General features: G+C 72.1%; 57 protein-coding genes (2 of these 57 running past the window's edge). 48 read left to right on the forward strand and 9 right to left on the reverse strand.

What is annotated here, in order from left to right; genetic code table 11:
* From proC to AB3M81_RS01605, 8 genes are all read left to right on the forward strand, one after another.
* Positions 1-124 carry the end of a pyrroline-5-carboxylate reductase gene (proC, locus tag AB3M81_RS01570; protein WP_412902155.1) on the forward strand. The gene continues 659 nt to the left of window position 1, outside the view, so 124 of the gene's 783 nt are visible here — the last part of the coding sequence; its start codon lies beyond the left edge, outside the window; it ends in the stop codon at positions 122-124.
* Between the two features lie 4 nt (positions 125-128).
* Entirely contained in the window at positions 129-1,304 is a 1,176-nt protein-coding gene (locus tag AB3M81_RS01575; RefSeq protein ID WP_412902156.1) for an acetoin utilization protein AcuC, read from the forward strand.
* A 199-nt stretch (positions 1,305-1,503) separates the two neighbouring features.
* Positions 1,504-1,689, forward strand: coding sequence for a helix-turn-helix domain-containing protein (locus tag AB3M81_RS01580; RefSeq protein WP_412902157.1), 186 nt, complete (start codon positions 1,504-1,506; stop codon positions 1,687-1,689).
* Positions 1,690-1,820: 131 nt separating this feature from the next.
* Entirely contained in the window at positions 1,821-1,922 is a 102-nt protein-coding gene (locus AB3M81_RS01585) for a 30S ribosomal protein bS22 (RefSeq protein ID WP_019143756.1), read from the forward strand.
* A 3-nt stretch (positions 1,923-1,925) separates the two neighbouring features.
* A complete protein-coding gene (locus tag AB3M81_RS01590; protein ID WP_412902158.1) occupies positions 1,926-2,900 on the forward strand; it encodes an NAD-dependent epimerase/dehydratase family protein in 975 nt (324 codons plus the stop codon).
* Positions 2,897-4,105, forward strand: a complete 1,209-nt coding sequence (locus AB3M81_RS01595) for a lysophospholipid acyltransferase family protein (RefSeq protein ID WP_412902159.1) — start codon at positions 2,897-2,899, stop codon at positions 4,103-4,105. The genes AB3M81_RS01590 and AB3M81_RS01595 overlap by 4 nt, the downstream gene beginning before the upstream one ends.
* A gap of 16 nt (positions 4,106-4,121) precedes the next feature.
* A complete protein-coding gene (locus AB3M81_RS01600; RefSeq protein ID WP_412902160.1) occupies positions 4,122-4,781 on the forward strand; it encodes a hypothetical protein in 660 nt (219 codons plus the stop codon).
* Positions 4,774-5,343, forward strand: coding sequence for an RNA polymerase sigma factor (locus AB3M81_RS01605; protein WP_412902161.1), 570 nt, complete (start codon positions 4,774-4,776; stop codon positions 5,341-5,343). The genes AB3M81_RS01600 and AB3M81_RS01605 overlap by 8 nt, the downstream gene beginning before the upstream one ends.
* A gap of 80 nt (positions 5,344-5,423) precedes the next feature.
* Here the strand turns inward: AB3M81_RS01605 and AB3M81_RS01610 are convergent, their stop codons facing one another.
* Entirely contained in the window at positions 5,424-5,801 is a 378-nt protein-coding gene (locus AB3M81_RS01610) for a hypothetical protein (protein ID WP_412902162.1), read from the reverse strand.
* A gap of 153 nt (positions 5,802-5,954) precedes the next feature.
* A complete protein-coding gene (locus AB3M81_RS01615) occupies positions 5,955-8,270 on the reverse strand; it encodes an MMPL family transporter (protein WP_412902163.1) in 2,316 nt (771 codons plus the stop codon).
* Positions 8,271-8,352: 82 nt separating this feature from the next.
* On the opposite strand from AB3M81_RS01615, the gene AB3M81_RS01620 reads away from it, so the two are divergent.
* Complete coding sequence (locus tag AB3M81_RS01620; RefSeq protein WP_412902164.1) at positions 8,353-8,970, forward strand: TetR/AcrR family transcriptional regulator; 618 nt, start codon at positions 8,353-8,355, stop codon at positions 8,968-8,970.
* Here AB3M81_RS01620 and AB3M81_RS01625 read toward each other — a convergent pair.
* A complete protein-coding gene (locus AB3M81_RS01625) occupies positions 8,967-9,848 on the reverse strand; it encodes an HAD family hydrolase (RefSeq protein WP_412902165.1) in 882 nt (293 codons plus the stop codon). The genes AB3M81_RS01620 and AB3M81_RS01625 overlap by 4 nt on opposite strands.
* A 52-nt stretch (positions 9,849-9,900) precedes the next feature.
* Here AB3M81_RS01625 and AB3M81_RS01630 point away from each other — a divergent pair, with 52 nt between their 5' ends.
* The 15 genes from AB3M81_RS01630 (at position 9,901) to AB3M81_RS01700 (ending at position 25,377) form a co-directional block, all read left to right on the forward strand.
* Positions 9,901-11,451 (forward strand): class I adenylate-forming enzyme family protein, encoded by a 1,551-nt coding sequence (locus AB3M81_RS01630; RefSeq protein ID WP_412902166.1) that lies wholly within the window; start codon positions 9,901-9,903, stop codon positions 11,449-11,451.
* Positions 11,448-11,705 carry a glutaredoxin family protein gene (locus AB3M81_RS01635; protein WP_412902167.1) on the forward strand — a complete coding sequence of 86 codons (258 nt, stop codon included), beginning with the start codon at positions 11,448-11,450 and terminating at the stop codon, positions 11,703-11,705. Before AB3M81_RS01630 ends, AB3M81_RS01635 begins: the two co-directional genes overlap by 4 nt.
* Before the next feature lie 90 nt (positions 11,706-11,795).
* Positions 11,796-12,476 carry a redox-sensing transcriptional repressor Rex gene (locus tag AB3M81_RS01640; protein WP_412902168.1) on the forward strand — a complete coding sequence of 227 codons (681 nt, stop codon included), beginning with the start codon at positions 11,796-11,798 and terminating at the stop codon, positions 12,474-12,476.
* Positions 12,477-12,528: 52 nt separating this feature from the next.
* On the forward strand, positions 12,529-13,824 hold the full coding sequence (locus AB3M81_RS01645) for a glutamyl-tRNA reductase (protein ID WP_412902169.1): 1,296 nt from the start codon (positions 12,529-12,531) through the stop codon (positions 13,822-13,824).
* Positions 13,821-14,744: a hydroxymethylbilane synthase gene (gene hemC, locus AB3M81_RS01650; RefSeq protein ID WP_412902170.1), complete on the forward strand. Its 924-nt coding sequence runs from the start codon at positions 13,821-13,823 to the stop codon at positions 14,742-14,744. Before AB3M81_RS01645 ends, hemC begins: the two co-directional genes overlap by 4 nt.
* 65 nt (positions 14,745-14,809) lie before the next feature.
* Positions 14,810-16,417, forward strand: a complete 1,608-nt coding sequence (locus AB3M81_RS01655) for a bifunctional uroporphyrinogen-III C-methyltransferase/uroporphyrinogen-III synthase (protein WP_412902554.1) — start codon at positions 14,810-14,812, stop codon at positions 16,415-16,417.
* A gap of 119 nt (positions 16,418-16,536) precedes the next feature.
* Positions 16,537-17,505: a porphobilinogen synthase gene (gene hemB / locus AB3M81_RS01660; RefSeq protein ID WP_412902171.1), complete on the forward strand. Its 969-nt coding sequence runs from the start codon at positions 16,537-16,539 to the stop codon at positions 17,503-17,505.
* An 86-nt stretch (positions 17,506-17,591) separates the two neighbouring features.
* The gene (hemL, locus tag AB3M81_RS01665; protein WP_412902172.1) at positions 17,592-18,911 is read left to right on the forward strand and encodes a glutamate-1-semialdehyde 2,1-aminomutase; all 1,320 of its coding nucleotides are present in this window, start codon (positions 17,592-17,594) and stop codon (positions 18,909-18,911) included.
* A gap of 17 nt (positions 18,912-18,928) precedes the next feature.
* On the forward strand, positions 18,929-19,579 hold the full coding sequence (locus AB3M81_RS01670) for a histidine phosphatase family protein (protein ID WP_412902173.1): 651 nt from the start codon (positions 18,929-18,931) through the stop codon (positions 19,577-19,579).
* Positions 19,576-20,151 (forward strand): TlpA family protein disulfide reductase, encoded by a 576-nt coding sequence (locus AB3M81_RS01675; RefSeq protein WP_412902174.1) that lies wholly within the window; start codon positions 19,576-19,578, stop codon positions 20,149-20,151. Before AB3M81_RS01670 ends, AB3M81_RS01675 begins: the two co-directional genes overlap by 4 nt.
* Positions 20,148-20,909, forward strand: coding sequence for a cytochrome c biogenesis CcdA family protein (locus AB3M81_RS01680; RefSeq protein ID WP_412902175.1), 762 nt, complete (start codon positions 20,148-20,150; stop codon positions 20,907-20,909). Before AB3M81_RS01675 ends, AB3M81_RS01680 begins: the two co-directional genes overlap by 4 nt.
* Positions 20,906-22,483 (forward strand): cytochrome c biogenesis protein ResB, encoded by a 1,578-nt coding sequence (resB, locus tag AB3M81_RS01685; protein WP_412902176.1) that lies wholly within the window; start codon positions 20,906-20,908, stop codon positions 22,481-22,483. The genes AB3M81_RS01680 and resB overlap by 4 nt, the downstream gene beginning before the upstream one ends.
* Positions 22,480-23,397, forward strand: a complete 918-nt coding sequence (gene ccsB / locus AB3M81_RS01690) for a c-type cytochrome biogenesis protein CcsB (RefSeq protein WP_412902177.1) — start codon at positions 22,480-22,482, stop codon at positions 23,395-23,397. The genes resB and ccsB overlap by 4 nt, the downstream gene beginning before the upstream one ends.
* Positions 23,398-23,419: 22 nt before the next feature.
* Positions 23,420-24,322, forward strand: a complete 903-nt coding sequence (locus AB3M81_RS01695) for an ABC transporter ATP-binding protein (RefSeq protein WP_412902178.1) — start codon at positions 23,420-23,422, stop codon at positions 24,320-24,322.
* A 5-nt stretch (positions 24,323-24,327) separates the two neighbouring features.
* Positions 24,328-25,377 (forward strand): ABC transporter permease, encoded by a 1,050-nt coding sequence (locus AB3M81_RS01700; protein ID WP_412902555.1) that lies wholly within the window; start codon positions 24,328-24,330, stop codon positions 25,375-25,377.
* Between the two features lie 4 nt (positions 25,378-25,381).
* On the opposite strand, the gene AB3M81_RS01705 is transcribed toward AB3M81_RS01700, so the two are convergent.
* Positions 25,382-25,642 (reverse strand): PLD nuclease N-terminal domain-containing protein, encoded by a 261-nt coding sequence (locus tag AB3M81_RS01705; RefSeq protein WP_412902179.1) that lies wholly within the window; start codon positions 25,640-25,642, stop codon positions 25,382-25,384.
* A gap of 96 nt (positions 25,643-25,738) precedes the next feature.
* On the opposite strand from AB3M81_RS01705, the gene AB3M81_RS01710 reads away from it, so the two are divergent.
* Both AB3M81_RS01710 and cds1 read left to right on the forward strand, forming a co-directional pair.
* The gene (locus AB3M81_RS01710; protein WP_412902180.1) at positions 25,739-26,008 is read left to right on the forward strand and encodes a DUF4229 domain-containing protein; all 270 of its coding nucleotides are present in this window, start codon (positions 25,739-25,741) and stop codon (positions 26,006-26,008) included.
* The gene (gene cds1, locus AB3M81_RS01715) at positions 25,989-27,074 is read left to right on the forward strand and encodes an L-cysteine desulfhydrase Cds1 (protein WP_412902181.1); all 1,086 of its coding nucleotides are present in this window, start codon (positions 25,989-25,991) and stop codon (positions 27,072-27,074) included. Before AB3M81_RS01710 ends, cds1 begins: the two co-directional genes overlap by 20 nt.
* Here cds1 and AB3M81_RS01720 read toward each other — a convergent pair.
* Positions 27,058-27,945, reverse strand: a complete 888-nt coding sequence (locus AB3M81_RS01720) for a 1,4-dihydroxy-2-naphthoate polyprenyltransferase (protein WP_412902182.1) — start codon at positions 27,943-27,945, stop codon at positions 27,058-27,060. The two genes, cds1 and AB3M81_RS01720, sit on opposite strands and share 17 nt — an antisense overlap.
* 77 nt (positions 27,946-28,022) lie before the next feature.
* Between AB3M81_RS01720 and AB3M81_RS01725 the strand changes: the two genes are divergently transcribed.
* Positions 28,023-29,018, forward strand: coding sequence for an AMP-binding protein (locus tag AB3M81_RS01725; protein WP_412902183.1), 996 nt, complete (start codon positions 28,023-28,025; stop codon positions 29,016-29,018).
* 198 nt (positions 29,019-29,216) lie between these two features.
* Here the strand turns inward: AB3M81_RS01725 and AB3M81_RS01730 are convergent, their stop codons facing one another.
* A complete protein-coding gene (locus AB3M81_RS01730; protein WP_412902184.1) occupies positions 29,217-29,861 on the reverse strand; it encodes an SDR family oxidoreductase in 645 nt (214 codons plus the stop codon).
* Positions 29,862-29,953: 92 nt separating this feature from the next.
* Between AB3M81_RS01730 and AB3M81_RS01735 the strand changes: the two genes are divergently transcribed.
* From AB3M81_RS01735 to AB3M81_RS01750, 4 genes are read left to right on the forward strand one after another with little or no spacing between them, the layout of a single operon-like run.
* Entirely contained in the window at positions 29,954-30,895 is a 942-nt protein-coding gene (locus AB3M81_RS01735; protein ID WP_412902185.1) for an o-succinylbenzoate synthase, read from the forward strand.
* A gap of 18 nt (positions 30,896-30,913) precedes the next feature.
* Positions 30,914-32,461, forward strand: coding sequence for a 2-succinyl-5-enolpyruvyl-6-hydroxy-3-cyclohexene-1-carboxylic-acid synthase (menD, locus tag AB3M81_RS01740; RefSeq protein WP_412902186.1), 1,548 nt, complete (start codon positions 30,914-30,916; stop codon positions 32,459-32,461).
* A gap of 39 nt (positions 32,462-32,500) precedes the next feature.
* Positions 32,501-34,081: a GMC family oxidoreductase gene (locus AB3M81_RS01745; RefSeq protein ID WP_412902187.1), complete on the forward strand. Its 1,581-nt coding sequence runs from the start codon at positions 32,501-32,503 to the stop codon at positions 34,079-34,081.
* A gap of 2 nt (positions 34,082-34,083) precedes the next feature.
* Entirely contained in the window at positions 34,084-35,610 is a 1,527-nt protein-coding gene (locus tag AB3M81_RS01750) for an aldehyde dehydrogenase family protein (protein WP_412902188.1), read from the forward strand.
* Between the two features lie 53 nt (positions 35,611-35,663).
* On the opposite strand, the gene AB3M81_RS01755 is transcribed toward AB3M81_RS01750, so the two are convergent.
* Positions 35,664-36,878 (reverse strand): hypothetical protein, encoded by a 1,215-nt coding sequence (locus AB3M81_RS01755; protein ID WP_412902189.1) that lies wholly within the window; start codon positions 36,876-36,878, stop codon positions 35,664-35,666.
* Between the two features lie 88 nt (positions 36,879-36,966).
* Between AB3M81_RS01755 and AB3M81_RS01760 the strand changes: the two genes are divergently transcribed.
* On the forward strand, positions 36,967-37,743 hold the full coding sequence (locus AB3M81_RS01760; protein WP_412902190.1) for an SGNH/GDSL hydrolase family protein: 777 nt from the start codon (positions 36,967-36,969) through the stop codon (positions 37,741-37,743).
* Here the strand turns inward: AB3M81_RS01760 and AB3M81_RS01765 are convergent.
* Complete coding sequence (locus AB3M81_RS01765; protein WP_412902191.1) at positions 37,732-38,904, reverse strand: winged helix DNA-binding domain-containing protein; 1,173 nt, start codon at positions 38,902-38,904, stop codon at positions 37,732-37,734. The two genes, AB3M81_RS01760 and AB3M81_RS01765, sit on opposite strands and share 12 nt — an antisense overlap.
* An 85-nt stretch (positions 38,905-38,989) precedes the next feature.
* Between AB3M81_RS01765 and AB3M81_RS01770 the strand changes: the two genes are divergently transcribed.
* Positions 38,990-39,772 (forward strand): HipA family kinase, encoded by a 783-nt coding sequence (locus AB3M81_RS01770; protein ID WP_412902192.1) that lies wholly within the window; start codon positions 38,990-38,992, stop codon positions 39,770-39,772.
* Positions 39,769-40,149, forward strand: a complete 381-nt coding sequence (locus AB3M81_RS01775; protein ID WP_412902193.1) for a DUF3037 domain-containing protein — start codon at positions 39,769-39,771, stop codon at positions 40,147-40,149. The genes AB3M81_RS01770 and AB3M81_RS01775 overlap by 4 nt, the downstream gene beginning before the upstream one ends.
* A 1-nt stretch (position 40,150) precedes the next feature.
* Here the strand turns inward: AB3M81_RS01775 and AB3M81_RS01780 are convergent, their stop codons facing one another.
* Complete coding sequence (locus AB3M81_RS01780) at positions 40,151-41,398, reverse strand: isochorismate synthase (RefSeq protein ID WP_412902194.1); 1,248 nt, start codon at positions 41,396-41,398, stop codon at positions 40,151-40,153.
* Positions 41,399-41,718: 320 nt separating this feature from the next.
* Between AB3M81_RS01780 and AB3M81_RS01785 the strand changes: the two genes are divergently transcribed.
* The 14 genes from AB3M81_RS01785 to AB3M81_RS01850 all read left to right on the forward strand — a co-directional run.
* A complete protein-coding gene (locus tag AB3M81_RS01785; RefSeq protein ID WP_412902195.1) occupies positions 41,719-42,411 on the forward strand; it encodes a demethylmenaquinone methyltransferase in 693 nt (230 codons plus the stop codon).
* Between the two features lie 153 nt (positions 42,412-42,564).
* A complete protein-coding gene (locus tag AB3M81_RS01790) occupies positions 42,565-42,924 on the forward strand; it encodes an NADH-quinone oxidoreductase subunit A (protein WP_412902196.1) in 360 nt (119 codons plus the stop codon).
* Positions 42,924-43,478: a NuoB/complex I 20 kDa subunit family protein gene (locus tag AB3M81_RS01795; RefSeq protein WP_412902197.1), complete on the forward strand. Its 555-nt coding sequence runs from the start codon at positions 42,924-42,926 to the stop codon at positions 43,476-43,478. The genes AB3M81_RS01790 and AB3M81_RS01795 overlap by 1 nt, the downstream gene beginning before the upstream one ends.
* Before the next feature lie 79 nt (positions 43,479-43,557).
* The gene (locus AB3M81_RS01800; RefSeq protein ID WP_412902198.1) at positions 43,558-44,271 is read left to right on the forward strand and encodes an NADH-quinone oxidoreductase subunit C; all 714 of its coding nucleotides are present in this window, start codon (positions 43,558-43,560) and stop codon (positions 44,269-44,271) included.
* Positions 44,271-45,602, forward strand: coding sequence for an NADH-quinone oxidoreductase subunit D (locus AB3M81_RS01805; protein WP_412902199.1), 1,332 nt, complete (start codon positions 44,271-44,273; stop codon positions 45,600-45,602). Before AB3M81_RS01800 ends, AB3M81_RS01805 begins: the two co-directional genes overlap by 1 nt.
* Before the next feature lie 79 nt (positions 45,603-45,681).
* The gene (gene nuoE, locus AB3M81_RS01810; RefSeq protein ID WP_412902200.1) at positions 45,682-46,479 is read left to right on the forward strand and encodes an NADH-quinone oxidoreductase subunit NuoE; all 798 of its coding nucleotides are present in this window, start codon (positions 45,682-45,684) and stop codon (positions 46,477-46,479) included.
* Positions 46,472-47,785 (forward strand): NADH-quinone oxidoreductase subunit NuoF, encoded by a 1,314-nt coding sequence (gene nuoF, locus AB3M81_RS01815; protein WP_412902201.1) that lies wholly within the window; start codon positions 46,472-46,474, stop codon positions 47,783-47,785. The genes nuoE and nuoF overlap by 8 nt, the downstream gene beginning before the upstream one ends.
* Positions 47,782-50,175: an NADH-quinone oxidoreductase subunit G gene (locus AB3M81_RS01820; protein WP_412902202.1), complete on the forward strand. Its 2,394-nt coding sequence runs from the start codon at positions 47,782-47,784 to the stop codon at positions 50,173-50,175. Before nuoF ends, AB3M81_RS01820 begins: the two co-directional genes overlap by 4 nt.
* Positions 50,172-51,431 (forward strand): NADH-quinone oxidoreductase subunit NuoH, encoded by a 1,260-nt coding sequence (gene nuoH, locus AB3M81_RS01825; RefSeq protein WP_412902203.1) that lies wholly within the window; start codon positions 50,172-50,174, stop codon positions 51,429-51,431. Before AB3M81_RS01820 ends, nuoH begins: the two co-directional genes overlap by 4 nt.
* Before the next feature lies 1 nt (position 51,432).
* Positions 51,433-51,984, forward strand: a complete 552-nt coding sequence (gene nuoI / locus AB3M81_RS01830; RefSeq protein WP_412902204.1) for an NADH-quinone oxidoreductase subunit NuoI — start codon at positions 51,433-51,435, stop codon at positions 51,982-51,984.
* 26 nt (positions 51,985-52,010) lie between these two features.
* Positions 52,011-52,796, forward strand: coding sequence for an NADH-quinone oxidoreductase subunit J (locus AB3M81_RS01835; RefSeq protein WP_412902556.1), 786 nt, complete (start codon positions 52,011-52,013; stop codon positions 52,794-52,796).
* Complete coding sequence (gene nuoK, locus AB3M81_RS01840; RefSeq protein ID WP_412902205.1) at positions 52,793-53,086, forward strand: NADH-quinone oxidoreductase subunit NuoK; 294 nt, start codon at positions 52,793-52,795, stop codon at positions 53,084-53,086. Before AB3M81_RS01835 ends, nuoK begins: the two co-directional genes overlap by 4 nt.
* 10 nt (positions 53,087-53,096) lie before the next feature.
* Positions 53,097-54,974, forward strand: coding sequence for an NADH-quinone oxidoreductase subunit L (gene nuoL, locus AB3M81_RS01845; protein ID WP_412902206.1), 1,878 nt, complete (start codon positions 53,097-53,099; stop codon positions 54,972-54,974).
* On the forward strand, positions 54,971-55,988 hold the 5' portion of the coding sequence (locus tag AB3M81_RS01850) for an NADH-quinone oxidoreductase subunit M (protein WP_412902207.1). The gene runs 521 nt beyond the window's last position; 1,018 of the gene's 1,539 nt are visible here — the first part of the coding sequence; it begins with the start codon at positions 54,971-54,973; its stop codon lies off the right edge, out of view. Before nuoL ends, AB3M81_RS01850 begins: the two co-directional genes overlap by 4 nt.

Here is a 55,988-nt window from a genome sequence, read left to right on the forward strand (position 1 = left end):
CCGCGTGACCTCGCCGAACGGCACGACCCACGCGGCCATCACGACCTTCGACGAGCACGGCGTGGGCGACGGCATCCGTGCCGGCGTTCTCGCCGCGATCGCCCGCTCCGCGGAACTAGGCTGACGGCATGGACGATCGCGCGGCGGTGGTGTTCGACGAGCGCCTCACCGACTACGACTTCGGGCCGTCCCACCCGATGGCCCCCGTGCGTGTCAAGCTCACGATGTCGCTGGCGTCGGAGCTGGGCGTCCTCGAGGAGCTCGACGTCGTCGGCGCGACGCCCGCGACCGAGGCGCAGCTGCTGAGCGTCCACACCCCCGACTACGTCGAGCGGGTCGTCAACCTCAGCAAGCACCCCACCCACAGCGACCCCAAGCACGGCCTCGGCACCGAGGACAACCCGGTCTTCGAGGGCATGCACGAGGCGAGCTCCCTCATCGCCGGCGCCAGCGTCGAGGCCGCGCGCCTGGTCTGGACGGGGGAGCGGCGCCGCGCGATCAACGTCAGCGGCGGCCTGCACCACGCGATGCCCGGACGTGCCAGCGGCTTCTGCGTGTACAACGACGTGGCGATGGGCATCCAGTGGCTGCTCGACCACGGCGCGCGCAAGATCGTCTACATCGACGTCGACGCCCATCACGGCGACGGCGTGCAGGCGATCTTCTACCACGACCCGCGGGTGCTGACGATCTCGCTGCACGAGTCGCCGCAGACCCTGTTCCCCGGCACCGGCTACTCCACCGAGGTCGGCGCGGAGGGGGCCGAGGGCTCCGCGGTCAACGTCCCGCTGCCGCCCGGCACGTCGGACGCGGGCTGGCTGCGCGCGTTCCACGCGGTCGTCCCGCCGATCGTGCGCGAGTTCGGACCCGAGATCATCGTCAGCCAGCACGGCTGCGACTCGCACATGGACGACCCGCTGACCAACCTCATGCTCAGCGTCGACGGTCAGCGCGCCTCGTACCTCGCGGTGCGCGACCTCGCCGACGAGATCACGCAGGGCAAGTGGATCGCCACCGGCGGAGGCGGCTACGCGGTGGTCGACGTGGTGCCGCGCGCCTGGGCCCACCTGCTGTCGATCGTCAACGACAACCCCCTGCCGCCCGAGACCGAGACCCCCGAGGCGTGGCGCCACGCGGTCGAGCAGCTGCGCGGCCAGCCGGCCCCGACGCGCATGACGGACGGCCGCCGCGCGGTCTACCGGCGCTGGGAGGACGGCTACGACCCCGCCTCGTGGCTGGATCGGTCCATCCAGGCGACGCGGACCGAGACTTTTCCGCTGAACGGCCTCGATCCCACGTACTGACGGGGAATCCAGCCCGTTTCCCGGTACGCGGGTGGTACACAAGGCCGAGGATCTGTACTGTGATCCGAGGAATAACTTGGAGTTTCAAAATTCCCGTTCACACGGAACTCATCTGCCACTACGCTTTCTTCAAGCACGCGCGCTCACTCTCCGGTGGGGAAGCCGGAGAGCGCGCGTGCCCTGGGAGGATGGTGTGGAGATGTCCGAGGGAACTCGATTCATGACCGTGGCCGAGGTCGCGGACCAGATCCGTGTCTCGAAGATGACGGTGTACCGCCTGGTGCACAGCGGCGAGCTCGAGGCCGTGCGCGTCGGCCGCTCCTTCCGTGTGCCCGAGCACGCGGTGCAGGAGCTGCTCACCAAGTCGTACTACCAGGTGGGCTGACACCCGCGCGGTCCGCGGGGGCGGACCGCGTCGGGTGCCGGCGCCCTTCGGTGTGCCACCGCGTGTGCGCAGGGTGGGTGCGATCGCCTACTGTTGGTCTGTCCTGTGTGAAGTCCAGATCGAGGTGAGTCGTGGGTTCTGTCATCAAGAAGCGCCGTAAGCGGATGTCGAAGAAGAAGCACCGCAAGATGCTCAAGCGCACGCGAGTGCAGCGGCGCCGTCTGGGCAAGTGACGGATGTCCGAGGTCGTCCTGGTCACCGGCGCGGCCACGCCCGGCGTGGCACTGGCCGCGCGGCGCATCGCTGAAGCCGGGGACGTCAGGGTCGTCGCAGTCGACACGACTCTCCCCACGGAAGATCTCGGGCCCGTCAAGTTCGTGCGTGCGGACATCCGCACGCCGGTCATCTCCAAGGTTCTCGCTGTCGAGGACGTCGACACGGTGGTCCACATGGACCTCGCGCCGATGCGCTCTCGCGGGGCCGGCAGCGCGACCAAGGAGATCAACGTCATCGGCACGATGCAGGTGCTGGCCGCGTGCCAGCGCTCCGATCGTGTCAGCCGTGTCGTCGTGGCCAGCAGCGCCGCGGTGTACGGCGCATCGCCCCGCGACCCGGCGGTGTTCACCGAGTCGGCGACCGCGCGTGGCGGTACCAAGACCGGGTTCTCCAAGGACATCGTCGAGGTCGAGGGGTACACGCGCGGCTTCGCCCGCCGTCGCCCCGACGTGTGCGTGACCACCCTGCGCATGGCGCAGTGGCTGTCGCCGCACTTCTCCACCGCCTTGGGCACGTACTTCTCCAATCCGGTGCTGCCCGTCCCCATGGGCTTCGACGCGCGCCTGCAGCTGCTCCACCCGCAGGACGCGCTCGAGGTGATCGCGCGCGCCGCGACGCAGGACCTGCCCGGCACGTTCAACGTCGCCGGCGAGGGCGTCCTCATGCTCAGCCAGGCCGCGCGCATCCTGGGCAAGCCCACCCTGCCGCTCGCGCCGCTGGGCTTCGGCCCGGTCCTGGCCCGGGCCGCGCACTACATGGGCACCGACATCTCGCCGGGCCTGCACCGCCTGCTGACGTACGGCCGCGTGCTCGACACGTCCGCGCTGCGCGAGATCTTCGGGTACGCGCCGCGGCACACGACGCGCGAGACGTTCGAGTGGTACGCCGAGACGCAGCGTCCCGGCCTGTTGCGCGTCCTAGGGGTCACACGATGAAGGACGACCTCAAGGGCATCGGCACGTCCGGTCCCGCCGGTCGTGGCAACCGCTCGACCTCGCCGTCGCGCGCCGCGCGCTCGCTCGCGGGGCCGAACAAGCAGTCCACGGCCAAGCGCAAGGCGGACGCGAAGAAGGCCGCCGTGGAGGCGGAGGAGGCGACGGCTACGCGCACCACGCCGACGCCCCCGGGCGCCAAGGTGGGCGCCGCGCCGCGCGCCGACGAGGCGGCGGGGGAGCGTCCGCGTCACCTGCACGCCGTCCCCGAGGACGAGCAGCCGCCGCCGCAGGAGCCGCCCGAGGAGGCCACGGCCGACATCGATCCCGAGGACGTCGCCACGGCGTTCGCCGAGGGCGCGCGGCGCCTGCTCGGCCACGACTGGCAGGTCAAGGTCGTCGAGATCGTCAGCAGCCTGCGCCGGCGCCTCTCGGGCGACTACGAGGTCGACGAGTTCGGCCTCGACCCCGAGGTGCTCGACCTGCTGTCGCTGCTCGTCGAGCCGCTCGCCGAGAGCTGGTTCCGCCTGCAGGTGCGCGGCATCGAGAACATCCCCGCCGACGGTGGCGCCCTGCTCGTGGCCAACCACTCCGGCACGGTGCCGGTCGACGGCCTGATCACGGGCTACGCCGTGCGCAAGCACGCCGGCCGCGCGATCCGCCCGCTCGGGGCCGACCTGGTGTTCCGGCTGCCCTACGTCGGCCAGATCGCGCGCAAGATGGGCGCCACGCTGGCATGCGCCGAGGACGCCGAGCGGCTGCTGACCTCCGGCGAGCTCGCGGCCGTGTGGCCCGAGGGCTTCAAGGGCGTCGGCAAGCCGTTCAGCGAGCGCTACAAGCTGCAGCGGTTCGGTCGCGGGGGCTTCGTCTCGTCGGCGATGCGCGCCCAGGTGCCGATCATCCCGGTCTCGATCGTGGGTGCCGAGGAGATCTACCCGCTCATCGGCAACATCCCGTCGCTCGCGCGCCTGCTCGGCCTGCCGTACATCCCGATCACGCCGTTCTTCCCACTGTTCGGGCCGCTCGGCCTGATCCCGCTGCCGAGCAAGTGGATCATCGAGTTCGGCGAGCCGATCCGGACCGACGCGTACCCGCCCGAGGCGGCCGACGACCCGATGCTGCTGTTCAACGTGACCGACCAGGTCCGCGAGACGATCCAGCAGACGCTCTACAACCTCCTGGTCGAACGTGGCAATCCCTTCCTCTGACGCCGGTCGCGGTCCCGTGCACGACCTGCGCCTCCAGGTGCCCGTCCTCGAGCCGTCGGACGACCTCGTCCAGCGGCTCGCGTCGGCCGCGCGCGCCAGCCGGCCCACCGCGCCCGCCTCGCGCCTGCGCCAGCGCATCGCGTTCGCCGTCGCGGCGTTCCTGGGGCTGGGTGCCGTGTCCGTGGGCGGGGCGTGGGCCGTGGGTGCGATCGAGGTCCCGGGCCTGCCGGACTCGCCGCTGCGCTCGCCGGTCGTCGAGCCGAGGGAGCCGGTCCCGCCGGGTGGCCTCGAGCCGCAGTCCGGGGCGGGTGGCACCGCGGACGCCGACGATGCGCCCGTGGAGCGGGACGGCGGCTCCGCCGACCCGCAGGGCGTCGCGCCGACCGCCGCGGCGGACGAGGTCCAGCCGCGCGTGCGGCCCACCGCGCCGGGCCGCCCCGACGACCCGGGCGAGCAGGGCCGCGACCGCGCGAAGGAGAAGAAGAAGGGCTCCGGCGCGTCCAAGGAGAAGCCGGGCGACCCCTCGGCGAAGGACGGCGACCGGGGTCGTGACGAGGAACGGCGCACCGGACGTCCCGACGACGCGGGCTCGGGATCGAATCCGGGCCAGGGCGACGAGCGGCGCGGCGAGCGGGGGCGGGCGGCGGACGACGAGTCGGCGGGCGCCGATGAGTGACGACGCGCTGGTGACGCGCGCCAAGGCGGGCGACGCCGAGGCCTGGCGCGAGCTCTACCGCCTCCACGCCGGCCGGCTCGTGGCGTGGCTGCAGATGCGCCCCACGGGCGACACCGTCGCCTCGGCGGAGGACGTGGCGAGCGAGGCGTGGTTCGTGGCGGCGTCGAAGATCGCCGACTTCACGGGGTCCGCCGCGGACTTCGGCGGCTGGCTGTTCGGGATCGCGCGCCGGCTCAGTGCGACCTCGCGGCGGACGGCGCAGCGCCGGAACACGCGGCCCGACGACGTCAGTGACCTGGTGGGCACCGTGCCCGACCACGGCTCCCACGTGGCCCACCAGGACTGGGTGCGCACGATGCTCGCGACGCTCTCGCCTCGCGAGCGGGCGGCCGTCGGGCTCGTCGACGGGCTGGGCATGGATGTCCAGACCGCCGCCGAGGTCCTCGGGGTGACGCCCGTGGCGCTGCGCGTGGCGCGTCACCGCGGTCTGCGGCGACTCTCCCGCGCGTCATCCTCGCCAGCGCCCCTGGGACAGGTGTCGGGACCGGCTCCCGGCGTCTGACGAGGAAGGGCCGGCCCGCCGGGGGGTGGCGGACCGACCCAGTACTCGGTACGGGGAACCGAGTGGTGCGTCGCGTCAGGTCAGCTCTGCTGAGCCTGGTCGGCGAGGCACTTCTCGAGACGCTGCTTGGCCTTGGCCACCCGCTGCAGCTGCGCCTTCTTCGTCTTCTGGACCTCGGCGCGGCGCTGCTTGGCGGCCTTCAGCTGCTTCTTCGCAGCGCGCTTCTCGGCGGCCGTGTCGGCCTGGCGCACCTTCTTGGTCGCCTTCTTGACCTTGGTCTGCTGCTTGGCGAACACGCTGTTCACCTTCGCGAGCTGGGCCTCGGCGCGCTCCACCTGCGCCGTCTGCGTGGCGCAGGGCTCCGTGTTCGGGCGGTCGGCGTGCGCCGGGGCGGCCAGCGGGCCGAGGGCGAGCGCGACGCCGGCGGCGAAGGCGCCGATGCGAGCCTTGTTCGTCATGTGAATCTCCTCGTTCGTGGGCAGTCATGGACTGCTGACACCTCACTCATGTCACAGCAGACCCTCGGCGTTACACGTCCGCCGGACTTTTCTCGGAGCAGACGAGAACGCGGCCCGCTCCACGGGGGAGCGGGCCGCGTCGTCCGGGATGGCTCAGTCCTTCGCCCCGAGGCGCTTGAGCAGCTGGTCGCCCTCGATGTCGAGGTCGGGCAGGAGGCGATCGAGCCACGCCGGCAGGCGCCACGCGCGGTCGCCGAACATCGCCATCAGGGCCGGCACGAGGGTCATGCGGACCAGGAACGCGTCGATCGCGATCGCGATGGCCAGCGCGAACCCGATCTGCTTGATCATCGGGTCGCCGTTGAAGATGAAGCCCGCGAAGACCGCGGTCATGATGACGGCAGCCGCGACGACCACCCGGCTGGAGTGCGTGAAGCCGTCGATCACCGACTCGCGGCCGCTGTGACCGTGCACCCACGACTCGCGCATCGACGACACCAGGAACACCTGGTAGTCCATCGCGAGGCCGTAGGCGATGCCGGTGACCAGGATCGGCAGCAGGGCCATGACCGGGCCGGTGGAGTCCAGGCCGAACAGGCCGTTCAGCCAGCCCCACTGGAACACGGCGGTGGTGGCGCCGAGCGTGGCCAGGATCGTCAGCAGGAAGCCCGCCGTGGCCTTGAGCGGCACGACGATCGAGCGGAACACGACCGTCAGGACGATGAGCGACAGGACCACGACGATGCCCAGGTAGATCGGCATGACGTCGCTCATCTTCTGGGCGATGTCGATGCCCATGGCAGTCTGGCCGGTCACGCCCAGGTCCACCGAGTGCTGCTCGGCGAACTCGTCCGACAGGTCGCGCAGGTCGTGCACGAGCGTCTCGGTGGACGGGTCGGTCGGGCCGTCCTGCGGGATGACCGAGACCAGCACGGTGCGGCCGTCCTCGCTCATGCCCGAGGCCGTCGCGGAGGCGACGTGGTCGACCTCGCCGAGCTGGGCGACGATCGCGCCCGCGGCCCGCTGGTCGACCGGCTGGTCCGAGCTCGAGGACAGCACCACGAGCAGCGGGCCGTTGAGGCCCTCGCCGAAGGCGTTGCTCACGGTCTCGTAGCTCTCGCGCTGGTCCGTGCCGGAGTTGTAGTTCTCGCTGGACGGCAGGCCGAGTCGCATGTCGAGGGCGGGGATCGCCAGGACGAGCGTCGCGACGACCACGACGCCGGCGGCGACGAAGCGGTTCTTGGCCAGGAAGGTGGCCCACGACCGTGCGGTCCGGTGGTCGACGCCACGGGACTCGCGCTCCTGGAACCTGGCGCGGGCCTTGTCCGAGACGATGCGCTCGCCGACGAGGCCGAGCAGCGCGGGCAGCGCCGTGAGGGCCACGGCCACCGCCACGGCGACGGTCGCGGCGGCGATGATCGCCATCGTCGTGAGCAGGCTGATGCCGATGACGGTCAGCGCGGCGAGCGCGATCACGACGGTCGTGCCGGCGAAGAACACGGCGCTGCCGGCGGTGCCCACGGCGCGGCCGGTGGCCTCGTGGGCGCTGAGCCGCTCGCGCATGATGAGGCGGCGCTGGCGGTTGACGATGAACAGCGCGTAGTCGATGCCGACGGCCAGGCCGAGCATGAGGCCCAGCACGACGCTCATGGAGCCGAGGTCGTAGAAGTGGCCCAGTGCGTAGGCGCCACCGACGCCGACACCGACGCCGAGCAGCGCGGTCACGAGCGGCAGGCCGGCGGCGACGACGGAGCCGAGGACGAGGAACAGGACGATCGCGGCGACCACGAGTCCGATGACCTCGCCGGCGCCGGCGACCTCGGGCAGCTCCTGCAGGGACGCACCCGGCAGCACCTCGATGTCGGCGCCCTGCAGCGGCTCCTCCGCCGCATCGAGGACCTCCTCGATCGCGCCCGCGGGCAGGTCGATCGTCTGCTTCGTGAACTGGAACTGCGCCATGGCGACCGAGCCGTCGGGCGAGATCACCACACCGGGGACGAGCTGGCCCTGCACGACGAGCGGGACGGGCTGGTCGAGCTCGCGGCCGGCCCGGACGGCGGCCTTCGCCTGCTCGGCGGCTTTGACCTGCGCCGCGGCCTGCTGCTGCGCGGCGGCCCGGTCCTGCTGGGAGCCGGCGAGCTCGGCGGGGTTGACCACCTCGCGGTCCTCGTAGATCGCCTGCATCGACTGCGCGAGCGGCCCGGCCAGGCGGTCGTCGAAGAACGAGGCGCCCTCGGGGGCGCGGTAGACGATCTGTCCCGCGCCGCCGGCGGCGGCGGGCAGCTCGTCCTCGAGCTGCTCCAGCACGTTCTGCGCCGGGACGCCGTTGATGGTCACCTCACTGCTGAGCTTCGGGGCGTTCGCGACGATCGAGCCGATGATGACGACGAGCAGCACGAGCCACACGCCCAGGAAGCGGAACGGGTGGGCGAAGGCCGACTTGCCCCAGCGGTAGAGAAGAGTGGACACAGGCGTTCCTCACGAAGTGATAGGTGACTCTCACATCGTAGGATGGGCCGTGAAACGAGACCAGACGAGGAGAGGGGGATGTGTGTCACGTCGTCGGGAGTCCCGCGAGAACGCCGAGCGCATCCTCGCCGCGGTGCGCGAGCTCTGGAGCGACCACCCGGCACCCTCCATGGAGGAGATCGCCGCGCGCGCGGGCGTCGGCGTGGCCACGGTCTACCGCCACTTCCCGAACCGGGCGGCGCTCGAGAGCGCGGCGTTCCGGCTGATCTTCGCCGAGGAGCTGCTGCCGCTCGTCGAGCGCGCCCGCGCCGAGGACGCGGAACTGCTCGAGGTCGCGGCCCGCTTCGTCGAGGTCATCAGCCGGTACACGCCCGTGCTCGGCGAGGTCGGCCTCAGCCACGTGACGGACGAGGCGCTCGACGACCTCGCCGAGCCGTTCGTCGAGCTGCTGCGCCGCGGCCAGGAGGACGGCGTCCTGCGCGCCGACCTCGAGCCGGTCGACATCTACTGGCTGCTGCGGACGATCGTGCTGGGACTCAACTCGCCGATCTCGTCGCCGACCGTGCGCCGTCGCTACGTCGCGATGCTGCTGCCGGCGCTGGCGCCCGGCGAGCACGATCCCTTGCCCGCCCTGACGGACGAGGACTACGACCACCTCGGCGTCCTTCCCGAGCGACGGCGCCCGCCCCGGCAGGACTAGCGTCGGCGCCGGAGGCGGTGGCCGAGCCACCACGCGGTGCCCGCCGCGGCGCCGACGGCAGCCGTGCGGGCGCCGGCCCAGGCGACCTTGCGGCCCGTGCGGTAGTCGCGGATCAGCCAGCCGTGGGCCTTCGCGTGCGAGCGCAGGGCGCCATCGGGGTTGATCGCGCACGGATGGCCGACGAGCGACAGCATCGGGATGTCGTTCGAGGAGTCCGAGTAGGCGTGGCAGCGCTCGAGGTCGAGCCCCTCGGACTCCGCGAGGGCCCTCACCGCCAAGGCCTTCGCCTCGCCGTGCAGCATGTCGCCGACGAGGCGACCCGTGTAGACGCCGTCGACGTGCTCGGCCACCGTGCCGAGCGCGCCGGTCAGCCCCAGGCGCCGCGCGATGACCCGCGCGATCTCGACGGGCGCGGCCGTCATGAGCCACACGCGCTGCCCGCGGTCGAGATGCCACTGGGCGATGGCGCGGGTGCCGGGCCAGATCCGTTCGGCCATGTACTCGTCGAAGACCTCCTCGCCGATCTCCTCGAGCTCGCTGACCTCGTGACCGGCGATGAACTGCAGCGCGGCCGCGCGCGCCTGCTCGATGTGGTCGGGGTCCTCGACGCCGACGTACTTGAACCACGCCTGCTGCCAGGCCGCCCGCGCGATGTCGCGCGTGGAGAAGAACTTGCGCCGGTGCAGGCCGCGCGCCAGCAGGAAGATCGACGCGCCCTGCATGATCGTGTTGTCGACGTCGAAGAAGGCCGCCGCCGTCGGGTCCGGTGGCACCGTCAGCGCCTGCTCCACCTCGGCGGCCGCGGCCGCCGCCTGGCCCGCGAGGATCGAGCGCGCCTGGAGGTTGTGCGGCCGGTCGGCGTGCGGATGCGGCGACATGGCCTCACTGTATCGGCGGAACGCGTCCCGGCCGTGTGGTTGACTCGGCCCCATGGCCGTCAACGTCAGTGACGATCTGCGCACGATCGCGCTCCGCGACCCCGAGGGTGTCGCGCTCGTCGAGCCGCGCACCGAACGGCAGGTCACGTGGGCCGAGTTCGACCAGTGGGCGGACCGCGTCGCCCAGACCCTGCTGAGTCGCGGGGTCCTCGCCGGCCAGCGCGTCGCCCTCGTGATGGCGAACGGCATCGACCTGGCCGTCGCCTACTACGGCGTCCTGCGCGGCGGCATGGTGGCCGTGCCCATCAACCCGCGGGCGACCCCGCGCGAGATCTCGCGCATGGTCGAGGCCTGCGGCCCCAAGATCGTCGTCGGCGACGCGCAGTCCATCACGCAGGTCCGCGCCGCCTACACGGGCGAGTCGCTCATCGTGGTGCACCGCGCCGCGCCCGAGGAGGGCGAGCTGCGGTTCGGCGCCCTGCTCGAGCACGCCGTCGAGGGCGCTCCGGTCGCGCCGCGGGACCCCGAGTCGCCGGCCGTGGTCCTGTTCACCTCCGGTGCCACGGGCCTGCCCCGCGGCGTCGTGCTGACGCACCGCGCGCTCATCGCCGACCTCGACCAGCTGCAGCAGGTCGACGCGCCGCCGGTCATCACGCCCGACGACGTCGTGCTGGGCCTGCTGCCGATGTTCCACGTCTACGGGCTCAACTGCGTCCTGTCGCTCTCGGTGCGCGTCGGCGCCACGGTCGTCCTGGTCGAGGAGTTCGACCCGGCGGCCCTGCTGACCGAGATCGCCACGCGCGGCATCACGAACCTGCCCGTCGCGCCGCCGGTCATCGCGGCCTGGGCGGGCCTGGACGGGCTGCGCGAGTCGCTCTCCGGGGTGCGCCTGATCGTGTCGGGCGCCTCGGCCCTGGATCCTGAGCTCGCGCAGCGCTTCCACGAGCGGTCGGGCCGCCCGGTCGAGCAGGGCTACGGCCTGACCGAGACCGCCCCCGTGCTCACCACCACGATCGGCGACGGCCGCGCGCCCGGCGAGCTGCCGCCGCCCGGCTCGGTGGGGCGCCCGCTGCCCGGCGTCGAGATCGAGCTGCGCGACCTGCTCGGCCAGCCGGCCGCGCCCGGCGACCCCGCGCAGATCTGGGTGCGCGGCGCCAACCTGTTCTCGGGCTACTGGCCCGACGGCGCCGACGGCCCCGACGACGAGGGCTGGTGGGCCACCGGCGACATCGGCCTGTGGGACGAGCATGGCAACCTGACCCTCGTCGACCGGCTGCGCGAGACCGTCATCGTCTCGGGCTTCAACGTCTACCCGTCCGAGGTCGAGGAGGCCGTGGCGGACGCGCCCGGCGTCGCCTCGGTCGCGGTGATCGGCGTCCCCGACGACCACACGGGCGAGGCCGTCGTGGCCTTCGTCGTGCCCGAGGACCCCGAGGCGGAGCCGTCCGGCCTCGAGGAGGGCGTGCGCGCCCTCGCCACCGAGCGGCTCGCCCGGTTCAAGGTGCCGTCGCGCATCCTCGTGGTCGCGGCACTGCCGCACTCGCCCACGGGCAAGGTCGCCAAGGGCCGCCTGCGCGCCTTGGCGAAGGCGGAGCTGTCGTGACCGCCCACGCGAACGACGCCCGCGTCGTCGTCTACTCGCGTGACGGCTGTCACCTGTGCGAGGCGGCCGAGCAGCTCGTCGCGCAGGTCGTGGCCGAGACCGGCGACGACTGGGTACGCGTCGACATCGACGCGGAGCCCGAGCTGAAGCAGGCGTTCACGGACCAGGTGCCGGTCACGTTCGTCGACGGCCGCCAGCACGACTTCTGGCGCGTGGACCCCGCCCGGCTGCGCGCGGCGCTCACGCGGGGCTGAGCGCTCGATTTTGTGAACGGGTTCCCAAACTCCTAGACTGGCGGGGCGCCACGGCGAAAAATTCCCGTCATTCCGCGGCGCAGGAGCACCGTGACCATTCTTCGCAACCCGGCTGGGATCCCCGACGCCACCGTGGCTCGGCTCCCGCTCTACCTGCGTGCTCTGGACGAGCTCGCGGAGCAGGGCACCGGGGTCTGCTCGTCGGAGCACCTGGCCGCCGCGGCCGGCGTCAACTCCGCGATCGTCCGCAAGGACCTGTCGCACCTGGGCTCCTACGGCACGCGTGGCGTCGGGTACGACGTGCGCTTCCTCGCGGGGCACATCGCCGCCGTCGTCGGCCAGACGCAGCCGTGGCACGTCGTCATCGTCGGCGCCGGCCACCTGGGCTCCGCGCTGGCCGCGTACCAGGGCTTCGGCGCCCGCGGCGTCACCGTCGCCGCCCTCGTCGACGCCGACCCCGCGCTGATCGGCACCGTCGTCGGCGGCTACGAGGTCCAGTCGATCGACCGCCTCGCCGAGGTCGTCGCCGACGGCCAGGTCTCGCTGGGCATCATCGCCACCCCGCCCGCCGCCGCGCAGAGCGTCGCCGACGCCCTCGTCGCGGCCGGCATCGCCAGCATCCTCAACTTCGCGCCGACCGCGCTCAAGGTCCCCGCCGAGGTCGACCTGCGCCAGGTCGACGTCGCCGCCGAGCTGCAGATCCTCGGCTACCACGCCCACCGGCGCCAGGCCGGCACCACCACCGAGGACGAGGCGGTGGTCGGCTCATGAGCGGTATCACCGCCTGCACCTGCCGCCCTCGTCACAGGACGGAGGTGCTGTCGTGAGCGTTCTCGTCGTCGGGCTGTCCCACAAGTCCGCTCCCGTCGACCTGCTGGAGCAGGTCTCCCTCGACACCGATGCGGCGGTCAAGCTGTCGCACCAGGCCCTCGACGTGGAGGCCATCAGCGAGTCGGCCGTCATCTCGACGTGCAACCGCGTCGAGGTCTACGTCGAGTCCGACCGGTTCCACGGAGCCGTCGAGGACGTCGCCCAGCTGCTGGCCGACCGCTCCGGCGTGCGCCGCGAGGTGCTGCTGCCGCACGTCTACGTGCACTACGACGAGGCCGCCGTCGCCCACCTGTTCCGCGTCGCCGCCGGCCTGGACTCGATGATCCTGGGCGAGAGCCAGATCCTCGGCCAGGTGCGTGACGCGCTGCACCGCGGCCAGGCCGAGTCCACGGTCGGCACGAGCCTCAACGCCCTGTTCCAGCAGGCGCTGCGCATCGGCAAGCGCGGCCACGCCGAGACCGACATCGACCAGCTCGCGCCCTCGATCGTCACCGCCGCCCTCGACGCGGCGGGCGACGTGATCGTCGAGCCCGCGACGCGCTTCCTCGTCGCCGGCGCCGGCACGATGAGCCTGCTCGCAGTCCGCACCCTCATCGAGCGCGGCGTCGACCCGGGCCGCATCTGGGTCGCGAACCGCACGTTCCAGCGCGCGTTCGAGCTGGTCGCCGGGTTCGGCGTCAGCGCCGTGCGCTGGGAGTCGCTCGACGTCGAGCTGGCCGCCGCCGACGTGCTCATCACGTGCACGGGCGCCGCGGGGGTCGTCTTCGACACCGAGCGCGTCGTCCGCGCCACCGCCGACGGCCGGCCGCTGACCGTCATCGACATGGCCCTGCCGCGCGACGTGGCGCACGACGTGCGGAACCTGCCGAACGTCACCGTCGTCGACATCGAGGTGCTCGCGTCCCAGGCGGCCGAGGACTCGGTCGCCGAGGACGTCGAGATGGTCCGCCACATCGTCGAGTCCGAGGTCGGCACGTTCCTGGCCGCGCGGCAGCAGGCCAAGGTCACGCCCACGGTCGTGGCGCTGCGCAGCATGGCCACCGAGGTCGTCAGCGCCGAGACCGCGCGGCTGGAGTCGCGGCTGTCCGGCCTCGACGAGGCCCAGCTCGACGAGGTCCGGCGCGCGCTGCGCCGCGTCGCCGAGAAGCTCATCCACCAGCCGACCGTGCGCGTCAAGGAGCTCATCGAGGGCCCCGAGAACCTCACGTACGCCGACGCGCTGGCCCACCTGTTCCAGCTCGACCCCGCCGCCGTCGCGGCCGTGACCCGCCCCGGAGGTGACGCATGATCCGCATCGGGACCCGCGCGAGCGCGCTGGCCACGACGCAGTCCACGTGGGTCGGCGAGCAGCTGCGCCAGGCGCACGGCATCGACTTCGAGCTCGTCGAGATCAGCACGTACGGCGACCGCTCCGCCGCCCCGCTCGCCCAGATCGGCGGCACGGGCGTGTTCGTCGCGGCCGTCCGTGAGGCGCTGCTCGCGGGCCAGGTGGACATCGCCGTCCACTCGCTCAAGGACCTGCCCACCACCCCGGCCGACGGGCTGAGCCTCGCCGCGGTCCCGCCGCGTGAGGACCCCCGTGACGTGCTCATCGCGCGCGACGGCCTCACGCTCGGCGAGCTGCCGCGCGGCGCCCGCGTCGGCACCGGCAGCCCGCGTCGCGTGAGCCAGCTGAACGCGCTCGGCCTGGGCATCGAGATCGCCGACCTGCGCGGCAACGTCGACACCCGGATCGGCAAGGTCACCGGCGGCGAGCTCGACGCGATCGTGCTCGCGCGCGCCGGCCTGCTGCGCCTGGGCCGTGCCGACGAGGCCTCCGAGGTCCTCGATCCCCTCCAGATGCTTCCCGCTCCCGGCCAGGGAGCCCTCGCCTGCGAGTGCCGCGCCGACGACGACGCGACCGCTCGACTGCTCTCCGTGCTCGACGATCCCGACACCCGGGCCGCCGTCACGGCCGAGCGCACCCTCCTCGCCACCCTCGAGGCCGGGTGCAGCGCGCCCGTCGGAGCCCTCGCCGACGTCGTCTGGGGGGACGACGGAGACGAGCTGTGGCTGCGCGCTGTCGTCGGAGACCCCTCCGGCGCGCCCACCATCAGACGATCCGCCTCCGGAGCACCCGGTGACGCCGCCGCCCTCGGGCGCCGGCTCGCCGAGGAGCTGCTGGCCGACGGCGCCGATCGGATCATGGGATCGGTGACCGCACCGTGACGACCGATTCCCACGAGACCCTGCACCAGATGAAAGCAAGGAAGAGCGTGTCCACCACCTCAGCGATGCCCACCTCCACCACCCCCGTCGGCGCGGCACCGGCCTCGGCTCCCGGCCGGGTCAGCTTCGTCGGCGCCGGCCCCGGCGACGCCAGCCTGCTCACGGTCCGCGCCACCGAGCTGCTCGCGCAGGCCGATGTCGTGATCGTCGAGACGCCCGAGCAGCAGGCCCTCGTCACGAACGGCGCCGAGGTGGTCGACGGCGGCACGAACGCCGCCGGAGAGACCCTCACGCACGCCGCCCGCGGCAAGCTGGTCGTCAAGCACGCCAAGAACGGCGCGCACGTCGTCCGCCTCATGGTCGGCGACCCGTTCACGTACGCCACGGGCCCCGAGGAGGCCATGGCCTGCGCCAAGGCCGGCATCTCGTTCGAGGTCGTCCCCGGCGTCTCGTCGGTCTCGGCCGTCCCGGCCTACGCAGGCGTGCCGCTGACCGACAAGCAGCACCGCGAGTTCAAGGTCGTCAGCGTCGGCGACGCGACGATCGACTGGACCGAGGCCGCCCGTCACGAGACGCTCGTCCTGCTCTCGGCCGTCGCGCGCATCGGCGAGGTCGCCGACGGCCTGGTCGCGGCCGGCCGCTCGCCCGAGACGCCCGTCGCGATGACCCGCCTGGGCACCACCACGCGCCAGGAGACGGTCGTCTCCACGCTCGCGAGCATCGCGGCCGACGCCGCCGCCGCGCAGATGACGCCCCCGGCGATCGTCGTGGTCGGCGAGGTCGTCGAGCAGCGTGACGTCCTGTCGTGGTTCGAGACCAAGCCGCTCTACGGCTGGCGCGTCCTCGTGCCCCGCACGAAGGAGCAGTCCGAGTCGCTCGCGGCGCGCCTGCGCATGTACGGCGCGGTGTCCGAGGAGGTCCCGACCATCTCGGTCGAGCCGCCGCGCAACCCGCAGCAGATGGACAAGGCCGTCCGCGGCCTCGTCGAGGGCCGCTACGAGTGGGTCGCGTTCACCAGCGTCAACGCCGTCAAGGCCGTCCGCGAGAAGTTCGAGGAGTACGGCCTCGACGCGCGCGCCTTCAGCGGCCTCAAGATCGCCGCGGTCGGCGAGAAGACCGCCCAGGCGATCGAGACGTGGGGCATCCGCCCCGACCTGATCCCCTCGGGCGAGCAGTCCGGCGCGGGCCTGGTCGAGGACTGGCCGCCGTACGACGAGCTGCTCGACCCGATCAACCGGGTCTTCCTGCCGCGCGCCGACATCGCGACCGAGACTCTCGCGGCCGGCCTGGTCGAGCTCGGCTGGGAGGTCGACGACGTCACCGCCTACCGCACCGTCCGGGCGGCCCCGCCGCCGGCGCCGACCCGCGAGGCGATCAAGACGGGCAAGTTCGACGCGGTCCTGTTCACCTCGAGCTCGACGGTGCGCAACCTCGTCGGCATCGCAGGCAAGCCGCACGCGACCACCGTCATCGCCTGCATCGGCCCGGCCACGGCCAAGACGGCCGAGGAGCACGGCCTGCGGGTCGACGTCATGGCCGAGAAGCCGTCGGCCGAGGAGCTGGCCGACGCGCTGGCGCGCTTCGGCGAGCAGCGTCGCGCCACGTTCATCGAGGCCGGCGAGCCCGTCCTGCGCCCGTCGCAGAAGAAGCCGTCCTCGCGCCGCAAGGCCTGAGTCCGGTCTGTCGGATTCCCCGGTTAAGTGGGTTCTCTGTCACTGAGCGTGGTTCGCGAACCTCGTGAAGTGACAGTTTCCCCGCTTAACCGGGGAAACTTCGCCCCCAGGAGGCAAGCATGATCGAGCGTCCCCGCCGGCTGCGGTCGTCAGCGGCCATGCGCCGGCTCGTCCGCGAGACCCACCTCGAGCCGTCGCAGCTGGTGCTGCCGATGTTCGTGGCGGAGGGCATCGACGAGCCCAAGCCGATCGCGAGCATGCCCGGCGTCGTCCAGCACACCCGCGAGACCGCCCGGCGCGCGTACGCCGAGGCCGTCGAGCTCGGGCTCGGCGGCGTCATGCTGTTCGGCGTCCCGCAGCACAAGGACGCGACGGGCTCGGGCGCGCTCGACCCCGACGGCATCCTCAACGTCGCGATCCGCGACGCCCGCGCCGAGGTCGGTGACGACCTGCTCGTCATGAGCGACCTGTGCCTGGACGAGTTCACCGACCACGGCCACTGCGGCGTGCTCGACGAGCGCGGCGCGGTCGACAACGACGCGACGCTCGAGATCTACGCGCGGATGGGCGTGGCGCAGGCCGACGCCGGCGCCCACGTCGTCGCGCCCAGCGGCATGATGGACGGCCAGGTCGACGTCATCCGCGAGGCGCTCGACGAGGCGGGTCACGCCGACGTCGTCGTGCTCGCCTACGCTGCGAAGTACGCCTCGGCGTTCTACGGCCCGTTCCGCGAGGCCGTCGACTCGTCGCTGCAGGGCGACCGCCGCACGTACCAGCAGGACCCGGCCAACCGCCGCGAGTCGCTGCGCGAGGTCATGCTCGACGTCGAGCAGGGCGCCGACATCGTCATGGTCAAGCCGGCCATGTCCTACCTCGACGTCATCGCCGACGTGCGCGCCGCCGTCGACCTGCCACTCGCGGCCTACCAGGTCTCGGGCGAGTACGCGATGGTCGAGGCCGCCGCGGCGAACGGCTGGATCGACCGCGACCGCGCGATCGACGAGTCGCTCGTCAGCATCCGGCGCGCCGGTGCCGACATCGTCCTGACCTACTGGGCGGCCGAGGTCGCCCGCCGCCTGACCCGCTGAGTTGCACGTTCCGCCGGCCGGTGACGGCGTGTCACGGGCGGAACGTGAAACTCAGCGGGAGGCGAGCCCACACGAGAGGAGCACGCATGAGCACGAAGGCATCCGAGGAGCTGTTCGCGCGGGCGCAGCAGGTCTCGCCCGGCGGGGTGAACTCGCCCGTGCGCGCGTTCCGCGCCGTCGGCGGGACGCCGCGGTTCATGGCCTCGGGCGAGGGCGCCTGGCTGACCGACGCCGACGGGAACCGCTACGTCGACCTGGTCGGGTCGTGGGGCCCGATGCTGCTGGGCCACGCCCACCCCGAGGTCATCGAGGCCGTCACGGCCGCCGCCGCCCGCGGCACCAGCTTCGGCACGCCCGCCGAGCCCGAGGTGCTGCTGGCCGAGGAGATCGTCGGCCGCGCGCCGGTCGAGCGCGTGCGCATGGTCTCGTCGGGCACCGAGGCCACGATGTCGGCCATCCGCCTGGCCCGCGGCTTCACCGGCCGCGACCGCATCGTGAAGTTCAGCGGCTGCTATCACGGCCACGTCGACGCGCTGCTGGCCGAGGCCGGCTCGGGCGTCGTCACGCTGGGCATCCCGGGCACGCCCGGCGTCCCGGCCCACGTCACGGCCGACACGATCGTGCTGCCGTACAACGACCCGGCCGCCGTGGACGCCGCGTTCGCCGAGTTCGGCGACCAGATCGCATGCGTCATCACCGAGGCGGCAGCCGGCAACATGGGCCTGGTCCCGCCGGCGCCCGGCTTCAACGCGCACCTCGCCCGGACGTGCGCCGAGCACGGCGCCCTCTTCATCACCGACGAGGTCATGACGGGCTTCCGCGCCGCGCGCAGCGGCCACTGGGAGCTCGACGGCCGCGTCGAGGACTGGCGTCCCGACCTCGTGACGTTCGGCAAGGTCATGGGCGGCGGCTTCCCAGCCGCGGCCTTCGGTGGCCGCGCCGACGTGATGGACCTGCTCGCGCCGGTCGGCCCCGTCTACCAGGCGGGCACCCTCTCGGGCAATCCCGTCGCCTCCACCGCCGGCCTGACGACGCTGCGCCTGGCCACGCAGGACGTCTACGACCGCCTCATGGCGACCTCGGTGCAGGTCCAGGACCTGGTGACCGAGGCGCTGACGCACGCCGGCGTCCCGCACGTCCTGCAGTCGGCCGGCACGATGTTCAGCGTCTTCTGGGGCGTCACCGAGCCGGTCACCGACTTCGCCGGCGCGCAGGCCCAGGACACGGCCGCCTACACCGCGTTCTTCCACGCGATGCTCGAGGCGGGCGTCTACCTGCCGCCGAGCGCGTACGAGACGTGGTTCCTGTCGGCGGCGCACGACCCCGACCTCGACTCCGCCCCACTCTCTAGACTGGCCGAGGCCCTGCCCGGCGCGGCCCGGGCGGCTGCGGCAGCGGCCCGCTGAGACACGAAGGAACGCAGATGAGCACCCGCACGATCGTCCACCTGATGCGCCACGGCGAGGTCCACAACCCCACGGGGGTCCTGTACGGACGGCTCGCCGGCTACAACCTGTCGGAGCTGGGCAACGAGATGGCCGCCACGGTCGCCGAGTCGCTCAAGCACCACGACATCACGCACCTCGTGGCGTCGCCGCTCGAGCGCGCGCAGCAGACCGCGAAGCCGCTCTCGGACATCCTGAAGCTGCCGATCCACACCGACGAGCGCGTCATCGAGGCCGGCAACAAGTTCGAGGGCCGCACCGTGGGCGTCCGGCCCAAGGCGTTCCTCAACCCGCGCTTCTGGCCGTGGCTGTGGAATCCGTTCCGCCCCTCGTGGGGTGAGGCGTACGCGCACATCGCCGGCCGCATGCTGCCCGCGATCGACGACGCCCGCGAGGCCGCGCGCGGTCACGAGGCGGTCATCGTCTCGCACCAGCTGCCGGTGTGGATCGCGCGCAAGTCCTACGAGAAGGGGCGCTTCGCGCACGACCCGCGCAACCGCCAGTGCAACCTCGCCAGCCTGACGACGCTGACGTTCGAGGACGACCGCTTCACCGGCCTGGTCTACAGCGAGCCGGCCGGTCACCTGGTGCCGGACGTCCTGCGCGGCAAGTTCGTCGGCGGGGCATGAGGGCGGCCACGGCGGCGCGACTGACGGTCGTCGCGCTGCTGTCACTGCTGCTCTCGGCGTGCGCAGGCGCTGTCGAGGACACCGGCGACGACGGCTTCATCTCGGGCAACGGCGAGATCACGTTCATCGACCCGGGCAAGCGTGATCCCGCGCCCGAGCTGTCCGGCACGGACCTCGACGGCAACGAGATCACCACGAAGGACTTCGCGGGCAAGGTGCTGGTCGTGAATCTGTGGGGCTCGTGGTGCGCGCCGTGCCGCAAGGAGGCGCCCGCCCTGGCGAAGGCCTCGGCGGACCTGGCCGACCAGAACGTGCAGTTCCTGGGCCTGCTGACGAAGGACGACCCCGCCAGCGCCAAGGCGTTCAACGCCAAGTTCGACATCGACTACCCGAGCATCGACGACGCCGCCGGGCGCAACCAGGCCGCGTTCGCGGACTCGCTGCCCTCGATGGCGATCCCCACCACGTGGGTCATCGACGCCAACGGCGATGTCGCCGCGCGCGTCATGGGCGAGCTGACCGAGGCGACCCTGAGCGGCCTCGTGGAGCAGACCAAGAAGAGCACGCGGTGATCGATCGCGGCGTCACCGACTGGTTCCTCGACACGGCGACGTCGGGCAACCTCGTCCTCACGGTGCCCGTCGCGCTGCTCGCCGGCCTCGTCTCCTTCTTCAGCCCCTGTGTCGTGCCGCTGCTGCCGGGCTACCTGTCGTACATGTCGGGCGTCGCGGTGACCGAGCTGCAGACGGCCCGCCGTCGCCGCATCGTGGCCGGCGCGCTGCTGTTCGTGCTGGGCTTCAGCGCCGTCTTCGTGGCCGGGGGAGCGCTGTTCGGCGCGGTCGGCCAGGAGCTGCTGCCGTACCAGCGCGAGATTTCGATCGTCGCGGGCGTCCTGCTGATCGTCATGGGCCTGGCTTTCGTCGGCTGGGTGCCGGTGCTGCAGCGCGACGTCCGCGCCCACGGCGTGCGCAGCGTCGGCCTGCTCGCCTCGCCGCTGCTCGGCGTCGTGTTCGGCGTCGGCTGGACGCCGTGCATCGGCCCCACACTCACCGCCGTCCTGGCGCTCTCGGCCAACGAGGCGACCGCGGGACGTGGCGCGCTGCTGACGCTCGTGTACTGCATCGGGCTCGGCCTGCCGTTCGTCCTGGCCGCCCTGTTCGTGAGCCGCTTCCTGCGCCTGACCGGCTGGGTGCGCCGTCACCAGCGCGCCGTCGCCGCCGTCGGGGGCCTGCTGCTGGCCGCCACGGGCGTCCTCCTCGTCACCGGCTGGTGGCAGGACCTGATCATCTCGTTGCAGCACTGGATCGTCGGATTCGAGGTACCGCTGTGAGCCCCCGCCAGTCCACCGAGCGCGCCTCGGAGCTGAACGCCGTCGAGTTCCTGCGCTGGGCCTGGCGCCAGCTGACGTCGATGCGGACGGCGCTGCTGCTGTTGCTGCTGCTGGCCGTCGCGGCCGTCCCGGGCTCGTTCATCCCGCAGCGCGGCGTCGACGCGACCGCGGTGCAGGCGTACTACCGCGACCACCCGGACCTGGCGCCCGTCATGGAGAAGCTGGGCATGTTCAGCGTCTTCTCGTCAGTGTGGTTCAGTGCGATCTACCTGCTGCTGATGGTCTCGCTGGTGGGCTGCATCCTGCCTCGCACCAAGGTCTACGCGCAGGCGCTGCGGGCCCGGCCCCCGCGGGCGCCGCGCAACTTCTCGCGGCTGCCGGCCTCGGCGCAGTTCGAGACCGACGCCCCGGTCGCGGACGTCATGGCCGCGGGCCGCCGCGCGCTGGGCCGCGCCCGGATCGACGTCGTCGAGGACGGCGACGGCGCCGAGTTGCGGTCCGAGAAGGGCTACCTGCGCGAGCTGGGCAACCTCGTCTTCCACGTGTGCATCGTCATCGCGCTGATCGGCGTGGCCGTCGGAGCGCTGTGGGGCTACCGCGGCAACGTCGTCGTGATCGAGGGCGAGGGGTTCAGCAATACGCTCTCGCAGTACGACGAGTTCTCCTCGGGCTCGCTGTTCGACGCCGAGAGCGACCTGGCGCCGTGGTCGATCCAGCTCGACGACGTGCTGACCCGCTTCTACGTCGAGGGCTCCCAGCGCGGCGCTCCGAAGCTGTTCCGCGCCACCGGCACGTACCGCCAGGCCGGGGCCGACGGCGAGGACGACTTCGAGATCGAGGTCAACCATCCGCTGTCCGTCGGCGGCGAGGACGTGTTCCTCGTCGGCCAGGGCTACGCGCCGGTCATCCGCGTGACGGACGCGTCCGGCGACGTCGTCTTCGACAGCCCCGTGCCGTTCCTGCCGGCCGACTCGACCTACACCTCCACGGGCGTCGTCAAGGTGCCCGACGCCGACGGCGAGCAGTTGGGCTTCCAGGGCTTCTTCCTGCCCACCGCGTTCTCGCAGGACCCCGCCAAGCCGTCGGTCTCGGTGTTCCCGGGCGCGCTCAACCCGCGCATCGGCATGAACCTGTGGACCGGCGACCTCGGCGTCAACGACGGCGTCGCGCAGTCGGTCTACTCGCTCGACACCTCGAAGATGACGCAGGTCAAGGACGGCGACGGCAACTTCCGCGTCGACCTGGGGCCGGGGGAGAAGCAGGCGCTGCCCGGCGGCGGCACGATCGAGTTCGTCGAGCTGCGCCAGTTCGCGCGGTTCCAGATCGGCCACACCCCGGTGGTCTGGCTGCCGCTGCTCGGCGTGGGCATCGGCATCCTCGGCCTGACCCTCTCGCTCATGGTGCGCCCGCGGCGCACCTGGATCCGGGCCCGCCGGGACGGATCGCGTACCGTGGTGGAGGTCGCCGCTCTGGACCGCGTCCCGCGCGACGACCTGCCCGCCGACCTCGACGAGTTCCTCTCGCGGCTCCACGCGGGACTGGATGACAGCACGGAAAGCAGGGAGCGTCCATGAGCACGGACCAGCTGGCGCAGATCTCGAACTATCTCGTCGGTGGCGGCTTCGCGGTGCTGTGCGCCGCGTTCGTCTGCCACGTCGCCGAGCTCGTCACGGCCCGCCGTCAGGCGCCCGTGGAGGTGCCGGCCGGCGCCGTGGCCGTCGCCGAGCCCGCGCAGGACGAGGCGAGCGCGCCCGACCGCCTCGTCGGCGTGGGCGTCTCCCTCACCGCCCTGGGCACGCTGCTGCTGATCGGCGGCTCGGTGACCCGCGGCCTCGCGACCCAGCGCGCCCCGTACGGCAACATGTACGAGTTCGGGGTCACGGGCACCGCGATCGCGCTCACCGTCTACCTCGTGATGGTGTGGCGCTCGCGCATCCAGTGGATGGGCGCGCTCGTGCTCGGCGTGAGCCTGTTCGTGCTGGGCCTGTCGCTGTCGAGCTACACGCCCGCGGGCCCGCTCGTGCCGGCGCTCAACACGTTCTGGAAGTACATCCACGTCACCTCGATCATGGTCGCCGCGGCGATGTTCATGGTCGGCGCCGCCGCGGCCGCGCTGTACCTGGTCAAGGAGCGGGCCGAGCGCAACGGCACCGTCGGCCCCGTGCTCGCGAGATTCCCCGTCGCCGCCCGGATCGACCAGCTGGCCTTCCGCGTCAACGCGGTCGGCTTCCCGCTGTGGACCTTCGGCGCGCTGATCTCCGGCCCGATCTGGGCGCACTACGCGTGGGGCCGCTACTGGGGCTGGGACCCCAAGGAGGTGTGGGCGCTCATCACCTGGGTCGTCTACGCCGGCTACCTGCACGCGCGAGTCACGGCCGGGTGGAAGGGACGCCGCGCCTCGTACCTCGCGCTCGCCGGGTTCGTGACGTTCATCATCAGCTACTACGTCATCAACCTGTTCGTCTCGGGCCAGCACAGCTACGCCTGAGCGCTTCGATAGCGTCGCCCACATGGGTGCACGCATCGAGGTCGCCGGCCTCACGAAGCGCTACGGCGACCTCACCGCCGTCGACGACCTGACCTTCTCCGTCGAGCCGGGCGAGTTCTTCGGCCTGCTCGGCCCCAACGGCGCCGGCAAGACGACGGCCCTCGAGATGATCGAGGGCCTGCGCGAGCCGGACGCCGGGACGGTCTCGATCGACGGTCACGACCCGTGGCGGCGCGACCCCGCGCTGCAGCGGCGCATCGGCGTGCAGCTGCAGTCCTCGGCGTTCTTCGAGCGGCTGACGGCGCGCGAGCAGCTCGTGACGTTCGGCGCGCTGTACGGCGCGCCGGCCGAGCGCGTCGACCGCCTGCTCGCCGAGGTCGGGCTGGAGGACAAGGCGGACTCGCCCGTCGAGAAGCTCTCCGGCGGCCAGGCCCAGCGCCTGTCGATCGCGTGCGCGCTCGTGCACGAGCCCGAGATCGTCTTCCTCGACGAGCCGACCTCCGCGCTCGACCCCCAGGCCCGCCGCAACCTGTGGGACTTCCTGCGCGGGCTCAACGACTCGGGCCGCACCGTCGTGCTCACGACGCACTACATGGAGGAGGCCGAGGCGCTGTGCGACCGGGTCGCGATCATCGACCGCGGCCGGCTGCTCGAGCTGGACTCGCCGGCGGCCTTGGTGCGCGGCCTCGACGCGCCCACCCGGATCACGCTCGCGCCCGGCGCGATCGAGGAGTCGCGCGCCCGTGAGGTCGCCGGGGTCGATGCCGTGACGGTGCATCCCGACCGCCTCGAGCTGTCCACGCGGCGCCCCGCCGAGGTCCTGGCCGAGCTCGCCCGCCTCGACGCGCTCGACGGGCTGAGCGCCTCGGGCGCCACCCTCGAGGACGTCTTCCTGCAGCTGACCGGACGGGAGTACCGCTCGTGACCCCCATGACCTCGCTGTCGCGCGCCATGTTCCTGGGCTTCCTGCGCGACCGCATGACGCTGTTCTGGGCCGTGCTGTTCCCGCTCATGTTCCTCGTGCTGTTCGGCGGCATCCTCACCGACCAGGGCGCCTCGAAGATCGAGGTCGCGCAGGTCGGTGACGTGGCCGTGCTGGACGAGATGCCCGAGCAGCAGCGCGACGCGCTCGAGGAGAGCATCGAGATCGAGAAGGTCACGAACGAGGCCGCGGCCGTGCAGGACGTCCGCGACGGTGACCTGGCGGGCGTCGTGACGCAGGACGGCGACCGGCTCGTCCTGCACTACTCGCAGGCCGACCAGGTCAGCGCCGCGCGACTCACCACGACGTTCCGCGGCATCGTCGACGGCGCGAACCTAGCCGTCACCGGCACCCCGCCGACGTTCGAGCTCGACCCGCGCCAGGTGGAGGACGAGTCGCTCGAGACGATCCAGTACGTCACGCCCGGCCTGCTGGGCTGGGCCATCGCCATGAGCGCCACGTTCGGCGCCGCGGTCAACCTCGTGAACTGGCGCAAGAGCGGCCTGCTGCGGCGGCTGCGCCTCGCGCCCGTCACCACGCCGTCGGTCGTGCTCGCCCGCGTCGGCGTGAGCCTCACGGTCGCGCTGGGACAGACGGCGATCTTCATCGGCCTCGCCGTCGGCGCGTTCGGCCTGCGGCTGACCGGCGCGTGGCCCCTCGCGATCGTGCTCGTGCTCGCCGGGACGCTGTCGTTCCTGTCGATCGGCCTGCTGGCCGGCTCGGTCTGCCGGACCGAGGAGGGCGCGGTCGGGCTGGCGAACTTCATCGTGCTGCCGATGGCGTTCCTGTCGGGCTCGTTCTTCCCGATGGACGGCGCGCCGGGCTGGCTGCAGGCCATCAGCCGCCTGCTCCCGCTGCGTCATCTCAACGACGGGATGATGGACGTGATGGTCCGCGGGCAGGGGATCGAGGCGGTGTGGCAGCCGCTGCTCATCCTGCTGGCGTTCGCCGCGGTGTGCTCGGCGGTCTCGGCGCGGCTGTTCCGCTGGGACGCCTGAGCGCTCAGAGCCCGCGCAGGAAGTCCGGGTCGTCGTCCGGGCCGAGCGGCCGGCGCGGGCCGGGCCGCGGCGAGCCCCCCGCGCGGCCCTTCGCCACGCCGAACACCATCCACAGCAGCGCGCCGGCGTACGGGGCGAGCACGATCAGCACCGCCCAGCCCCACTTCGGCAGGTGCTGGACGCGGTCGCGCGGCGTCGCTCGCAGGTCGAACAGGCAGTAGGTCATCAAGATGATCGCCACCAGAACGAGGAACGCCTTGCCCATGGCCAGAGCGTACCCACCCGTGACCAGCGCCGAAGCGGATCGAGACGGCTCCACCGGCCGCACGGACGGCCAGGGCGGCGAACTAAAATGGCGGCCATGAAGGCCTTCTGGACGTACACGCTCGCTCGACTCGGCGTCTTCGCCGTCACGTGGGCGGTGCTGTTCGGCCTGTCCCGGCTGATCTTCGACCACCCCAGCACCGTGCTCGACGTGTGGGTGCTGCTGCTGGCGCTGATCGTCTCGGGCGCCATCTCGGTGTTCGTCCTGGCCGGGCTGCGCGACCGCGTCGCCGTGCGCCTGCAGGACCGCGCCCGCGCCCTCAACGAGCGGATCGAGGAGTCGCGGCGTGCCGAAGACGTCGATTGACGATCGCGACTGGCTCGCCGAGGCCGTCCGCAAGGTCGAGGCCGACGCGAACCGCAGCGCCGACACCCACCTGCACGCGCTCGAGCTGCCGTTCCCGGGCGTCGACGTCTACCTCAAGGACGAGTCGGTCCACCCGACCGGCAGCCTGAAGCACCGCCTCGCGCGGTCGCTGTTCCTGTACGCGCTGTGCAACGGCTGGATCCACCGCGGGTCCACGATCGTCGAGGCCTCGAGCGGCTCCACCGCCGTCTCCGAGGCGTACTTCGCGCGGCTGCTCGGGCTGCCGTTCGTCGCGGTCATGCCGCGCGGCACGAGCGCCGAGAAGATCGCCCTCATCGAGTGGTACGGCGGCCGCTGCCACTTCGTCGACCACGCGCGCGAGGTGTACGCCGAGGCGCAGCGGCTGGCCGACGAGTGCGACGGCCACTACATGGACCAGTTCACGTACGCCGAGCGGGCCACGGACTGGCGCGGCAACAACAACATCGCCGAGTCGATCTTCGCCCAGCTCGCGGCCGAGCCGCACCCGATCCCGGCGTGGATCGTCGTCAGCGCCGGCACGGGCGGCACGTCGGCCACGATCGGCCGCTTCGTCCGCTACCGCCGCTTCCCGACCCGGGTGCTGGTCGCCGATCCCGAGGGCTCGGCGTTCCTCGACGGCTGGGACCAGGACCGCTCGGACGTCGTCACCGACCACGCGCCGCGCATCGAGGGCATCGGCCGGCCGCGCGTCGAGCCCTCGTTCGTCGGCGGCGTCGTCGACGACATGGTGCGCGTCCCGGACGCTGCGTCGATCGCGGCGATGCGCTGGGTCTCGGACCTCATCGGACGTCCCGTGGGCGGCTCCACCGGCACCAACATGTGGGCCGTGCTCGGCGTGGCGGCGCAGATGGTCGAGCGCGGCGAGACGGGCTCGATCGTGACGCTGCTGTGCGACGGCGGCGACCGCTACGCGCACACGTACTTCGACGACCGGTGGGTCGCCGAGCACGGGCTCGACCCGGCGCCCTACGCCGAGCGGCTCGCCGAGCTCATCCGGACGGGCACGTTCACAGCGTCGCGATGACCAGGCCGGCGGTCAGCCCGAGCGCGTAGAGCAGCTCGGCGATGCCGGTGTCCTTCAGGACGGGGATCAGCGCGGGGCCGGTGCCGCCGCCGCGGACGACCGCGATCGCACGCAGCGCCGGCGGCAGGCCGGCGAGGCCGAGCAGCGCCCACGGCGTCTCGGTGACGCACCACGCGAGCACCAGCACGAACGCGACGACGTTGAGGCCGACGTAGAGCAGCCGCGTGCGGGCGTCGCCCAGGACGACCGCGAGCGTGCGCTTGCCGGTGACGGAGTCGGTGGGGATGTCGCGCAGGTTGTTGGCGACGAGGATCGCGCACGCCAGCGAGCCGATGCCGATCGCGCCGGCGACGCTCACGGCGTTGACCTCGCCGAGCTGCGTGAACGTGGTGCCGGGGACGGCCACGAGCCCGAAGAACACGAAGACGCTGACCTCGCCCAGCGCGCGGTAGCCGTAGGGCCGCGCGCCGCCCGTGTAGCCCCACGCGGCGAGGATCGCGACGGCGCCGACGAGCACGAGCCACCACGACGAGGTCGCCGCCAGCACGAGGCCGAACAGGGCGCCCAGGCCCAGGAACGCGAACGCCGCGGCCTTGACCCGCTGCGGCGCGACGAGGCCCGAGCCGACGAGGCGCAGCGGGCCCACGCGGTCGGCGTCGGTGCCCTTGATGCCGTCGGAGTAGTCGTTGGCGTAGTTGACGCCGACCTGCAGCGCGAGCGAGACCCCCAGTGCCAGCAGGGCCTTCCACCACACGGCGCCGTCGTCGAACGCGGCCGCCCCGGTGCCCACGGCGACGGGGGCGATGGCGGCGGGCAGCGTGCGCAGGCGCGCGCCCTCGATCCACAGGCGCAGGCCGGTCGGGTTGGTCACCCCGCGAGTCTAGGAGCGCCCGCGGGACCCGCCGCGCCCGGTCCGGCCCGCCCGTCGCGGCGGACTACCGTGGACGGGTGACCGCCTCGCTCGCCCCCGTCGCCGGCACCCCGCGCGAGATCCTCGCGCTGCTGAGGCGCTGGGTCGAGGACGGCGGCGACCCGCTCGTCATGCGCACGTCCGGCAGCACGGGCGAGCCGAAGTCGATCCGGCTGTCCCACGCCGCGGTCCTCGCCTCGGCCCACGCCGCGCTGGCGCGCCTCGGCGGGCCGGCCCAGTGGGTCTCCGCGCTCCCGGCCACCGGTGTCGGCGGCCTGCAGGTGCTCGTGCGGTCGATCGTCGCGGGCACCGAGCCGGTGTTCCTCGACGAGCACGGCGACCTCGAGGCGGCGGTCGCCGCGATGACGGGGGAGCGCCGCTACGCCTCGCTCGTGCCGACGCAGCTGTTCCGGCTCGTCGAGGCCGGCCGCGCCGGCGTCCTCGCGCCGCTCGACGCTGTCCTGCTGGGCGGGGCCGCCGCGCCCCGTGCCGTGCTGGAGCGGGCGGCCGAGGCGGGCGTCCGCATCGTGCGGACCTACGGGATGACCGAGACGTGCGGCGGCTGCGTCTACGACGGCGTGCCGCTCGACGGGGTGCGCCTGCGGATCGAGGACGACGGGCGCGTGGCCCTTGCGGGACCGGTGCTGGCCGACGGCATGGGGGAGTGGCTCGTCACGAACGACCTCGGCCGGATCGATGACGGTCGCCTGCGCGTGCTCGGACGGGCGGACCAGGTGGCCGTGAGCGGCGGCGTGAACGTGCCGCTCGCGGCCGTGGAGTCGACGCTGCGCGACGAGCCCGGCGTGCTGGACGTCGTCGTGGTCGCGCAGGAGGACGCCGAGTGGGGGCAGCGCGTCGTCGCGTTCGTCGTGGGCGACCTCGACCGCGACCGGGCCGCGGCGGCGATCGAGGTGGCCGGTCACCCCCGGGCCTGGACCCCGAGGGCCGTGCACGTGCTCGACGCGCTGCCGCTGCTGCCCAACGGCAAGCCCGACCGGCGGGCGCTGGGCCGGGGTGACGGTTTCCCCGGTTAAGTAGGAGAACCCGCACTGAACGAGGTTCGCGAACCACGCTCAGTGACAGGGAACCGCGCGAAGTGGTGTCCGTCAGCGCACGGAGGGACGAGATCGAGCTCTCCGGGGTGGCGGCGCGACTTCGCGAGGTTTCCCGTCACTTCGCGAGGTTCGCGATCCTCGCGAAGTGACAGGAAACCTACTGAACCGGGGAAACCGTCAACCGCGGAGCGCCTCGGCGACAGGAGTGTCGCCGCCGATGACCTCGATCGTCCGCCCGATCGTGGAGTCGTCCGACAGGGCTGCGGCGATCACGGCCGCGACGTCGGCTCGCGGGATCTCGCCGTAGCCGGTGTCCTCGCCGGCCGTGACGCGGCCGGTGCCCTCGTCGTCGGTCAGCCGGCCGGGCCGGATGATCGTCCAGTCCAGCGAGCTGGCGCGCAGCGCCTCGTCGGCCTCGCGCTTGGCCTTCACGTAGGCCACCCAGGACTCGCCCATGTCGGGGTCGGGGTCCTGCTCGACGCCCATGGCCGAGACCTGGACGAAGCGGCGGATGCCCAGCTGCTCCGCCGCCTGGATGGACTTCAGCGAGCCCTCGAGGTCGACGGTCCGCTTGCGCTCGACGTTGCCGTCCGCACCGCCCCCGGCGGCGAACACGACCGCGGCGCAGTCGGTGAACACGGTCGCGAAGTCCTCGACCGAGGCCGACTCGATGTCGAGCGGACGCGTCGCCGCGCCGGGCAGGTCCGCGGCCTGGTCGGGGTCGCGGATGAGCGCGACCGGGACGTCGCCGCGATCGGTGAGGTGCGGGATGAGGAGGCGGGCGACCTGGCCGTGGCCGCCGACGATGGCGATGTCGGACATACCGACCACGGTAGGCGCGATGCCGGGGCCCCGCCTCCCGCCGGAAGGGCCGAACTGGAACTCCAGCGCCCGGGCATGGATACTCTCGTGCCGTGGACTTCCGCACCTACTCGATCCCGATGCGCACCCGGTTCCGGGGACTCGAGAACCGCCAGGGCATGCTCGCGCACGGGCCTGCCGGGTGGGCGGAATTCAGCCCGTTCCCCGAGTACGACCACCTCGCGTCCCTGCCCTGGCTGCAGGCCGCGATGGAGGCGGCGTGCAAGCCGTTCCCCGAGCCCGTCCGCGACCGCGTGCCGATCAACGGCATCGTCCCGGCCGTCGGCGGCGGCGAGAACGCGGCGCGCATCGCGGTCGAGAGCGGCTGCGCCACGATCAAGCTCAAGGTCGCCGAGAAGGGCGAGACGCTCGAGCAGGACATCGAGCGCGTCGCCGCGATCCGCGACGCCCTGCCGCACGCCCTGATCCGCGTCGACGCGAACGGCGCGTGGGGCGTGAAGGACGCGGTCAAGGCCATCAAGAAGCTCGACCAGGTCGCCGGGGGCCTCGAGTACGTCGAGCAGCCGTGCGCCACGGTCGAGGACCTCGCGCACGTCCGCAAGAAGGTCGACGTGCCGATCGCCGCGGACGAGTCGATCCGCCGCGCCGCCGACCCGTTCCGCGTGCGTGACCTCGACGCCGCCGACATCGCGATCCTCAAGGTGCAGCCGCTCGGCGGCGTGCGCGCGTGCCTGCGCATCGCCGAGCAGATCGGCATGCCGGTCACCGTGTCGAGCGCGGTCGAGACGTCGATCGGCCTCGCCGCCAGCGTCGCGCTCGCCGCCGCGCTGCCCGAGCTGAAGTACGCGTGCGGCATCGGCACGGCGCACCTGCTGACGGCCGACGTCGTGGCGGAGTCGCTCAAGCCCGTCGGGGGCTGCCTGCTGGTCACGCGCCCCGACCTCGACGAGGACGCCTACGCGCGCGTCGCGGCCCCGCCGGAGGTCGACGAGCGGTGGCAGGCGCGGCTGAAGCACGTCCAGGAAGTCCTGTGAGCCGGCCCCGGGGGACCCATGAGTGAGCAGCTCCGTGCCGTCGACATCGCGCGGCGGCTCGTCACCGCGCTGCTCGCGCAGGAGGTGACCGACGCGGTCATCTCGCCCGGGTCCCGCTCGGGGCCGCTCGCCCTGGCGCTGCACGCCGCGGACGACCAGGGGCTCATCCGCCTGCACGTGCGCGTCGACGAGCGCGAGGCCGGCTTCCTGGCGCTCGGCCTCGCGAAGGCGTCGGGCCGGCTCACGCCCGTCGTCACCACGTCGGGCACGGCCGTCGCGAACCTGCACCCGGCGCTGCTGGAGGCGCTGCACTCGCGCATCCCCGTGCTGGCGATCACGGCCGACCGCCCCGCGCGGCTGCGCGGCACGGGCGCCAACCAGACCACCACCCAGCCGGGCATGTTCCCCGGCGTCACCCAGACCGACCGCATCACGGGGCTGGCCGGCGCCGTCCGCGAGACGCGCGGGCCGATCCACCTCAACATCGAGCTCGACGAGCCGCTCGTCGAGTCGGTCTCGTGGGACTTCCCGCAGAACTCGTGGTCCATGAGCCGGCCCGAGTCCGGCGTGGTCCACACGATCGACGACGGTCCCCGCACGATCGTGGTGGCCGGCGACGACGCCGACCCGGGCCTGGCGGCCGTCGCGAAGCAGGCGGGCTGGCCGATCATCGCGGAGCCGTCCTCCGGCCTGCGCGGGGCGCCCACCTCGATCGCGTGCGGGCGCGTCGTGCTGGGCAGCCGGATGATCGAGCGGATCGAGCGGATCGTCTCGGCGGGCCACCCGACGCTCTCGCGGCCCGTCACGAACCTGCTGACCCGCACGAACCTGCCGATCGTCCACGTCGGCGACGCCTCGACGTTCCCCGGCGTCGCGGGGGCCAACGTCACGTTCGCCGACCACGTGGCGGTGCGCTCGCCGTCCCCGGACCCCGAGTGGCTGCGCAGCTGGATCCAGGCGGGCGACCGGATCCAGAACGCGCTGCTGGACGCCGAGCAGCTCACCGTCGCGCGCGACGTGTGGGAGGCCGCGGGCCGGGGACTGCTCGTGCTCGGCTCGTCCAACGTGATCCGCGACGTCGACCTCGTCGCTCCCGTCCGGACCCCCGCGCCGCGCGTGCTGGCCAACCGGGGCCTGGCGGGCATCGACGGCACGATCTCGACCGCCGTCGGCGCGGCCTTGGGCCACTACGGCCGCGCGATCGCGCTGATGGGCGACCTGACGTTCCTGCACGGCGCCAACGGCCTGCTCATGGGCCCGATCGAGCCGTGCCCCGACCTGACGATCGTCGTGCTCAACGACGACGGCGGCGGCATCTTCCACACGCTCGAGCAGGGCGCGCCCGAGTACGCGACCGCGTTCGAGCGGGTCTTCGGCACGCCGACCCGCACCGCGATCGACGCGCTGTGCGCCGCGCACGGCGTGCGCCACCGGCTCGTCGAGGTCGACCAGCTCTCGGCGTACCTGTCGCGCGCGCCGGTCGGGCTCGAGGTGCTCGAGGTCCGCGTGCCGCGCGCGGGCCGTCGCGCGCTGCAGTCGGTTGTCTCGGGTCTCGCCGCCGTCTAAGGTGTGGCCAGCGTCACACCGGCGCGGGCGGGAGTGCACATGGCCGACGAGGCGTTCGACCACATCATCATCGGGGCGGGCAGCGCGGGAGGCGTGCTGGCCGCCCGGCTGACCGAGGACCGTGATCGGCGCGTCCTGCTGCTCGAGGCAGGACCCGTCGACGCCGACGACATGATCAAGATCCCGGCCGGCTTCAGCCAGCTGTTCAAGACCCGCTGGGACTGGAACTACGAGACGAGCGCGCAGAAGCACCTCGGCGGGCGCCGGGCCTACTGGCCGCGCGGCAAGACCCTCGGCGGCAGCTCCTCGATCAACGCGATGATCTACATCCGCGGCAACCGTGCCGACTACGACGAGTGGCGCGACGCCTTCGGCGCGACGGGATGGGGCTACGAGGACGTCCTGCCGTACTTCATCAAGTCCGAGGCCAACCGCCGCCTCGCAGGCCCGTACCACGGCACGCAGGGTCCGCTCATCGTCGAGGACCGCCGGTTCACCCACGAGCTGACGTCGGCGTTCGTCGAGTCGGCCGTGGCCGCCGGGCTCAAGCGCAACGACGACTTCAACGGCGCCCAGCAGGAGGGCGCCGGCGTCTACCAGGTGACGCACCGCCGGGGCGAGCGCTGGTCCGTCGCCGACGCGTACATCCGGCCCGCGATGCAGCGGCCGAACCTCACGGTGCGCACCGATGCGCTGGTGACCCGGATCATCGTCGAGAACGGCCGCGCCACGGGTGTCGCCTACCGCCAGTACGGCGAGGAGCACGTGGTGCGTGCCGAGGGCGAGGTGCTGCTCTCCGGCGGCGCCATCAACAGCCCGCAGCTGCTCATGCTCTCGGGCATCGGGCCGGCCGCCCACCTGCGCGAGGTGGGCATCGACGTCGTCGTGGACTCGCCCGGCGTGGGCCAGAACCTGCAGGACCACCCGGTCGCGGGGACGCTCGTCTACACGCGCAACACGACCGACCTCGCCGAAGCCGTCACGATGGGCAACATGCTGCGCTGGCAGGCGACGCGCACGGGCCCGCTCGTGTCGAACATCGGCGAGGGCGGGGCGTTCTACGCCTCGCGTGACGACCTGGACCTGCCCGACATCCAGATCCACGTCGCGCCCAGCGGGTTCTACGACAACGGACTTCACGAGCCCGTGCGCCGCTCGGTCACGGTGGCACCGACGCTCGTCAACGTGCAGAGCCGCGGCCACATCCGGCTCCGCTCGGCCGACCCGACGTGGCACCCCGAGATCGACCCGGCCTACTTCGACGACCCGGCCGACCTCGACGCGATGCTGGGCGGCTACCGCCGCATGCTCGACATGATCTGGCAGGGGCCCATGGCGCGCCTGCTCGACGAGCCGTGGGAGCCGGCCGTCCGCAATCCGACCGACGACCAGATCCTCGACGTCGTCCAGCGTCTCGCGCAGACGCTCTACCACCCGACGTCCACGTGCTCGATGGGTACCGTGGAGGGCAGCGTCGTCGACCCCGAGCTGCGGGTCCACGGCGTCGAGGGCCTGCGGGTCGTCGACGCCTCCGTCATGCCGCGCGTGCCGCGCGGCAACACCAACGCCCCCACCATCATGATCGCCGAGAAGGCCGCCGATCTCATTCGAGGAGCATGACCATGACCGCCACGATCGAACCGGACGTCCAGGCGTCCGAGGCGCCGCAGCCGACCTTCGACTCGCTCAACCCGGCGACGGGCGACGTCGTCGGGACGCACCCCATCGACGACAAGGCGCGCGTCGACGCGGCGGTCGCCGCCGCCCGCGAGGCGTCCGCGTGGTGGCGCGAGCTCGGCTTCGACGGCCGCAAGGAGTACCTGCTGCAGTGGCGCAGCGTGCTGACCCGGCGCCTGCAGCAGCTCGCCGACCTCATGCACCGCGAGGGCGGCAAGCCGCACGGCGACGCGCTGCTCGAGGCGGGCCTGGCGATCGACCACATCGCGTGGGCCGCCAAGCACGCCGGCAAGGTGCTCGGCCGCCACAAGGTGGGTGCGGGCCTGCTGATGTCGAACCAAGCCGCGTACGTCGAGTACCACCCGTTGGGCGTCATCGGCGTCATCGGGCCGTGGAACTACCCGGTCTTCACGCCGGTCGGCTCGATCGCCTACTCGCTCGCGGCGGGCAACGCGGTCGTGTTCAAGCCCAGCGAGTACACGCCGGGCGTCGGCCGCTTCCTCGTCGACACGTTCACCGAGGTGGTCCACGGCCGTCCCGTCCTCAACCTCGTGACGGGCCTGGGCGAGACCGGCAACCACCTGTGCACCGCGGCCGTCGACAAGATCGCGTTCACCGGCTCCTCGGCCACGGGCAAGAAGGTCATGGCGGCCTGCGCCGAGAACCTCACGCCCGTCGTGATCGAGGCCGGCGGCAAGGACTCGCTCATCGTCGACGAGGACGCCGACCTCAAGGACGCGGCCGAGGCGGCCCTGTGGGCGGGCATGTCGAACGCCGGCCAGACGTGCATCGGCACCGAGCGCGTCTACGTGCACGAGCGGGTGTTCCAGCCGTTCATGGAGGAGCTGCTCAAGCAGGCCGAGGGCATCCGTCCCGGCTACGACGACGGCGGCGTCTACGGCCCGTCGACGATGCCGAAGCAGCTGCCGATCATCAAGAGCCACATCGAGGACGCGATCGCGAAGGGCGGCACGCCGGTCCTCGGCGGCCTCGACTCCGTCGGCGACAAGTACGTCCAGCCCACGATCATCACGAACGTCCCCGAGGACTCGCTCGCGGTGACCGAGGAGACGTTCGGGCCGACCCTCGTGGTCAACCCGGTCAAGGACATGGACGAGGCCGTCGAGCTCACGAACGCGACGAAGTACGGGCTCGCCGGCGCCGTGTTCGGCAAGAGGAACGCGATGGACATCGCCAGCCGCGTGCGCTCGGGCATGACCTCGATCAACTCGGTCATCTCGTTCGCGGCGATCCCCGGCCTGCCGTTCGGCGGCGTCGGCGACTCGGGCTTCGGCCGCATCCACGGGCCCGACGGCCTGCGCGAGTTCACGTACCCCAAGGCGATCACGCGCCAGCGCATGAAGGCGCCTCTCATGCTGCAGTCGCTGCGCCGCGACCGCAGGACCGAGGACCGCTTCGCGAAGCTCCTCACGGTCATGCACGGCGGCACCAGCACGCTGCCGAGGAAGTAGGCGCACACGACACGAGCCCGGCGATCGCTCGCCGGGCTCGTGTCGTTCCTGCCTCACTTCCGGACGCGGAAGCTCCTCTTCGCCGCGGGACCGTAGCCCTTGCTGTTCTTCGCCTGGACGAAGACGGTGTTCACGCCCCGGCGCAGGGCCGAGCGCTTCACCATCAGCGAGCGCCGCGTCGGGCCGACGACGCGCTTGACGAGCGTCGCGTTGCCCTTCCTGACGACGATCCGGTAGCCGGTGATCCGCGCGCCGCCGTTGGAGGCGGGGGCCTTCCAGCCGATCTTGCGGACCTTGGCCGCCGGCGTGCCGCCGACCTTGACCGCGCGCGGCTTGCCGGGCGCCCTCACGAACAGGTTCCCGAACACCGAGTACGAGGCGTTGAGGTAGTCCGTGACGGCGAACCGCCCGCCGTCGAGGACCGCGAGGCCGGTCGCCCAGCCCAGGCCCGTCGCGGGACCCCCGACGACCTTCAGCGGGGCGCCGGCGCCGTCCGCGCCGGGTGCGTAGACGCGGATCGTGGCCGGCGAGAGCGAGGTGGCGTACACGCGTCCCGCCGCGTCGGTGTCGATGCCGTTCGTCTCCGTCGCGGGGAAGGCGTTCGCGATCGACTGCAGCGGCGTGGCGCCGCCGTCGGCCGAGCGGGTGTAGGCGCGCAGGGTCGTGCCGCTGGGCACCCACACGCGCGGACCCGAGACGGTGATGGACTGGCCGCTGCCGATGCCGGTCACGGTCCGCTCGGCCGGCGCGGGCGACCCGGTCGCCGACGGCGCGTAGACGAGGTACGAGTTCGCCTTGCGCACGTAGATCTCGCCGCCGGCGACGTCGATGCCGTACGCGGTGCCCGGGCCCGTCCCGAACGTCTTGACCGGGGCGACGTTGCCGTTCGCGCCCGGTGCGAACACGCGCACGGTGCCGGACAGCTCCGAGACGTAGAGGAACCCGTTGCCGTCGAGCGCCACGTCGCGCGGCGAGGCCAGGCCGGTCGCGGCCCCGCTGATCCGGCGTACGGGCGCCGAGGGCCCCGAGGCGTCCTTCGCGTGGACGACGATCGCGTTGTTGTTCTGCGAGGCGACGTAGACGCGGCCCGCAGCGTCGTGGTCGACGCCGATCGGTCCGCTCATCTCGCCCTTGACGGTCCGCGACGGCGCCATGTCGACGTTGTCGGCCTGCGCGGGCGCGGCCGTCGTCGCGATCAGGCCGGCGACGAGCGCGCCGGTCGTCCCGAGGGCGAGCCCCCGGGCTGAGGTCTTCGTGAGGGTGGTCATGTCGGTCTCCAATCTGGCTGGGAGCGTCGCTCCCATGGCCGTGATGAGCCCCCGTCGGACCGCTTGAGACGGCGCGTAACCTCGGATGGTGACTTTCGCGCGATACGTGGCCCTGGGCGACTCGTTCACCGAAGGCGTCGGCGACGCCGACCCGGACCTGCCGAACGGCGTGCGCGGCTGGGCCGACCGCTTCGCCGCCGCGCTCGACCGCGCGCAGGGCGGCGGCCTGTCGTACGCGAACCTCGCGATCCGGGGGCGCAAGCTGCGCCCGATCATCGCCGAGCAGCTCGAGCCGGCCCTGGCGCTGCGGCCCGACCTCGTCACGATCTACGCCGGCGCGAACGACATCATGCGTCCCAAGGTCGACCTCGGCGACCTGCTCGCCGAGTACGACCGCGCCATCGAGCGGCTGACCGCCTCGGGCGCGCGCGTCGTGATGTTCACCCCCGCGGACCCGGGCGGCTCGCGCGTGTACGCGCCGGTGCGCCGTCGCTTCGAGCGGTACCGCGACGCCGTCCGCGCGATCGCGCAGCGCCACGGCGCGACGCTGGTCGACTACTGGAACCTGACCGACTACCGCGACGCGCGGCTGTGGGACACCGACCGGATGCACATGTCGCCGGCGGGCCACCAGCGCATGGCCATCGCGGTGCTCGACGCCCTGGGCGTGCAGCACGACCTCGAGCCGCTCGTGCTGGCCGACCCGGCGCCGATGACGCTCGCCGAGCGCGTGCGCGCGCAGGTCCAGTGGGCCGTGGAGTACCTCGGCCCGTGGATCAAGCGACGCGTGACGGGCCGCTCCAGCGGTGACGGCCTCGACCCGCGGTACCGCGAGCTGACGCCGCTGGGCACGTCAGGCGCGTAGCTCCTTCTCCACCGCCGTCCAGCGCCGCGCGCGCACCTTGACGACGGTGCCGTCGAGCAGCTTCTCGAGCCGCGCCGCGCGCTCGGCGATCGCGTCGGTCGCCTCGCGCCCGACGTCGGTGAACAGCCGCGTGGCGACGGTGCCGTCGTCGCGGATCGCCCAGCCGCCGACGATGCGGCCGTCGTGCCAGATCGTGGGGCCCGCGTTGCCGACGTCGTCGAAGACCCGCTCGGCGTGCGGGCCGAGGTACCAGCCGCGGTGCCGCCAGCCCATCGTCGTGGGATCCAGCGCCGGCAGGAGGGCCACCCACGGCGCCGGCTCGGGCGTGGGGGCGAGGTCGTCGGCGAGCACGAGCCCTGTGCCCTCCTCGAGCTCGACCTCGGCCGTGTCCACTGTGGCCAGCGCGGCACGCGTGTGGCCCTTCGTCCAGCCGGTCCACCACTGCAGGTCCTCGGGCAGGGCGGGGCCGAAACGCTCCAGCCAGCGGCGTGCCACACGCGCCCGCGCCTCGGCCTCGTCCGGCTGCGCGACGGGCGTGGGCAGCCACGTGCCGCGCGCGGCCCACCGGTAGCGGTACGAGTTCCACGCGCCCTCGGGTCGTGTGCGCACGACACTGCCCTCGACCGACATGACGGTGAGCAGGCGGCTGGCGAGCGACTGCTGCGTCGCGTACTTCGAGCCCGTGCCGATGTCGACGCGCGTGGCCAGCAGCGGGTCCGCCGCCTGCAGGTCGGCGCTGCTGAACTCGCCCAGCCGTTCGGCCGCGGCCAGCACGGCGGCGTGCCCCTGCTCCAGCACGGTCTCGGCGTCGTCGATCCCGGACGCCCGCAGGAGGCCGAGCAGCTTGCGCCGCTCGGGCCCGGCGACCGAGTGCCGGACGGTGGCCGCGAACTCGTCGAACCGGTCGGCGGGAACGGCGAAGACCGTGCGCCGCATCGCCAGGATGCGCACGACCGAGCGGTCGACGTAGAGCGCGCGCTCGACCTCGGCGATGTCGGGGCGCTCGAGCCGCGCCAGGACGCTGAGCGTCATCGCGGCGGGGTCGGTGCTGTGCAGCGCGACGACGGACGCCGTGACGTCCTCGGTCGTGGTCGCCGGTGCGGCGAGGGCGTGGCGGACGCCCAGGCGGCGGCGCCGCTCGGCCGCGTCGAACGAGGTCATGGCCCGACCCTAGGGGCGGCCGCCGACACCCGGCGGACCGACGTGGCGCGCGGGCGGCCGGGACGGTTCGGCCATGATGGGGGCCATGGGTGACGAGACGAGCGCCGCGCTGCCGCGCGTCCGGGTGATCAGGTACGTCACCCCGCTGCGCGAGGGCGGCAGCCTGCCCGGCGTCGTCGAGGCCGACGACCTCGGCACCTACGTGTGCAAGTTCTCCGGTGCGGGCCAGGGCGTCCGCGTGCTGGTCGCCGAGGTCATCGTGAGCGGCCTGGCGGCCCGGCTGGGACTGCGCACGCCGCGGCTCGTCGGCCTCGAGCTCGACGCGGCGATCGCCCGCTACGAGGCGGACGAGGAGGTGCAGGACCTGCTCACGGCGAGCGTCGGGCTCAACCTCGGCGTCGACTACCTGCCCGGCTCCTTCGGCTTCGACGGCGACGTCGCCGCCGACGCGGCCGAGCTCGCCACGATCCTGTGGCTCGACGCGTTCTGCGCCAACGTCGACCGGAGCTGGCGCAATCCCAACCTGCTGGTCTGGCACGGCGACGTGTGGGTCATCGACCACGGCGCCTCCCTCTACTTCCATCACGCCTGGAGCGGTGGCGTGACCGACCCCGCGCGGTTCGCCGCCCAGCCGTGGGACGTCTCGGACCACGTGCTGCGCGCGTACGTCCCGTACGTCGCGGACGCCGACCGCCGTGCCCGTGAGGTCCTGTCGCGCGACGTGTTCGAGCAGGTCGTGGCGCAGGTGCCGGACGCCTGGCTCACCACGACGCCCGGCGCGACGCCGCAGTCCCTGCGCGCGGCGTACGTCGACTTCCTCACGGCGCGACTGGGCACCGGTGCCTGGCTCCCGGAGGTGGCCCGATGAGCTCGTACGCCTACCAGTACGTCGTCCTGCGCTGCGTGCCCCGCCCCGAGCGCGAGGAGTTCGTCAACGTCGGCGTCGTCCTCTACAGCCAGGAGGCCGAGTTCCTCGCCGTCGCGTGGGACGTCGACCGCGAGCGGATCGCGGCGTTCGCGCCCGGCCTCGACCTCGACCGGGTGTGCGCCGCTCTGGACTTCGTCGACGGCGTCTGCGCGGGCGACGCGCGTGGCGGCGAGGCGGCGACCCGCTCGGCCGGCCAGCGCTTCGGCTTCCTCAAGGCGCCGAAGTCGACCGTCGTGCAGCCCGGCCCCGTGCACGGGGGAGTGGCCGAGGACCCGGCGGCCGAGCTCGAGCGCCTGCGCTCCCTGCTGGTGGGCTGAGTCAGCGCAGCGCGTCGCGCACGGGGATGAGCTTGGCGTCGGCCTCGGCCAGCTCGTCGGCGGGGGAGGAGTCGGCCACGATGCCGCAGCCGGCGTACATGCGGGCGGTGCGGCCGTCCTTGCACAGCTGCGCCGAGCGCAGGCCGATGCCCCACTCGCCGTCGCCCGAGGCGCCGATCCAGCCGACGGGCCCGGCGTAGCGGCCGCGGTCGAGCTCCTCGATCTCGGCGATGAGGCGGACCGCCTCGGCCGTCGGGGTGCCGCCGACCGCGGCGGACGGGTGCAGCGAGGCGACGAGCGACAGCGCGCCCGCCTCCTCGCGCAGCACGCCGGTGACGTCGGTCGCCAGGTGCATGACGTTGGGCAGGTGCAGCACGAACGGCGCCTCGGGCACGTTCATGCCGGTGCAGTGCGGCGCGAGCGCGTCGGCGACCGAGCGCACGGCGTACTCGTGCTCCTCGAGGTCCTTGCTGGAGCGCGCCAGCGACGCGGCCAGGCCGAGGTCGCGGGCGTCGTCGCCCGTGCGGCGGATCGTGCCGGCCAGGACGCGCGAGGTCACCAGCCCACCCTGGAGCCGCACGAGCATCTCGGGGGTGGAGCCGAAGAACCCGTCCACGTGGAACGTCCAGCAGCTGGGGTAGCCGGCGGCGAGGCGCGACAACGGCGACCGGACGTCGAGGGCCTCGTCGAACCGGGCCTCGACGGAGCGGGCCAGCACGACCTTGTCGAGGGCGCCGGCCTGGATGCGGCGGACGGCGCGGTCGACCGTCTGCGACCACGCGGCGCGACGCTCGGGGTCGTCGGCGACGCGGGTGCCGGCGGGCGCGGCGGGGGAGCGGTGCTCGAGGTCGGGCGCGGGCGCGAGCGTGCGGCCGATCGTGGTGATCCAGCTGCGGCCGTCGCGGCGGCCCACGATGACCTCGGGGACGACGATCGTGGAGCCCGTGCCGCCGGCGAACGTGAAGCTGCCGAACGCGACGAGGCCACTGCCGGGCAGCCGGATCTCGTCGCGGACGACGGCGGAGTCGACGGTCTCGGCCCACCAGTCGTCGGCGGCCTCGAAGCGGTCGTCGCCGTCCGGGCTGAACGTCGCGGCGCGGCCCCAGCCGACGATGCCGTCGCCGCCGTGGACCCAGGCCAGCGCGTCGGGCGTGGGCGGCAGCAGGGTGAGCAGGTCGCCCGGGTCGTCGATCGCGCGGGACCGGACGACGAGCGGTTCTGACCGTCCGTCGGTCGCCAGCGTGCTCACCCGATCCACCCTACTCGGGGCGTGCCGAGCGGTCCGGGCTGCTGTCGGTTTCCCCGGTTGAGTAGGTTCCCCATCACTTCGCGAGGGTTGCGGACCTCGTGAAGTGACAGGAAACCTCGCTCGGTGGCGAAGTCGGGGTCCGCGTGCGTCTCCCGGGCCCGTCCCGACCGCGAGGAGGCGAGTGAGGCCGACTGAACGAGGTTCTCTGCCACTTCACGAACATCGCAACCCTCGCGAAGTGCCAGAGAACCTACTTAACCGGGGAAACCGTCACTGACCACGCGCGCAGCGGGCGAGGGCGGGCGTGAGAAGGTGGCCAGATGAGAGCTGGGCTGGACAAGGATCCTCGCGACGTCGCGCGCATGTTCGACACGGTCGCCGAGCGGTACGACCTGACGAACGACGTCCTCTCCCTCGGCCAGGACCGCCGCTGGCGCAAGCGCGTCGTCGAGACCGTCGCCCCGCAGCGCGGCGAGCGCATCCTCGACCTCGCGGCCGGCACCGGCACGTCCAGCGCGCCGTTCGCGGACGCGGGCGCGTTCGTCGTCCCGTGCGACTTCTCGATCGGCATGCTCGAGGTCGGCAAGCGCCAGTACCCCGGCTTGAGCTTCACCGCCGGCGACGGCATGCGGCTGCCGTTCGCGGACGCCTCCTTCGACGCCGTGACGATCTCGTTCGGCCTGCGGAACATCCACGATCCGCTCCAGGGCCTGCGCGAGCTGCTCCGCGTGACCCGCCCGGGTGGCAGGGTCGTCGTGTGCGAGTTCTCGACCCCCACGTGGAAGCCCTTCGAGACGGTGTACTCCAACTACCTCATGCGAGCCCTGCCGGCGATCGCGCGGCGCACGTCCTCCAACCCGGAGTCGTACGTGTACCTGGCCGAGTCGATCCGCTCGTGGCCCGACCAGCGCGGCCTCGCGGTCCGCATGGCCGAGGCCGGCTGGGGCCCGGTCACATGGCAGAACCTCACGGGCGGGATCGTGGCGCTGCACCGCGCCGAGCGACCCGCCTGACCCGCACGGCCCGCCACTGGGCTCATGTGATCCACGCCACACCGACACTTAGTGTGCCCTTAGTCACACCTCCGCTCGCGGGGGTTTTAGAGTGAGCACAGTTGACCGTGTGAAGATCTTCACAAGGTTCTCCCGAGCGTGGCCGGAGGTGCCGTGAACGAGTACATCCCGATCCTGGTGCTGGGTGCACTGGCGTTCGCGTTCGCGATCTTCAGCGTCGGCATCGCGCCCTTCACCGGCCCCGCGCGCTACAACCGCGCCAAGATGGACCGCTACGAGTCGGGCATCGAGCCCAGTCCGCTGCCCGAGGGCGGCGGCAAGGTGTCCATCAAGTACTTCTTCACGGCGATGATGTTCATCGTCTTCGACATCGAGATCGTGTTCCTGTTCCCGTTCGCCGTGGCCTTCGACGAGCTGAGCTGGTTCGCGTTCTTCGCCGTCATGCTCTTCCTGCTCAACATCACGATCGCGTACGTCTACGAGTGGCGGCGCGGTGGAATGGACTGGACCTGATGGGCCTCGAGGAAAAGCTCCCCAGTGGCGTCCTGCTCTCGACCGTCGAGGGCCTGGCCGGCTACTTCCGCAAGGCGTCGTTCTGGCCGGCCACGTTCGGCCTGGCGTGCTGCGCCATCGAGATGATGACGTTCGGCGCGCCGCGCTACGACTCCGGCCGCTTCGGCATGGAGGTCTTCCGGCCCTCGCCGCGCCAGGCGGACCTCATGATCGTCGCCGGCCGCGTGAGCCAGAAGATGGCGCCCGTCCTGCGCCAGATCTACGACCAGATGCCCGGACCGAAGTGGGTCCTGGCGATGGGCGTGTGCGCCAGCTCGGGCGGCATGTTCAACAACTACGCGGTCGTCCAGGGCGTCGACCACGTCGTGCCGGTCGACATGTACCTGCCGGGCTGCCCGCCGCGCCCCGAGATGCTGATCGACGCGATCTTCAAGCTGCGCGACTCCATCCAGCACACCCAGCTGGGCGCCGACCGCAACGCCGAGATCCGCGAGCAGGAGGCCGCCGCGCTGGCCGCCCTGCCCACCTCCGCGCAGAAGGGACTCCTGCGGTGAGCGAGCGCCAGCGAGTGAACGATTCGGTGTCACGCATCGCGACACCGTCCTACCGTGCTTCCTCCACGGCGGTGGCGCGATGAGCGACACGACCCAGGACGGCTCGCACGAGACGCGCGCGGACCTGCTGAGGTCCGACGCGACCGAGCTCGAGGTCATCGAGGTCCGCGAGGGCGCGTTCGGCGTCCACGGCACCGGCGACACGAGCGGCTTCGGCGGCCTGCGCCGCCCGGTCGTCATGCCCGGCGCCAGCACCCCGCCCTACGGCGGCTGGTTCGACGAGGTCGCCGAGCGCATCGCCGGCGGCGAGGGCCTGGCCGACGCGATCGAGAAGGTCGTCGTGCACCGCGGCGAGATCACGTTCTTCATCCGCCGCGAGCTGCTGCTGCCGACGGCGCGGCACCTGCGCGACGACCCGGCGTTGCGCTTCGAGTTCTTCAGCGGCGTCAGCGGCGTGCACTACCCGAGCGAGACCGGTCGCGAGCTGCACGCGGTCTACCACCTGCTCTCGATGACCCACAACCGCCGGATCCGCCTCGAGGTCACGTGCCCCGACGCCGATCCCCACGTCCCGAGCGTCGTCAGCGTCTACCCGACGGCCGACTGGCACGAGCGCGAGACGTGGGACATGTTCGGCCTCGTCTTCGACGGCCACCCGCACCTGACGCGCATCCTCATGCCCGACGACTGGCAGGGCCACCCGCAGCGCAAGGACTACCCGCTGGGCGGCGTGGACGTCGAGTTCAAGGGCGGGTTCATCCCGGCGCCCGACAGCCGAAGGAGCTACTCCTGATGGTCACCACCGATCCGTACGCGGGCACCTCCGAGTCCACCTCGGGCCAGGTCTTCAACGTCACCGGTGGCGACTGGGACACGATCTCGGCCGACACGCTCGAGGGCGACCGCCTCGTCATCAACATGGGCCCGCAGCACCCGTCCACGCACGGCGTGCTGCGCCTCATCCTCGAGATCGACGGCGAGCAGGTCCACGACGCCCGCGCGGGCATCGGCTACCTGCACACCGGCATCGAGAAGAACATGGAGTTCCGCAACTTCACGCAGGGCGTCACCTTCTGCACCCGCATGGACTACGTCGCCCCGTTCTCCAACGAGGCCACGTACGTCGGCGCCGTCGAGCGGCTGCTGGGCATCGAGGACCAGATCTCCGAGCGCACGCAGGTCATCCGCGTCCTCATGCTCGAGCTCAACCGCATCTCCAGCCACCTCATCGCCATCGCGACGGGTGGCATGGAGATCGGCGCGCTCACGGTCATGACGTGCGGCTTCCGCGACCGCGAGGAGATCCTCAAGGCGTTCGAGGCGATCACGGGCCTGCGCATGAACCACGCGTACTTCCGGCCCGGCGGCGTCGCGCAGGACCTGCCCGACGGCGCGGTCGCGCAGCTGCGCGACCTCGTCGCCCTGCTCAAGAAGCGGCTGCCCGAGTACGCCGCGCTGTGCAACGCCAACCCGATCTTCAAGGGCCGCCTCAAGAACGTCGGCCACCTCGACCTCGCGGGCGTCATGGCGCTGGGCATCACGGGCCCGATCCTGCGCTCCACCGGCATGGACTGGGACCTGCGCCGGACGCAGCCGTACTGGGGCTACGACACGTACGAGTTCGACGTCGTCACGCGCGACGAGCCCGACGCGTACGGCCGGTTCATGATCCGCCAGGACGAGATGTGGCAGTCGCTGCGGATCGTCGAGCAGTGCATCGACCGGCTCGAGGCCACCGAGGGCCAGCCGGTCATGGTCGAGGACCGGAAGATCGCCTGGCCGGCGCAGCTGTCGATCGGCTCCGACGGCCAGGGCAACTCGCCGCAGCACATCGCCCACATCATGGGCGAGTCGATGGAGGCGCTGATCCACCACTTCAAGCTCGTCACCGAGGGCTTCCGGGTCCCGGCGGGGCAGGCGTACTTCCCGATCGAGTCGCCCAAGGGCGAGATCGGCTGCCACCTGGTGTCCGACGGCGGCACGCGCCCGTACCGCGCGCACTTCCGCGATCCCTCGTTCGTGAATCTGCAGGGCGTCTCGGCGATGAGCGAGGGCGGCATGCTCTCGGACGTCATCGTCGCCGTGGCCTCCATCGACCCAGTCATGGGCGGGGTGGATCGCTGATGCTGTCGAGCGTGAACGCCCGTGATGCCCGAGGCACAAGAACCATGGTCGGGGCCAGTGGTGAGGGGAGTGGTCGATCGTGACCGAGCAGGTGGCTGAGCTGTCGGAGGAGACGTTGGCCGAGCTGCGCGAGCTGGCGGGCCGGTACCCGCAGTCGCGCAGCGCGCTGCTGCCGATGCTGCACCTCGTGCAGTCGGTGCAGGGCCGCGTCACGAACGAGGGCATCGCCGCGTGCGGCGAGATCCTCGGCCTGACCGAGGCCGAGGTCAGCGCCGTCGCGACGTTCTACACGATGTACAAGCGCCGCCCGATGGGCACGCACCACGTCGGCGTCTGCACCAACACGCTGTGCGCCGTGATGGGTGGCGACGAGATCTTCGAGCGGCTCAGCGGCCACCTCGACGTCGGCAACGACGAGACGAGCGAGGACGGCCGGATCACGCTCGAGCGCGTCGAGTGCAACGCGGCCTGCGACTTCGCCCCGGTGATGATGGTCAACTGGGAGTTCTTCGACAACCAGACCCCCGAGTCGGCCGTCGACGTCGTCGACCGCCTGCGCGCGGGCGAGACGGTCCAGTCCACGCGCGGCGCCACGATCACGTCGTGGCGCGAGGCCGAGCGGGTCATCGCCGGCTTCGAGGACGGGCGCGTCGACGAGGGGCCCGCCGCAGCGGGCGCCTCCCTCGCCGGCCTGGGCATCGCCCACGAGCGCGGCTGGAAGGCGCCGCCGCTGGACGCCTCGGGGCCCGAGTCCGGACCGCAGACCGAGAGCGGAGCGGCCGCCGAGGCCGACACGCGCCGCGCCGAGACCGAGACCGTGATCGAGCAGTCGCCCACGGACGTGCGCAGCGAGGAGACGGAGGGCACCGATGACTGACCTGCTGACGCCGGTCCTCACCGCGAACTGGGCCGACGACCGCGCCTGGACGCTGGACGCCTACACGGCGCGCGGCGGCTACCGGGCGCTGGACAAGGCGCTGACGATGGAGCCCGACGCGATCATCGAGGAGGTCAAGGACGCCGGCCTGCGCGGTCGTGGCGGCGCCGGCTTCCCGACCGGCATGAAGTGGGGCTTCATCCCGCAGGACAACCCCAACCCGAAGTACCTCGTGGTCAACGCCGACGAGTCCGAGCCGGGCACCTGCAAGGACATCCCGCTCATGATGGCCAACCCGCACGTGCTCGTCGAGGGCGTCATCATCGCCTCCCGCGCGATCCGCGCCCACACCGCGTTCATCTACGTGCGCGGCGAGGTGCTGCACGTCATCCGCCGCCTGCGCGCCGCCGTGCGCGAGGCGTACGCGGCCGGTCACCTTGGCCGCGACATCCACGGCAGCGGCTACGACCTGGACCTCATCGTCCACGCCGGCGCCGGCGCGTACATCTGCGGCGAGGAGACGGCGCTGCTGGACTCGCTCGAGGGCCGCCGCGGCCAGCCGCGGCTGCGCCCGCCGTTTCCGGCCGTGGCGGGCCTCTACGCCTCGCCCACGGTGGTCAACAACGTCGAGTCCGTGGCGTCGGTCCCGGGCATCATCGCCGGCGGCGCCGACTGGTTCGCCTCGATGGGCACCGAGAAGTCCAAGGGGCACGGCATCTTCAGCCTCTCGGGCCACGTCGCGAAGCCGGGCCAGTACGAGGCGCCGCTGGGCATCACGCTGCGCGAGCTGCTTGAGCTCGGCGGCGGCATGCGCCCGGGCTCGGAACTGAAGTTCTGGACCCCGGGCGGCTCCTCGACGCCGCTGCTGACGGCCGAGCACCTCGACGTGCCGCTCGACTTCGAGGGCGTCTCGGGCGTGGGCTCGATGCTGGGCACGCGCGCGCTGCAGGTCTTCGACCAGACCACGTCGGTCGTGCGCTGCGTCCTGCGCTGGACCGAGTTCTACAAGCACGAGTCGTGCGGCAAGTGCACCCCGTGCCGCGAGGGCACGTGGTGGCTCACCCAGACCCTGCGCCGGCTCGACGCGGGTCAGGGCCAGCCGGGCGACATCGAGCTGCTGCTGGACCTGTGCGACAACATCCTGGGCCGCGCGTTCTGCGCGCTCGGCGACGGCGCCACCAGCCCCATCACGTCGGCCATCCAGTACTTCCGCGAGGAGTTCGAGGCCGGCATGACCACGCCGAGCAGCGAGCTGTTCCCGCCCTCGGCGTCCACCCTGTTCGCGAAGGAGGGTGTCCGGGCATGACGGTCACCGAGTCGAACGCCACCGAGGCCACGCCCGTCGAGCTCGTCACCCTGACGATCGACGACGTCGAGGTCAGCGTCCCGAAGGGCACGTTGGTGATCCGCGCCGCCGAGCTCATCGGCACCGAGATCCCGCGGTTCTGCGACCACCCGCTGCTCGCGCCCGTCGGCGCCTGCCGCCAGTGCCTCGTCGAGGTGCCGGACGCGGGCAACGGCCGCGGCATGCCCAAGCCGCAGGCCTCGTGCACCCTCGAGGTCGCGCCGGGCATGGTCGTGCGCACGCACGTGACCTCGCCCGTCGCCGAGAAGGCCCAGGAGGGCATCCTCGAGTTCCTGCTGGCGAACCACCCGCTCGACTGCCCCGTGTGCGACAAGGGCGGCGAGTGCCCGCTGCAGAACCAGTCGCTCTCGCACGGCGCCTCCGAGTCCCGCTTCGTCGAGACCAAGCGGCTGTTCCCCAAGCCGCTGCCGCTGTCGAGCCAGGTCCTGCTCGACCGCGAGCGCTGCGTCCTGTGTCAGCGCTGCACGCGGTTCCAGGCCGAGATCGCCGGCGACCCGTTCATCGCGCTGCTCGAACGCGGCGCGTCGCAGCAGATCGGCATCGCCGAGGACGCCACGTTCGGCTCGTACTTCAGCGGCAACACGATCCAGATCTGCCCCGTGGGCGCGCTGACCAGCGCCGACTACCGGTTCCGGTCGCGCCCGTTCGACCTCATCAGCGTCCCGTCGGTGACCGAGCACGACGCCTCCGGCGCCGCGATCCGCGTCGACCACCGTCGCGGCAAGGTCATGCGCCGGCTCGCCGGGGACGACCCCGAGGTCAACGAGGAGTGGATCACCGACAAGGACCGCTTCGCGTTCACCTGGTCGCGCCAGCCCGACCGCCTCACCGCGCCGCTCGTGCGCAACGCGGCCACGGGCGAGCTCGAGCCCACGTCGTGGCCCGGCGCGCTCGCCGTCGCCGCCCGCGGCCTGGCCGCCGCGGCCGGCAAGGGCGTGCTGACCGGCGGTCGCCTGACGCTCGAGGACGCCTACGCGTACGCCAAGTTCGCGCGCGTCGCCCTCGGCACCAACAACGTCGACTTCCGCGCCCGTGCCACCTCCAAGGAGGAGACCGAGTTCCTCGCGGCCAAGGTCGCCGGCACGCCGGTCACGGTCACCTACAGCGATCTCGAGCGCGCCTCCACGGTCGTGCTCGTCGGGCTGGAGCCCGAGGACGAGATCGGCACGCTGTTCCTGCGCCTGCGCAAGGCCAGCCGCAAGGGCGTCAAGGTCGTCGCGCTGGGCACGCACACCACGCGCGGGCTGGCCAAGATGAACGGCACGCTCGTGCCGACGGTCCCGGGCGGCGAGCCCGAGGCCCTCGCCGAGCTCGCGCTCGAGCCCGCCGCGGTCATCCTCGCCGGCGAGCGCCTCGCCACGATCCCCGGCGCGCTCTCGGCCGTCGCCGCCAAGGCCGCCGAGACCGGTGCCCGGCTCGCCTGGGTCCCGCGTCGTGCGGGCGACCGGGGCGCACTCGAGGCGGGCTGCCTGCCCACGCTGCTGCCCGGCGGCCGCCCGGTCGCCTCGGCCGAGGCCCGCGCGGACATCGCGGCGGCCTGGGGCGTCGCGAGCCTGCCGGACGCCCCCGGACTCGACACCGACGCGATCCTGGCCGCGGCCGCCAGCGGCGAGCTCGGCGCCCTCGTCGTCGCCGGCGTGGACCTCGACGACCTGGCCGACCCGGCGAAGGCGCGCGATGCGCTGCGCTCGGTCGAGTTCCTGGTCAGCCTCGAGGTCCGCGAGTCCGCCGTGACGGCGCTCGCCGACGTGGTGCTGCCCGTCGCGCCGCCGGTCGAGAAGGCCGGCACGTTCGTGAACTGGGAGGGCCGCCACCGCCCGTTCGACAAGGTGCTGTTCGAGTCGCCCGCACTCACCGACGTGCGGGTGCTGGCCGGCATCGCCGAGGAGCTCGGCCGCCCGATCGACGTGCGCACCACGGAGGACGCCCGCGCCGAGTTCCGCGAGCTGGGTCCGTGGGACGGCAAGCGGGCCACGCTCCGCGCCCGCAAGCCCGCCGCGCCCCGCGCCGCCGCGAAGAAGGTCGTGCTCGACACCTGGAAGCTGCTCGTCGACGACGGCCGCCTGCAGGACGGCCAGCCCGCCTACAGCGCGACCGCCCGCGAGCCCGTCCTGCGCGCCAGCGAGGCCACGCTGCTGGCGGCCGGCGCGCAGCCCGGCGGCCCGGTCACGCTGACGGGCCCGTCCGGCTCGGCCACGTTCGTCGCCGAGGCGGCGTTCATGCCTGACGGCGTCGTGTGGGCGCCCACGAACTCCGGCGTCCACCTGGGCGCCGCGCTCGGCGTCGGCCACGGCGGCCGGGTCAGCCTGTCGGGAGGGGAGGGCGCATGAGCCTCGACGAGCTGTTCGGCAACGATCCCTGGTGGGTCGTCGCGCTGAAGGCGCTGCTGATCTTCGTCTTCCTGGTCCTCTACACGCTGTTCAACATCTGGTTCGAGCGCCGCGTCGTGGCCCGCATGCAGCACCGCATCGGCCCCAACGTGAACGGCCCGTTCGGCCTGCTGCAGAGCCTCGCGGACGGCGTGAAGCTCGGCCTCAAGGAGGAGATCTTCCCCAAGGCCGCCGACAAGGTCGTCTATTACGTCGCACCGATCATCGCGGTGGTCCCGTCGTTCCTGGCCTGGGCCGTCATCCCGTTCGGCCCGGTCGTGAACTTCTTCGGCGAGGAGACCCCGCTGCAGCTGACCGACCTGCCGGTCGCGGTGCTGTACGTCCTGGCCGTCACGTCGATCGGCGTCTACGGCATCGTGCTGGCGGGCTGGTCCTCCGGCTCGATCTACGCCCTGCTGGGCGGCCTGCGCTCCAGCGCCCAGGTGATCTCGTACGAGGTCGCGATGGGCCTGTCGCTCGTCGCGGTGTTCATCTACGCCGGCTCGATGTCGACGTCCGAGATCGTCGCGGCGCAGGAGGACGTCTGGTTCTTCATCCCGCTGCTGCCGTCGTTCATCATCTACGTCATCGCGATGGTCGGCGAGACCAACCGCGCCCCCTTCGACCTGCCCGAGGCCGAGGGCGAGCTGGTGGGCGGCTTCCACACCGAGTACTCGTCGTTCAAGTTCGCGATGTTCTTCCTGGCCGAGTACATCAACATGGTCACCGTCTCGGCGCTCGCCACCACGATGTTCCTCGGCGGCTGGCGCGCGCCGTTCGGCATCGCCCAGGTCTGGGAGGGCGCGAACGAGGGCTACTGGCCCGTCCTGTGGTTCTTCCTCAAGACGCTCGGCTTCATCTTCATGTACGTCTGGCTGCGCGGAACCCTGCCGCGCATGCGCTACGACCAGTTCATGCACTTCGGCTGGAAGTGGCTCATCCCGATCGCGCTGGGCTGGGTGGTCGCGCTCGCGTTCATCCGCAAGGCGCAGGTCGAGGGCGTCCTCGACCAGAGCGCGATGATCATCGCCGCGGCGATCGCCGGTGCGTTCCTCGTCGCGACGTTCCTGGTGCCGTCGCGCTCGGAGGACGAGGAGCCCTACGAGCAGGAGCCGGCCGAGTTCGACGCGTTCGCCGGGGGCTACCCGGTCCCGCCGCTGCCGTCGCAGCGCGCGGCCGCCACGACCACCTCGCAACCCACGGATGGGGGAGAGTGACATGAGCACGCTCAAGGAGACGCTCTGGGACCCGATCGCCGGCTTCGGCGTGACGTTCCGGACGATGTTCAAGAAGCCCGTCACCGAGCAGTATCCGTTCGAGAAGCGGCCCACGGCGCCGCGCTTCCACGGCCGGCACCAGCTCAACCGCTGGCCCGACGGCCTCGAGAAGTGCGTCGGCTGCGAGCTGTGCGCCTGGGCGTGCCCGGCGGACGCGATCTACGTCGAGGGCGCCAGCAACACCGAGGACGAGCGGTACAGCCCCGGTGAGCGGTACGGCCGCGTCTACCAGATCAACTACCTGCGCTGCATCCTGTGCGGGCTGTGCATCGAGGCGTGCCCCACGCGCGCGCTCACGATGACCAACGAGTACGAGCTGGCCGACGACAACCGCGCGGACCTCATCTACGAGAAGTCCGACCTGCTGGCCCCGCTGCTGCCCGGCATGGTGGCCCCGCCGCACGAGATGATGATCAGCGACGACCACCACGACTACTACCGTGGCAAGACGCTGCCGATCGTCGACGTGACCGGACCGGAGGACGCCGCGTGACCGCCTTCTGGATCCTGGCTCCCGTCATGGTGGTGGCCGCGATGGGGCTGATCCTGGCTCGCAAGGCCGTGCACGCGGCGCTCTCGCTCGTCGTGGTGATGATCTGCCTGGCCATCCTCTACGCGGCGCAGGACGCCCCGTTCCTGTTCGCGGTGCAGATCATCGTCTACACCGGCGCGATCATGATGCTGTTCCTGTTCGTCGTGATGATGGTCGGCGTCGAGACGGCCGAGTCCGTCGTCGAGACCATCAAGGGCCAGCGGGTCGCCGCCGGCATCGTCGGCGTGCTGTTCGCGCTCGTGCTCTCGCTCGGCGTCGCCCAGGCGGTCTCGGCCTCGGTCGTCGGCCTCGACGAGGCGAACTCCGACGGCAACGTGCACGGCCTGGCGACGCTGCTGTTCACCAAGTACGTCCTGGCCTTCGAGTTCACCGCCGCGCTCATGATCGTGGCGGTGCTCGGCGCCATGGTGCTGGCGCACCGTGAGCGGCTCGTCGACCCGCCCACGCAGGCCGACCTGCAGGCCCGCCGCATGCGCGAGTACGCCGAGACCGGCCGCCACCCGGGCAACCCGCCCACGCCCGGCGTCTTCGCCCGCCACAACGCGGTCGACGTCCCCGCGCTGCTGCCGGACGGCACGCCCGTGCCCGAGTCGGTGCCCGGAGCCGTCGGGCGCCTGCGTGCCGAGGCCGCCCGCCGCGAGGCCGCGGACGAGGTGGCCGGCGAGATCGCCGCCACCGGCCCCGCGCCGGACGAGCGACCCGCCACCACCGAGCGGCCCGACACCGCCACCGACGAGGGGGGCCCGCGATGACTGAGTACCTGACCCTGTCGATGCTGCTGTTCTCGATCGGCGCCATCGGCGTGCTCGTGCGGCGCAACGCGATCATCGTGTTCATGTGCGTCGAGCTCATGCTCAACGCGGCGAACCTCGCCTTCGTGTCGTTCGCGCGGCAGCACGGCAACCTCGACGGCCAGGTCGCGGCGTTCTTCGTCATGGTCGTCGCCGCCGCCGAGGTGACGATCGGCCTGGCCATCATCGTGTCCATCTACCGCACGCGACGGACGACCTCGGTCGACGACGCGAACCTGCTCAAGGCCTAAGGAGTTCGCGTTGCTGGACCTGTCCTGGCTGCTCATCGCCATTCCGCTGGCGGGCGCCGCGCTGCTGCTCACGTGGGGCAAGGAGTCCGACGCCTTCGGACACCTCATCGCCACGGCCGCGTCGGCCGCGTCCTTCGTGCTCGGCGTCGTGCTGTTCGTCCAGCTCGCCGGGCGCGACGAGGGCGACCGCTCGGTGACCACCACCCTCGGCACCTGGATCGACGCCGGTCGCTTCCACGTCGACCTGGCCTTCACCTTCGACACGCTCTCGAGCCTGTTCGTCCTGCTCATCACGGGCGTCGGCACGCTCATCCACGTCTACTCGATCGGGTACATGGCGCACGACCCGCGGCGCCGGCGCTTCTTCGCGTACCTCAACCTGTTCATCGCGGCGATGCTCACGCTCGTGCTCGCGGCGGACTACCTCGTGCTGTTCCTGGGCTGGGAGGGCGTCGGCCTGGCCTCGTACCTGCTGATCGGCTTCTGGCAGCACAAGCCGTCCGCGGCGGCCGCCGCCAAGAAGGCGTTCGTGATGAACCGCGTCGGCGACGTCGGCCTGGCGCTGGGCATCATGACGATGTTCGCGTGGTTCGGCACGAGCTCGATCGCGGTGGTCAACCAGCAGATCGGCTCCGTCTCGGGCACGGTCGCCACGGCACTCGGCCTGCTCCTGCTGCTCGGCGCGTGCGGCAAGTCCGCGCAGTTCCCGCTGCAGGCCTGGCTGCTCGACGCCATGGAGGGCCCCACGCCGGTCTCGGCGCTCATCCACGCCGCCACGATGGTCACCGCGGGCGTCTATCTCGTGGTCCGGTCGCACGACGTCTTCGACGCCTCGCCCACCGCGCGGAACTTCGTCATCGCGGTCGGCGTCATCACGCTGCTCGCCGGTGCCTGGATCGGCTGCACCAAGGACGACATCAAGAAGGCGCTCGCCGGCTCCACGATGAGCCAGATCGGCTACATGATGCTCGCCGCCGGGCTCGGTCCCGCGGGCTACGCCTTCGCGATCTTCCACCTGCTGACGCACGGCTTCTTCAAGGCCAACATGTTCCTCGGCGCCGGCTCGGTCATGCACGGCATGGACGACGACGTCGACATGCGGCACTACGGCGCGCTGCGCACGGCGATGCCGATCACGTTCTACACGTTCGGCATCGGCTACCTGGCGATCCTGGGCTTCCCGGGCACCTCGGGCTTCTTCTCCAAGGACAAGATCATCGAGGCCGCGCTCGGCCACAACGTCTGGGTCGGCCTGGCCGCGCTGCTCGGCGCGGGCGTCACCGCGTTCTACATGACGCGCCTCATGCTCATGACGTTCTTCGGCCAGCGGCGCTGGCGCGAGGGCGTGCACCCGCACGAGTCGCCCTCGGTCATGACGGTCCCGCTCATCGTGCTGGCGGCCCTGTCGCTGCTGGCGGGCATCATGGCGCTCGGCTCCTGGATCGAGGAGTGGCTCGAGCCCGCCACCGGCCACGCCGAGCACCACGACCTGCCGCTGCCCGTCATCGTCATCACGCTCATCGTCCTGCTGGTCGTCGCCGCGGGCGTCGCCGTGGCCTGGCTCGTCTACGGCCGCCGCGAGATCGCCGGCGAGGCGCCGTCCGACGCGCAGGTGTCGGTGCCCACCCGTGCCGGCCGTGCCGAGCTCTACGGCAACCACGTCAACGACGCGCTCGTGGTCCGCCCGGCGACGCACCTGACGCGGGCGCTGGTGTGGGCCGACGCGAAGCTCATCGACGGGTTCGTGACCGGCTCGGCCGACCGCATCGGCGAGGTCGCCGGCGAGCTGCGCCGGCCGCAGACAGGTTTCGTCCGTTCCTACGCACTCACGGTGCTCGGAGGTGCTCTCGTGGTCCTGCTGGGCCTGCTGGCGGTGACGCTCGCATGATGCTGTCCCTGCTCATCGCCGTGCCGCTGCTCGGCGCCCTCGTGGTGGCCCTGCTGCCGCGCTCGAGCCACGTCACCGCGCGCTACGTCGCGTTCGGCGTCTCGATCCTCACGCTCGTCATGTCGGTGGCGCTGCTGCGCGAGTTCGACATCGACAGCGGCGGCTACCAGATCACCGAGCAGCACGAGTGGATCGGCGCCCTGGGCGTCCACTGGGCGCTCGGCGTCAACGGCATCGGCCTGACGATGATCTTCCTGACCACCGTCCTGACGCCGATCGTGCTGCTCGCCTCGTGGCGCGACAAGGAGCTCGACCCCGCGCGCACCAGCTCCTACTTCGCGTGGATGCTCGTGCTCGAGGCGCTCGCGATCGGCGTGTTCGCCGCGACCGACGTGTTCGTGTTCTACGTCCTGTTCGAGGCGACGCTGATCCCGCTGTACTTCCTGATCGGCGCGCACGGCGGCGGCCAGCGCAGCTACGCCGCGGTCAAGTTCCTCATCTACAACCTCGTCGGCGGCCTCATCATGCTGGCCTCGGTCGTGGGCCTGTACGTGCTGTCGTCCCAGCAGGGCGGCGCCACGTTCCTGCACGAGGACCTCATGGGCCTGGAGATGTCGCAGACCACCGAACGGCTGCTGTTCCTGGGCTTCTTCATCGCGTTCGCGATCAAGGCGCCGCTGTGGCCACTGCACACGTGGCTGCCCGACGCGGCCGCCTCGGCCACGCCGGGCACGTCCGTGCTCATGGTCAGCGTCGTCGACAAGATCGGCACGTTCGGCATGATCCGCTGGTGCCTGGAGCTGTTCCCGGGTGCCTCGGACTGGGCCAGTCCCGTCGTGATCACGCTCGCCGTCATCAGCATCCTGTACGGCGCGCTCCTCGCGATCGGCCAGGACGACCTGCGCCGCCTCATCGCGCTGACGTCGGTCTCGCACTTCGGCTTCATCATCCTGGGCATCTTCGCGTTCACCACGACGTCGATGACCGGCTCGGTGCTCTACATGTTCAACCACG

It is taken from the genome of Aeromicrobium jepli, from assembly GCF_047246605.1.
GTDB lineage: Bacteria > Actinomycetota > Actinomycetes > Propionibacteriales > Nocardioidaceae > Aeromicrobium.

Bases quoted from the DNA above. Each gene is read 5' to 3' on its own strand.
- AB3M81_RS01575 (WP_412902156.1), top strand. From the start codon at position 129: ATGGACGATCGCGCGGCGGTGGTGTTCGACGAGCGCCTCACCGACTAC.
- AB3M81_RS01580 (WP_412902157.1), top strand. From the start codon at position 1,504: ATGTCCGAGGGAACTCGATTCATGACCGTGGCCGAGGTCGCGGACCAG.
- AB3M81_RS01590 (WP_412902158.1), top strand. From the start codon at position 1,926: ATGTCCGAGGTCGTCCTGGTCACCGGCGCGGCCACGCCCGGCGTGGCA.
- AB3M81_RS01595 (WP_412902159.1), top strand. From the start codon at position 2,897: ATGAAGGACGACCTCAAGGGCATCGGCACGTCCGGTCCCGCCGGTCGT.
- AB3M81_RS01605 (WP_412902161.1), top strand. From the start codon at position 4,774: ATGAGTGACGACGCGCTGGTGACGCGCGCCAAGGCGGGCGACGCCGAG.
- AB3M81_RS01610 (WP_412902162.1), bottom strand. From the start codon at position 5,801: ATGACGAACAAGGCTCGCATCGGCGCCTTCGCCGCCGGCGTCGCGCTC.
- AB3M81_RS01625 (WP_412902165.1), bottom strand. From the start codon at position 9,848: ATGTCGCCGCATCCGCACGCCGACCGGCCGCACAACCTCCAGGCGCGC.
- AB3M81_RS01630 (WP_412902166.1), top strand. From the start codon at position 9,901: ATGGCCGTCAACGTCAGTGACGATCTGCGCACGATCGCGCTCCGCGAC.
- hemC (WP_412902170.1), top strand. From the start codon at position 13,821: ATGATCCGCATCGGGACCCGCGCGAGCGCGCTGGCCACGACGCAGTCC.
- AB3M81_RS01655 (WP_412902554.1), top strand. From the start codon at position 14,810: ATGCCCACCTCCACCACCCCCGTCGGCGCGGCACCGGCCTCGGCTCCC.
- hemB (WP_412902171.1), top strand. From the start codon at position 16,537: ATGATCGAGCGTCCCCGCCGGCTGCGGTCGTCAGCGGCCATGCGCCGG.
- hemL (WP_412902172.1), top strand. From the start codon at position 17,592: ATGAGCACGAAGGCATCCGAGGAGCTGTTCGCGCGGGCGCAGCAGGTC.
- AB3M81_RS01670 (WP_412902173.1), top strand. From the start codon at position 18,929: ATGAGCACCCGCACGATCGTCCACCTGATGCGCCACGGCGAGGTCCAC.
- AB3M81_RS01675 (WP_412902174.1), top strand. From the start codon at position 19,576: ATGAGGGCGGCCACGGCGGCGCGACTGACGGTCGTCGCGCTGCTGTCA.
- ccsB (WP_412902177.1), top strand. From the start codon at position 22,480: ATGAGCACGGACCAGCTGGCGCAGATCTCGAACTATCTCGTCGGTGGC.
- AB3M81_RS01695 (WP_412902178.1), top strand. From the start codon at position 23,420: ATGGGTGCACGCATCGAGGTCGCCGGCCTCACGAAGCGCTACGGCGAC.
- AB3M81_RS01700 (WP_412902555.1), top strand. From the start codon at position 24,328: ATGACCTCGCTGTCGCGCGCCATGTTCCTGGGCTTCCTGCGCGACCGC.
- AB3M81_RS01705 (WP_412902179.1), bottom strand. From the start codon at position 25,642: ATGGGCAAGGCGTTCCTCGTTCTGGTGGCGATCATCTTGATGACCTAC.
- AB3M81_RS01710 (WP_412902180.1), top strand. From the start codon at position 25,739: ATGAAGGCCTTCTGGACGTACACGCTCGCTCGACTCGGCGTCTTCGCC.
- AB3M81_RS01730 (WP_412902184.1), bottom strand. From the start codon at position 29,861: ATGTCCGACATCGCCATCGTCGGCGGCCACGGCCAGGTCGCCCGCCTC.
- menD (WP_412902186.1), top strand. From the start codon at position 30,914: ATGAGTGAGCAGCTCCGTGCCGTCGACATCGCGCGGCGGCTCGTCACC.
- AB3M81_RS01745 (WP_412902187.1), top strand. From the start codon at position 32,501: ATGGCCGACGAGGCGTTCGACCACATCATCATCGGGGCGGGCAGCGCG.
- AB3M81_RS01750 (WP_412902188.1), top strand. From the start codon at position 34,084: ATGACCGCCACGATCGAACCGGACGTCCAGGCGTCCGAGGCGCCGCAG.
- AB3M81_RS01755 (WP_412902189.1), bottom strand. From the start codon at position 36,878: ATGACCACCCTCACGAAGACCTCAGCCCGGGGGCTCGCCCTCGGGACG.
- AB3M81_RS01765 (WP_412902191.1), bottom strand. From the start codon at position 38,904: ATGACCTCGTTCGACGCGGCCGAGCGGCGCCGCCGCCTGGGCGTCCGC.
- AB3M81_RS01770 (WP_412902192.1), top strand. From the start codon at position 38,990: ATGGGTGACGAGACGAGCGCCGCGCTGCCGCGCGTCCGGGTGATCAGG.
- AB3M81_RS01775 (WP_412902193.1), top strand. From the start codon at position 39,769: ATGAGCTCGTACGCCTACCAGTACGTCGTCCTGCGCTGCGTGCCCCGC.
- AB3M81_RS01785 (WP_412902195.1), top strand. From the start codon at position 41,719: ATGAGAGCTGGGCTGGACAAGGATCCTCGCGACGTCGCGCGCATGTTC.
- AB3M81_RS01795 (WP_412902197.1), top strand. From the start codon at position 42,924: ATGGGCCTCGAGGAAAAGCTCCCCAGTGGCGTCCTGCTCTCGACCGTC.
- AB3M81_RS01800 (WP_412902198.1), top strand. From the start codon at position 43,558: ATGAGCGACACGACCCAGGACGGCTCGCACGAGACGCGCGCGGACCTG.
- AB3M81_RS01805 (WP_412902199.1), top strand. From the start codon at position 44,271: ATGGTCACCACCGATCCGTACGCGGGCACCTCCGAGTCCACCTCGGGC.
- nuoF (WP_412902201.1), top strand. From the start codon at position 46,472: ATGACTGACCTGCTGACGCCGGTCCTCACCGCGAACTGGGCCGACGAC.
- AB3M81_RS01820 (WP_412902202.1), top strand. From the start codon at position 47,782: ATGACGGTCACCGAGTCGAACGCCACCGAGGCCACGCCCGTCGAGCTC.
- nuoH (WP_412902203.1), top strand. From the start codon at position 50,172: ATGAGCCTCGACGAGCTGTTCGGCAACGATCCCTGGTGGGTCGTCGCG.
- nuoI (WP_412902204.1), top strand. From the start codon at position 51,433: ATGAGCACGCTCAAGGAGACGCTCTGGGACCCGATCGCCGGCTTCGGC.
- AB3M81_RS01835 (WP_412902556.1), top strand. From the start codon at position 52,011: ATGGTGGTGGCCGCGATGGGGCTGATCCTGGCTCGCAAGGCCGTGCAC.
- nuoK (WP_412902205.1), top strand. From the start codon at position 52,793: ATGACTGAGTACCTGACCCTGTCGATGCTGCTGTTCTCGATCGGCGCC.